This window comes from Mycetocola sp. Y444, from assembly GCF_059445295.1.
Window position 1 is genome coordinate 458,088 of the sequence record NZ_JCAIUB010000002.1, and the last position, 56,800, is coordinate 514,887.

At 63.0% G+C, this 56,800-nt stretch carries 56 protein-coding genes (2 of these 56 only partly in view); 40 read left to right on the top strand and 16 right to left on the bottom strand.

The features are described 5' to 3' along the window. The 3 genes from AC1C2M_RS08865 to AC1C2M_RS08875 form a co-directional block, all read right to left on the bottom strand. Positions 1-129, bottom strand: partial view of an ABC transporter permease gene (locus AC1C2M_RS08865; RefSeq protein ID WP_495436000.1) — the beginning only. It extends 963 nt beyond the left edge of the window; 129 of the gene's 1,092 nt are visible here — the first part of the coding sequence; it begins with the start codon at positions 127-129; its stop codon lies beyond the left edge, outside the window. After that, positions 126-1,751 (bottom strand): ABC transporter ATP-binding protein, encoded by a 1,626-nt coding sequence (locus AC1C2M_RS08870; protein WP_495436001.1) that lies wholly within the window; start codon positions 1,749-1,751, stop codon positions 126-128. Before AC1C2M_RS08870 ends, AC1C2M_RS08865 begins: the two co-directional genes overlap by 4 nt. Positions 1,752-1,870: 119 nt before the next feature. Beyond that, positions 1,871-2,914, bottom strand: a complete 1,044-nt coding sequence (locus AC1C2M_RS08875; RefSeq protein WP_495436002.1) for a BMP family lipoprotein — start codon at positions 2,912-2,914, stop codon at positions 1,871-1,873. Positions 2,915-3,096: 182 nt separating this feature from the next. Here AC1C2M_RS08875 and AC1C2M_RS08880 point away from each other — a divergent pair, with 182 nt between their 5' ends. The 25 genes from AC1C2M_RS08880 (at position 3,097) to AC1C2M_RS09000 (ending at position 32,381) form a co-directional block, all read left to right on the top strand. Then, a complete protein-coding gene (locus AC1C2M_RS08880; RefSeq protein ID WP_495436003.1) occupies positions 3,097-4,545 on the top strand; it encodes an amidohydrolase in 1,449 nt (482 codons plus the stop codon). 2 nt (positions 4,546-4,547) lie between these two features. Further along, positions 4,548-5,306 (top strand): creatininase family protein, encoded by a 759-nt coding sequence (locus AC1C2M_RS08885; RefSeq protein ID WP_495436004.1) that lies wholly within the window; start codon positions 4,548-4,550, stop codon positions 5,304-5,306. Positions 5,307-5,317: 11 nt separating this feature from the next. After that, on the top strand, positions 5,318-6,337 hold the full coding sequence (locus AC1C2M_RS08890; RefSeq protein WP_495436005.1) for a LacI family DNA-binding transcriptional regulator: 1,020 nt from the start codon (positions 5,318-5,320) through the stop codon (positions 6,335-6,337). A 517-nt stretch (positions 6,338-6,854) separates the two neighbouring features. Next, positions 6,855-7,952, top strand: coding sequence for a hypothetical protein (locus AC1C2M_RS08895; RefSeq protein ID WP_495436006.1), 1,098 nt, complete (start codon positions 6,855-6,857; stop codon positions 7,950-7,952). Between the two features lie 186 nt (positions 7,953-8,138). Further along, positions 8,139-9,614, top strand: coding sequence for a tyrosine-protein kinase domain-containing protein (locus tag AC1C2M_RS08900; protein WP_495436007.1), 1,476 nt, complete (start codon positions 8,139-8,141; stop codon positions 9,612-9,614). A gap of 56 nt (positions 9,615-9,670) precedes the next feature. Then, the gene (locus AC1C2M_RS08905; protein WP_495436008.1) at positions 9,671-10,219 is read left to right on the top strand and encodes an arsenate reductase/protein-tyrosine-phosphatase family protein; all 549 of its coding nucleotides are present in this window, start codon (positions 9,671-9,673) and stop codon (positions 10,217-10,219) included. 309 nt (positions 10,220-10,528) lie between these two features. Further along, positions 10,529-11,167: a hypothetical protein gene (locus tag AC1C2M_RS08910; protein ID WP_495436009.1), complete on the top strand. Its 639-nt coding sequence runs from the start codon at positions 10,529-10,531 to the stop codon at positions 11,165-11,167. Further along, positions 11,158-13,011 (top strand): polysaccharide biosynthesis protein, encoded by a 1,854-nt coding sequence (locus AC1C2M_RS08915; protein WP_495436010.1) that lies wholly within the window; start codon positions 11,158-11,160, stop codon positions 13,009-13,011. The genes AC1C2M_RS08910 and AC1C2M_RS08915 overlap by 10 nt, the downstream gene beginning before the upstream one ends. 38 nt (positions 13,012-13,049) lie before the next feature. After that, complete coding sequence (locus AC1C2M_RS08920; RefSeq protein ID WP_495436011.1) at positions 13,050-14,150, top strand: DegT/DnrJ/EryC1/StrS family aminotransferase; 1,101 nt, start codon at positions 13,050-13,052, stop codon at positions 14,148-14,150. Continuing rightward, complete coding sequence (locus AC1C2M_RS08925; RefSeq protein ID WP_495436012.1) at positions 14,147-15,202, top strand: ATP-grasp domain-containing protein; 1,056 nt, start codon at positions 14,147-14,149, stop codon at positions 15,200-15,202. Before AC1C2M_RS08920 ends, AC1C2M_RS08925 begins: the two co-directional genes overlap by 4 nt. Before the next feature lie 17 nt (positions 15,203-15,219). Further along, a complete protein-coding gene (locus AC1C2M_RS08930) occupies positions 15,220-16,317 on the top strand; it encodes a GNAT family N-acetyltransferase (protein WP_495436013.1) in 1,098 nt (365 codons plus the stop codon). Then, on the top strand, positions 16,314-17,207 hold the full coding sequence (locus AC1C2M_RS08935) for a 1-aminocyclopropane-1-carboxylate deaminase/D-cysteine desulfhydrase (RefSeq protein ID WP_495436492.1): 894 nt from the start codon (positions 16,314-16,316) through the stop codon (positions 17,205-17,207). The genes AC1C2M_RS08930 and AC1C2M_RS08935 overlap by 4 nt, the downstream gene beginning before the upstream one ends. Positions 17,208-17,278: 71 nt before the next feature. Further along, positions 17,279-18,526 (top strand): glycosyltransferase family 4 protein, encoded by a 1,248-nt coding sequence (locus AC1C2M_RS08940; protein WP_495436494.1) that lies wholly within the window; start codon positions 17,279-17,281, stop codon positions 18,524-18,526. After that, entirely contained in the window at positions 18,523-19,662 is a 1,140-nt protein-coding gene (locus AC1C2M_RS08945) for a glycosyltransferase (RefSeq protein ID WP_495436014.1), read from the top strand. The genes AC1C2M_RS08940 and AC1C2M_RS08945 overlap by 4 nt, the downstream gene beginning before the upstream one ends. Positions 19,663-19,906: 244 nt before the next feature. After that, positions 19,907-21,217 (top strand): lipopolysaccharide biosynthesis protein, encoded by a 1,311-nt coding sequence (locus tag AC1C2M_RS08950; RefSeq protein WP_495436015.1) that lies wholly within the window; start codon positions 19,907-19,909, stop codon positions 21,215-21,217. Then, positions 21,210-22,631, top strand: a complete 1,422-nt coding sequence (locus tag AC1C2M_RS08955; RefSeq protein WP_495436016.1) for an O-antigen ligase family protein — start codon at positions 21,210-21,212, stop codon at positions 22,629-22,631. The genes AC1C2M_RS08950 and AC1C2M_RS08955 overlap by 8 nt, the downstream gene beginning before the upstream one ends. A gap of 24 nt (positions 22,632-22,655) precedes the next feature. Beyond that, on the top strand, positions 22,656-23,729 hold the full coding sequence (locus AC1C2M_RS08960) for a glycosyltransferase (RefSeq protein WP_495436017.1): 1,074 nt from the start codon (positions 22,656-22,658) through the stop codon (positions 23,727-23,729). A 141-nt stretch (positions 23,730-23,870) separates the two neighbouring features. Then, entirely contained in the window at positions 23,871-25,172 is a 1,302-nt protein-coding gene (locus AC1C2M_RS08965; RefSeq protein WP_495436018.1) for a nucleotide sugar dehydrogenase, read from the top strand. 56 nt (positions 25,173-25,228) lie between these two features. Beyond that, entirely contained in the window at positions 25,229-26,329 is a 1,101-nt protein-coding gene (locus AC1C2M_RS08970; protein ID WP_495436019.1) for a DegT/DnrJ/EryC1/StrS family aminotransferase, read from the top strand. After that, complete coding sequence (locus AC1C2M_RS08975; RefSeq protein WP_495436020.1) at positions 26,326-26,940, top strand: acyltransferase; 615 nt, start codon at positions 26,326-26,328, stop codon at positions 26,938-26,940. Before AC1C2M_RS08970 ends, AC1C2M_RS08975 begins: the two co-directional genes overlap by 4 nt. 75 nt (positions 26,941-27,015) lie before the next feature. Then, a complete protein-coding gene (locus AC1C2M_RS08980) occupies positions 27,016-28,002 on the top strand; it encodes a Gfo/Idh/MocA family oxidoreductase (RefSeq protein ID WP_495436496.1) in 987 nt (328 codons plus the stop codon). Between the two features lie 98 nt (positions 28,003-28,100). Beyond that, on the top strand, positions 28,101-29,444 hold the full coding sequence (locus tag AC1C2M_RS08985; RefSeq protein WP_495436021.1) for a UDP-glucose dehydrogenase family protein: 1,344 nt from the start codon (positions 28,101-28,103) through the stop codon (positions 29,442-29,444). 255 nt (positions 29,445-29,699) lie between these two features. Beyond that, positions 29,700-31,409: a DUF4012 domain-containing protein gene (locus AC1C2M_RS08990; protein WP_495436022.1), complete on the top strand. Its 1,710-nt coding sequence runs from the start codon at positions 29,700-29,702 to the stop codon at positions 31,407-31,409. Positions 31,410-31,535: 126 nt separating this feature from the next. Beyond that, positions 31,536-31,679, top strand: a complete 144-nt coding sequence (locus AC1C2M_RS08995; RefSeq protein ID WP_483405420.1) for a hypothetical protein — start codon at positions 31,536-31,538, stop codon at positions 31,677-31,679. A gap of 111 nt (positions 31,680-31,790) precedes the next feature. Continuing rightward, positions 31,791-32,381: an acyl-CoA thioesterase gene (locus AC1C2M_RS09000; RefSeq protein ID WP_495436023.1), complete on the top strand. Its 591-nt coding sequence runs from the start codon at positions 31,791-31,793 to the stop codon at positions 32,379-32,381. Between the two features lie 195 nt (positions 32,382-32,576). Here AC1C2M_RS09000 and AC1C2M_RS09005 read toward each other — a convergent pair whose 3' ends face one another. The 3 genes from AC1C2M_RS09005 to AC1C2M_RS09015 form a co-directional block, all read right to left on the bottom strand. Then, a complete protein-coding gene (locus AC1C2M_RS09005; protein WP_495436024.1) occupies positions 32,577-32,945 on the bottom strand; it encodes a hypothetical protein in 369 nt (122 codons plus the stop codon). A gap of 148 nt (positions 32,946-33,093) precedes the next feature. After that, the gene (locus AC1C2M_RS09010; protein WP_495436025.1) at positions 33,094-33,807 is read right to left on the bottom strand and encodes a GAF and ANTAR domain-containing protein; all 714 of its coding nucleotides are present in this window, start codon (positions 33,805-33,807) and stop codon (positions 33,094-33,096) included. Continuing rightward, positions 33,804-34,511: a GAF and ANTAR domain-containing protein gene (locus tag AC1C2M_RS09015; RefSeq protein WP_495436026.1), complete on the bottom strand. Its 708-nt coding sequence runs from the start codon at positions 34,509-34,511 to the stop codon at positions 33,804-33,806. Before AC1C2M_RS09015 ends, AC1C2M_RS09010 begins: the two co-directional genes overlap by 4 nt. Positions 34,512-34,738: 227 nt before the next feature. Here AC1C2M_RS09015 and AC1C2M_RS09020 point away from each other — a divergent pair, with 227 nt between their 5' ends. From AC1C2M_RS09020 to AC1C2M_RS09030, 3 genes are read left to right on the top strand one after another with little or no spacing between them, the layout of a single operon-like run. Further along, the gene (locus AC1C2M_RS09020) at positions 34,739-34,951 is read left to right on the top strand and encodes a hypothetical protein (RefSeq protein WP_483405425.1); all 213 of its coding nucleotides are present in this window, start codon (positions 34,739-34,741) and stop codon (positions 34,949-34,951) included. A gap of 3 nt (positions 34,952-34,954) precedes the next feature. After that, positions 34,955-35,167, top strand: coding sequence for a YozE family protein (locus tag AC1C2M_RS09025; protein ID WP_108390270.1), 213 nt, complete (start codon positions 34,955-34,957; stop codon positions 35,165-35,167). Further along, complete coding sequence (locus AC1C2M_RS09030; protein WP_495436028.1) at positions 35,168-36,187, top strand: NAD-dependent epimerase/dehydratase family protein; 1,020 nt, start codon at positions 35,168-35,170, stop codon at positions 36,185-36,187. It abuts the gene before it with no gap. A gap of 50 nt (positions 36,188-36,237) precedes the next feature. Here AC1C2M_RS09030 and AC1C2M_RS09035 read toward each other — a convergent pair whose 3' ends face one another. The 4 genes from AC1C2M_RS09035 to AC1C2M_RS09050 all read right to left on the bottom strand — a co-directional run bounded on the left by AC1C2M_RS09035 (position 36,238) and on the right by AC1C2M_RS09050 (position 40,365). Next, positions 36,238-36,894 carry a GntR family transcriptional regulator gene (locus tag AC1C2M_RS09035; RefSeq protein ID WP_495436029.1) on the bottom strand — a complete coding sequence of 219 codons (657 nt, stop codon included), beginning with the start codon at positions 36,892-36,894 and terminating at the stop codon, positions 36,238-36,240. Between the two features lie 117 nt (positions 36,895-37,011). After that, positions 37,012-38,007 (bottom strand): transketolase family protein, encoded by a 996-nt coding sequence (locus AC1C2M_RS09040; protein WP_495436030.1) that lies wholly within the window; start codon positions 38,005-38,007, stop codon positions 37,012-37,014. Next, entirely contained in the window at positions 38,004-38,915 is a 912-nt protein-coding gene (locus tag AC1C2M_RS09045) for a transketolase (protein ID WP_495436031.1), read from the bottom strand. The genes AC1C2M_RS09040 and AC1C2M_RS09045 overlap by 4 nt, the downstream gene beginning before the upstream one ends. A 1-nt stretch (position 38,916) precedes the next feature. Further along, entirely contained in the window at positions 38,917-40,365 is a 1,449-nt protein-coding gene (locus AC1C2M_RS09050) for an MFS transporter (protein ID WP_495436032.1), read from the bottom strand. A 184-nt stretch (positions 40,366-40,549) separates the two neighbouring features. Here AC1C2M_RS09050 and AC1C2M_RS09055 point away from each other — a divergent pair, with 184 nt between their 5' ends. The 3 genes from AC1C2M_RS09055 (at position 40,550) to phoA (ending at position 44,945) form a co-directional block, all read left to right on the top strand. Beyond that, the gene (locus AC1C2M_RS09055; protein WP_495436033.1) at positions 40,550-41,413 is read left to right on the top strand and encodes a sugar phosphate isomerase/epimerase family protein; all 864 of its coding nucleotides are present in this window, start codon (positions 40,550-40,552) and stop codon (positions 41,411-41,413) included. Positions 41,414-41,440: 27 nt separating this feature from the next. Continuing rightward, positions 41,441-42,217 (top strand): SDR family NAD(P)-dependent oxidoreductase, encoded by a 777-nt coding sequence (locus AC1C2M_RS09060; RefSeq protein WP_495436034.1) that lies wholly within the window; start codon positions 41,441-41,443, stop codon positions 42,215-42,217. Positions 42,218-43,091: 874 nt separating this feature from the next. Continuing rightward, positions 43,092-44,945 (top strand): alkaline phosphatase, encoded by a 1,854-nt coding sequence (phoA, locus tag AC1C2M_RS09065; RefSeq protein ID WP_495436035.1) that lies wholly within the window; start codon positions 43,092-43,094, stop codon positions 44,943-44,945. A 590-nt stretch (positions 44,946-45,535) separates the two neighbouring features. On the opposite strand, the gene AC1C2M_RS09070 is transcribed toward phoA, so the two are convergent. Together AC1C2M_RS09070 and AC1C2M_RS09075 are read right to left on the bottom strand one after the other, a co-directional pair. Continuing rightward, complete coding sequence (locus tag AC1C2M_RS09070) at positions 45,536-45,853, bottom strand: putative quinol monooxygenase (RefSeq protein WP_495436036.1); 318 nt, start codon at positions 45,851-45,853, stop codon at positions 45,536-45,538. Between the two features lie 26 nt (positions 45,854-45,879). Then, positions 45,880-46,005: a hypothetical protein gene (locus tag AC1C2M_RS09075; RefSeq protein ID WP_495436037.1), complete on the bottom strand. Its 126-nt coding sequence runs from the start codon at positions 46,003-46,005 to the stop codon at positions 45,880-45,882. Between the two features lie 80 nt (positions 46,006-46,085). Between AC1C2M_RS09075 and AC1C2M_RS09080 the strand changes: the two genes are divergently transcribed. From AC1C2M_RS09080 to AC1C2M_RS09115, 8 genes are read left to right on the top strand one after another with little or no spacing between them, the layout of a single operon-like run. Continuing rightward, on the top strand, positions 46,086-46,850 hold the full coding sequence (locus AC1C2M_RS09080) for an IclR family transcriptional regulator (protein WP_495436038.1): 765 nt from the start codon (positions 46,086-46,088) through the stop codon (positions 46,848-46,850). A 21-nt stretch (positions 46,851-46,871) separates the two neighbouring features. Continuing rightward, positions 46,872-47,882, top strand: coding sequence for a TAXI family TRAP transporter solute-binding subunit (locus AC1C2M_RS09085; RefSeq protein WP_495436039.1), 1,011 nt, complete (start codon positions 46,872-46,874; stop codon positions 47,880-47,882). Then, on the top strand, positions 47,879-49,882 hold the full coding sequence (locus tag AC1C2M_RS09090; RefSeq protein WP_495436040.1) for a TRAP transporter permease: 2,004 nt from the start codon (positions 47,879-47,881) through the stop codon (positions 49,880-49,882). The genes AC1C2M_RS09085 and AC1C2M_RS09090 overlap by 4 nt, the downstream gene beginning before the upstream one ends. 3 nt (positions 49,883-49,885) lie before the next feature. Beyond that, positions 49,886-51,061, top strand: coding sequence for an amidohydrolase family protein (locus AC1C2M_RS09095; RefSeq protein WP_495436041.1), 1,176 nt, complete (start codon positions 49,886-49,888; stop codon positions 51,059-51,061). Next, positions 51,058-51,840 carry a fumarylacetoacetate hydrolase family protein gene (locus AC1C2M_RS09100; RefSeq protein WP_495436042.1) on the top strand — a complete coding sequence of 261 codons (783 nt, stop codon included), beginning with the start codon at positions 51,058-51,060 and terminating at the stop codon, positions 51,838-51,840. Before AC1C2M_RS09095 ends, AC1C2M_RS09100 begins: the two co-directional genes overlap by 4 nt. Beyond that, on the top strand, positions 51,837-52,289 hold the full coding sequence (locus AC1C2M_RS09105) for a nuclear transport factor 2 family protein (RefSeq protein ID WP_495436043.1): 453 nt from the start codon (positions 51,837-51,839) through the stop codon (positions 52,287-52,289). The genes AC1C2M_RS09100 and AC1C2M_RS09105 overlap by 4 nt, the downstream gene beginning before the upstream one ends. Beyond that, the gene (locus AC1C2M_RS09110; RefSeq protein WP_495436044.1) at positions 52,286-52,663 is read left to right on the top strand and encodes a cupin domain-containing protein; all 378 of its coding nucleotides are present in this window, start codon (positions 52,286-52,288) and stop codon (positions 52,661-52,663) included. Before AC1C2M_RS09105 ends, AC1C2M_RS09110 begins: the two co-directional genes overlap by 4 nt. After that, positions 52,660-53,412 (top strand): HpcH/HpaI aldolase family protein, encoded by a 753-nt coding sequence (locus tag AC1C2M_RS09115; protein ID WP_495436045.1) that lies wholly within the window; start codon positions 52,660-52,662, stop codon positions 53,410-53,412. Before AC1C2M_RS09110 ends, AC1C2M_RS09115 begins: the two co-directional genes overlap by 4 nt. Before the next feature lie 18 nt (positions 53,413-53,430). On the opposite strand, the gene AC1C2M_RS09120 is transcribed toward AC1C2M_RS09115, so the two are convergent. From AC1C2M_RS09120 to AC1C2M_RS09135, 4 genes are all read right to left on the bottom strand, one after another. Then, positions 53,431-53,955 (bottom strand): heavy-metal-associated domain-containing protein, encoded by a 525-nt coding sequence (locus AC1C2M_RS09120; protein WP_495436046.1) that lies wholly within the window; start codon positions 53,953-53,955, stop codon positions 53,431-53,433. Positions 53,956-54,060: 105 nt separating this feature from the next. After that, complete coding sequence (locus AC1C2M_RS09125) at positions 54,061-54,516, bottom strand: heavy-metal-associated domain-containing protein (protein WP_495436047.1); 456 nt, start codon at positions 54,514-54,516, stop codon at positions 54,061-54,063. A 31-nt stretch (positions 54,517-54,547) separates the two neighbouring features. Continuing rightward, the gene (locus AC1C2M_RS09130) at positions 54,548-54,829 is read right to left on the bottom strand and encodes a metal-sensitive transcriptional regulator (protein ID WP_495432750.1); all 282 of its coding nucleotides are present in this window, start codon (positions 54,827-54,829) and stop codon (positions 54,548-54,550) included. 174 nt (positions 54,830-55,003) lie between these two features. Further along, on the bottom strand, positions 55,004-55,645 hold the full coding sequence (locus AC1C2M_RS09135) for a hypothetical protein (protein ID WP_495436048.1): 642 nt from the start codon (positions 55,643-55,645) through the stop codon (positions 55,004-55,006). 6 nt (positions 55,646-55,651) lie between these two features. Between AC1C2M_RS09135 and AC1C2M_RS09140 the strand changes: the two genes are divergently transcribed. Beyond that, positions 55,652-56,800: the 5' portion of a heavy metal translocating P-type ATPase gene (locus AC1C2M_RS09140; RefSeq protein WP_495436050.1), read on the top strand. The gene runs 879 nt beyond the window's last position; the window shows 1,149 of its 2,028 coding nt (coding positions 1-1,149); it begins with the start codon at positions 55,652-55,654; the stop codon falls past the right edge of the window.

A 56,800-nucleotide genomic window follows, 5' to 3' on the forward strand; every position in this document is an offset into this window, starting at 1 on the left:
TTCCCACATCACCTGGTATGCGCTCGTTGCGCTGTACCCGCTGAAGGTGAGGAATAGCGTGGTGACAAGCAGAGCGAGCCCGATCGAAATCACCGGTCCGGCGACGGTTGTCACAATTCTGCGCATCATCGCGTTGCTCCGGTCTCGTCGGTTCGGTCGCCTGGGACGTCGGTGGGCAGAAATCCACCCGGGTCGTGGGTCGTGCGCACGCCGGTCATGTATTCACCCAGCTCAACAGGGGTGAGGGAGCCCGGCGAGAGTTCCGCGACGATTCGTCCTCCATACATGACGAGAAGGCGGTCGCTCAATTCGAGGAGCTCGTCGAGGTCCGCGGAGATCAGCAGCGTACTGAGGCCCTGGTCTCTGGCCTTCGTCAACTCCGCCCAGACTGCGCTCTGTGCTCCGATGTCGACACCGCGAGTGGGGTGTGCGGCGAGAAGCACAGTCGGTTGGGCTCCCATTTCTCGACCGATGATGAACTTCTGCTGGTTGCCACCGGAGAGCGACTGCGCCGGTGTGCTGGGCGAACCCCCGCGCACGTCGAACCGGCGGATAATCGACCGGGCGGCGGAACTCGCCGCTCCTTTGTTGAACCAGATTCCCCGGCGAATGGGTGCGCGGTCGTGGTAGCCGAGCGCCGCATTCTCGAAGAGTGGCATGGCGAGGACCACTCCGTCGCGGTGTCGGTCTTCGGGGATGTAGCCAAGTCCGAGGCTTCTGCGCTTCTTCGTTGGCAGGGATGTGATGTCCTCGTTGGCGAGCGTGACAGTGCCGGTGCTTGGGATGCGACCGAGGAGGGCCATCAGGAGTTCCGTCTGGCCATTGCCCTCGACGCCAGCGATACCGACGATCTCGCCGGAACGGATCTCGAAGCTCACGGCATCCAGAAGCGGCTTGCGGCCCGGTGCACCGACCGTGAGTTCAGTCACCGTCAGCGAGAGGGCGTCACCGACGGGGATCTCGCGCGGCTTGACGGTCGGCATCTCGACCTCCACCATCATGGCGGCCAATTCCTGCGCCGTCGTATCGCGCGGAAGAGTGTGACCCACCACTGCTCCGTGACGGATGACGGTGATCTCGTCGGCGAAGCTGAGCACCTCGTCGAGTTTGTGGGAGATGAAGATAACGGCCGCCCCGCGGTCGGTCAGCCGACGGATCGAGTCGAACAGGGCAGTTGCCTCGCTCGGCACGAGCACCGCCGTCGGTTCGTCGAGGATGATGATGCGGGCGTCTCGGTAGAGCACTTTGAGAATCTCAACGCGCTGGCGGTCGCCGACACCGAGGTCGCGCACGACGCTGTCGACGTCAATGTCGAAGCCGTTGGCGACGGCCAGATCGTGAACGCGCCGTCGCGCGGTACTGATGTCGAGGGCGAAGGCCGAGCCAGGCTCGTCAGCAAGGACGATGTTCTCCCAGACGCGCAGGGCGTCCGCGAGCAGGAAGTGCTGGTGCACGATACCGATGCCCGCTTGCTGGGCGGTGCGTGGTGAGCGGAACTGGCGGACGACGCCGTCGACCTCGATCGTTCCCTCGTCTGCCGGTTCTTCGCCGGCGAGGATTTTCATCAGGGTCGACTTGCCCGCACCGTTCTCGCCGACAACCGCGTGAACAGTTCCCGGCCGGGCCGCGAGGTCAATGCGGTCGTTCGCGACAAAAGTGCCGAATCGTTTGATGATGCCCGTCAGCCGAACGATGGGCTCCACGGAATCGGCGGCTGTCGGGGAGGCGATGGGGGCGGCGCTCTCAGTCATGGCGTCTCATTTCGGCTCGGGGCGAGCGTGCTGCGGCGAGGGTTCGACCTGCGGCCCCCAAGGAGCTCGGGTCTATAGTGTGAGCGGGCGCCCTCGGGGGAAGGGCGCCCGCTCACTGGTTACAGTGCGGTCGGCACTGTCACCTCTCCGGCGATGATCGAGGCTCGGACCTCGTCGATCTGCTCGGTAAGTGTGTCGAGATATCCACCGCTCATCGACAGCTGGACTCCGTCATTGGAGAGGTCGTAAACCAGCTCGCCCTCTTCGAGTTCGCCGGCAAGGTAGGCCTCGATGGCATCCTGAACAGCGACGCCGGTGTTCTTCACAGCCGAGGTGAGAATGTGCGGCTTAATCGCGTCGTCAACGCTCTGGTACGCGTCCCCGTCGACCCCGATCGCCCACAGGTGTTTGTCGGCGGTGCTCGACGACAGCGCCTCTTCGTATACACCTTGGCCTGATCCGCCAGCGGCGGTGTAGATGACGTCCGCTCCGCCGGCGTACATGGATGCCGCGGCTTCCTTGCCCTTGGTCGGGTCGCTGAATCCCTTGAAGTCTCCGAGGGGAGCCAGGTAGCTCGAGTCCACTGTGATATCGGGGTTGATCGATGCTGCGCCGGCCTGGAAGCCAACGTAGAAGTCCTGGATGAGCGGCATGTCCACCCCGCCGATGAAGCCGATGTGGTTCGTCTTCGAACTGAGCGCCGCAGCCACACCCGCGAGGTAAGACGACTGGTTTGCGGCGAACGACACTGTGGTGACGCCGGCGATGACCGTGCCCTTGTCCACGTCGATGTTGACGAGTGCCGTATCCCCGGCATCCGTCTCTCCCATCGGTGAACCCCACTGGAAGCCGATGCCGATGGCAAGGTCGGCGTTCTGGTCGAGAGCCAGGTCGAGGCGCTCCTGGTAGTTGTCGGTGTCTGGGCTCGAGAATTCGAGGGGGTTGAACTCGTTGTCCTCCTGCGCAGCGGTAAATCCGTTGTACGCGCTGTCCATGAGCGCGAAATCTCCACGGGTGCCGTAGAGGAGCGCGACGGACTTCGCGTCGGCGTCAGCGGAATCGTTGGTGACGGCTGCCTGGCCGCCACACGCGGTGAGGGCGAGCGCGGCGGTGAGGGCCATGCCGGTGAGGGTGAGGCCGCGCTTGGTCGGGTGTGAACGCACTGGTGCTCCTGAAGGTTTTGAAATCGCTTGCAAGGGGATGCGGAACAAATTCCGGCCGTTCGCCTGCTCATGACGGCCACAACAGACAACAACCTAGTGGCTGGATGTTGCGAGCGTGTAACAGTTTTCATGGAACGTGCAAATCTTTGCCGGAGCGCCGCTCACCATGGCACCCTCGAAGGGTGACGAACACTAGCGCTTTGCCGGTACCGGCATCCGTTGACATCATCATCACCGGTGCAACGGTGCTGACCGAAACCGCGCGCCCTGTCGCTTGCTACCCCGATCGCCAGCGGGAGGCAGGGAACAGTGGGCCGACAAGTGCCCGGCTCGGAGGAACGGCGACGTTCCTGGCCGACCATGCGATAGGGATCAGCGGAAAAACGATCGCCTGGGTCAAGCCGACGGCTGAGGTGACCGACGTCGAGCGCGCTTCGGCTGAGCTGATCGATGCCTCGGGCCAGATCGCGATGCCCGGAATGATGAATGGACACACGCACTCGCCGATGACGATGTTCCGTGGCGCCGTTGAGGATGTGCCCACAGAGGAGTGGTTCAACGGCCACATCTGGCCGATGGAAGTGAACCTGACGCCTCGCGATGTGCGGCTCGGTGCCCAGATTGCGGTGGGGGAGATGCTGCTCGCCGGAGTCACGAGTTTTGCCGACCATTACTTCAACATGGATGAGATCGCAGGCGTCGTAGAGGCATCCGGCGCGCGAGCGACACTCGCGTCCACGTTCTTCTCAAGCCAGGGGCCCGACGGACTGAAGGCATCCGTTGATTTCGTCGAACGATGGCACGGCGCTGCCGGCGGACGGATCACGGCAGCCCTTGGCCCGCACGCGACATACACGGTCGATGATGGGGACCTCCGGGCGACGGCTGCGGAGGCAGCCCGGCTGGGTGTGCGAATCCACGTTCACGCGGCCGAGAACATGGACCAGACGAGGGCGAGCCTGGAGAAGCGCGGAGTGACGCCTATTCGGGTTCTGCACGACACCGGCGTGCTCGAAGCAGGTGCGATCATTGCCCACGGTGTCGGCATCATCGAAGACGACCTGCAGTGGCTCGAACCGTATGCCGACCGGGTTGCGGTGGCGGCGTGCACCAAGAACTACATGAAGCATGCCATGGGGCAGGGGACTCCGATCCGGCTTCTCCACGACGCCGGGATCACCGTCGGGATCGGTACCGACGGAGCCGCGTCGAACAACACGCTCGACATGATCGAGAGTCTGCGGTTCCTTTCCCTGCTGCAGAAGAACCGCTCCGAAGACGCGACCTGGCTCACCTCTGCGCACGCTCTTGATTTGCTGACGCGGCAGAGCGCGGACCTGTTCGGCATGGGGAGCACGCATGGACGTCTCGTCGAGGGATACACCGCCGATATTGTGCTCGTCGACACGCGACGCCCGCACCTGCAGCCTGTTCACGACCCTGCATCGACGCTCGTGCTGGTCGCGAAGTCGAGCGATGTGACGACGGTTCTCGTTGACGGTGCGGTCGTCGTGCGGAATGGCCGGCTCGCCACACTCGACCTCGACGGTGTCTATGACGAACTGTCGGCGCGTATCCCCGCCCTGACGGATCGCTCACACGGCCTGTCAATTCAGGAGTACGCTCCCTGATCATGCGTGCCTTTGAGACCCCATGGCCAGACGTCGCTGCCCGCTTCGCGAGCGGCGGTACGGTGGCCATCCTCCCGTTTGGCGCGCTCGAACAACACGGCCCCCATCTCCCGCTCGGTACCGACACCATCACCGCTGAGTATGTGGCGTCGGCACTCGCAGAAATCCTCGGCGCCGTGCTGCTTCCGCCGGTCAACTATGGGGACACCTGGAACAACGCCGGCTACCCCGGCACGATTTCGCTCCGGCCCTCGACCGTGACCGCCATTGCCGTCGACATTGGTGTAGCCCTCCAGGCCGCTGGTACCGCCGGTCTTGTGATCGTGAACGGTGACTGGGGAAACCGGCAGCCCCTGTACTCGGCCACCCGCGAGCTTCTCGAGCAGGGAATGCCGACGATTACGCTGGACTACCCGGGTATGGATGCCGCGATCTCGCGAGTGCGCGAGAGCGAACCCGCGGCGCCCGGACTCAACCATGCAGAAGAGGTGGAGACGTCGATCATGCTCGCCATCGATGCCTCACGCGTGCACGCCGATCGCTTTGTGTCCTCCTATCCCGAGTTCCCCTCTGACTTTGGTGTTCGCCCCATGCAGCTCCACCCGTTCTCACCAAGCGGCGTATTCGGCGATCCGTCGACAGCGACCGCTGCAAAGGGCACCGCGATTCTTGACGCGACCGTTGCAGAGTCGATGCGCGTGCTCGATGGATTCCTTGGTGAGCTCGGTGTTATAGCCGCCGCAGTCGAGGGCGGGGCGTAGGCGTGGGCGACATGCAGGTGCCGACCCTCGCGGATGTCGCGGCGCAGGCTGGAGTGTCCGTTGCGACAGCGTCCCGCGTGCTGTCGGGCTCACGGAGGGTGTCCGCCGACAAAGAGGCGAAGGTTCACCGTGCGGTGAAAGATGTCGGTTACCGGTACAACCCGTTTGCCGGTGCATTGCGGGGACAGCCGACCGGGACGATCGGTGTGCTCCTGCCCCGGTTCAGCCCCGGATTCCTGTCGAGCCTTGTGGAGTCCATCAGTGGGGTGCTGGACAGCACGGACCGAGCGCTCTTTTTGCGATACGTGGAACCCACTGCCGCCAGCGCGGTGGAGCAGGTGAACGCGCTCATCGAACGCGGTGTGGACGGTGTCATCCTGTGCGCACCGTCGGTTGAGGTGGGCCGGGCCGCCGCGGAGGCAGCTGGCTCTGTTCCGCTCGTCTTCGTTGGCCGCAACAACGACGCGATTCTCGCCGACTCGGTGGGCCTCGATGAGGACCGTGCCGCACAGCTGCTGATCGATCACCTGGCTCCGGGTGCCACGCGTGTGGCGATCATCGGATTCGACTTGGAGAATCGCAGCGACCAGCGGCGGAGTGCCGCTGTCGCCTTGGCGGCGCAGCAGGCGGGTCTTTCGGTTGAGCCGGTGGTGTCGGATGCTGCAGACCTCTCCGGCGGGATCGCCGCTGCGGAGCGGCTGCTGGGGGCGGCAGAGCTCCCGCAAGCACCGGATGGCGTCGTCATCGACACCATCGTCTGCGCGAATGACGAGGTTGCTCAGGGCGTTGCCGCCGTGCTTCGAATGCGCGGGGTCGGTGTGCCTGATCCGGTCCGGCTCGCGAGCCTTATGGACGTTGCGTTCACCGACCAGGAACCCCGGGCAATTACGACCCTCCGCCATCCGTGGCCAGCCATGGGCCGCGAAGCGGTGCGATTGCTCACTGAGTCGCTGGGGTCACCGAGTGCGGAGTCTGTGACCCGCCGAACCGTCCTCGGTCCGCACCTGTTGGTGGGGGAGTCGACGCGGTAGTCGCATGCCGGGGACCCGCGGCGACGGATGCCAGGACATTTGAATGAAGATGGTCGTTAAGCGCTGCCGTTCGTCGGTGCGGGTGCTGCGCTCGCGTTCGGGGCGCTGCTCGCGTTCGGGGCACGTCGGAAGCGGGCCAAGGGCGTGTGAATCCCACGCCCTTTGTAGAGCAGGAGGGGAGCTGCGGTCGGCATATGATGTCGACCGCAGCTTCCCTGAGAAGCGGTGCCTGCGCTGCCAGCAAGCCGATTACTTTCTCCCCCAAAGCGAGGGAGAAGAGGCCCTCGCGCAGAGAGCGTTGCGATAGGGTTTCGTCGTCGGAGCAGCCCTCTGGCATGCCCGGGGGACATAGACAATGCAACAAGACGACGCCAATCGAGCGCACACCGGAAGTGGCGGGGAACTTCTTCAGCGCCGATTGCTCGAAGATGACCGGATCATCATCGCTGGCCCCGTTGCGGATGACGACAGGTTCGCTTTGTCCTTGCCGTTTGAAAAAACAGCGACGGTGCCAGGTGTGAGCGACACCTCTTCAGACGCGGATGAATCAGCGCGCCTCGCTTCGCTACTTCAAAGCGATGGAGCAGAGGTCAGCGCCGAAATCGCCGAGCACGAGAGAGCCCAGCGCGCCACGCCGCCCATCTACTTACCGGGAAACAAGCAGAGACAGTCCCGAAGCATTCTGACCATCGTTGTATCGATTATTACTGCCATTGCCCTCGCGGGAGTCGGGGTCGCCTTCGCGGTGAAAAGCCAGGCGTCGACGCCAGAACAGACCGCGTTTGACGCTTACGCGACACGGCAGCTGTTGGTATCCGAGGCAAATCGGGACTTGACCGCGACATTTGACGGAATCGTCACGGCCAAGGCCGAGGCGGAGTCACTCAATCTTGCCGCTGCGGCGTCACTCGCAGCGGTCGCTGGCGCCGTTGATGAGGTGGCGCGCGTTGCCGCGGAGACCCAACGCATTGCCACTACAACATCGATCGCTGCGATCGCGGTCACCGACCCGGCCGACACTCCGTACGTCGTTCCGGATGTGAGCTCCGAATCGAGCCTTGCCGAGATCGCAGCGGGGCTCGACGAGCTGTCGGCGGAGGCGACTCGCATCGAATCGGCGCAGACCGAACTGGACGCCGCTCTCCTGACCATCACCGAGGCGCGCGACGACTTCGCCGTGGCCTTCACAACCTTTGTTGACACCGTGCCTGCAGCCGCGCTGAGCATCACTGCTGTGAATCAGGAAGCCAGCCAGCAGTGGAGGGATGCTGTTATGACGGCCGTTGCGGCGTTGGTCGCTGCGGCTGAAAAAGGTTCCGGAGCGTCCGAGTTGCAAGCGTATGCGGCTGCCGTTTTTGCTCTGCAAGACGAGAATGCTCGCGTGGTCCGCGAGCGGGAAACAGGGCAAGATCTGGAGGGCGACCAGGAGGAGCAGGAGGAAGAGATGCCCCGTCGGGCACCGACTCGACCGCGGGACTCGGTACCTGACACCGGGCCTCCTTCTGAAGAGGCAGACGAAACTCCGGTTACCCCAGGTCCGGAGGTTCCCCCAACGATTTCTCCGCCAGCCGAAGACCCCGGTCTCGGTGAACCTGGCGAGGACGCGCCAGCCTAGGCCAGAAGCGCTGCGTAAGCGGCCGCCGGAGAATTCCCTGACTTGGGGGTTTTGGTGACTCAAAGGCCTTTGGACTCTAGTCAAACTGCGACATCCGGGTGCCGCCGCGCAACAAGCACGTGTCAGGTGTGCAAAACTAATCCAAACTGTCTGGACTTTGACAGTTGTACTTTTGGGGGGAACTCTTTGGAGCTCAAAGACTACGTAAGAATTCTGCACAAGAGCTGGATTCTGATCGTTGCGTGCACTTTGTTGGGCGTTGGTGCCGCAGCGGCATACTCGCTGGTTCTGCCGGCGAAGTACCAGACGACCACGCAGCTCTACGTTTCAGTCCGAGCCTCTGAAGGCGCCGCCACGGGCGAGCTGGTGCAGGGAACAAGCTTCGCCCGTCAGGCGGTCACTTCTTACGTGGACGTCGTGAACAGCGCGCTGGTGCTCGACCGGGTTGTCGATGAGCTTGATCTCGATACCACTGCGCAGCAACTCGCCCCGTCGATAACAGCGAATTCACCGCTCAATACCGTCCTGATCAACGTGACAGTGACAAACACCGACCCGGTCGAGGCCGCCGCAATCGCCAACTCAGTCGGTGCCACCTTCGCCGACGTCGTCACGAACCAATTGGAGAAGCCCGAGGGCGAGACAGCGAGTCCGGTGAAGATCGAGACAATCCAGCCGGCCGTAGTCCCGGTCAAGCCGTCGAGTCCGAACGTGCCGCTCAATATCGTCCTGGGACTCTTGGTTGGCCTGGCGATCGGCCTTGGAACCGCGGTGCTCCGGAGTGTCCTCGACACTCGCATCCACAGTTCGCACGATATCGAGCTGGTGACGGACGCGCCTATCCTCGGAGGTATTGCTCTTGACCCGGAGGCCAAGAAGCGTCCACTCGTCGTTCACGCCGACCCGCGCAGTCCTCGTGCAGAATCATTCCGAAGCCTGCGCACCAACCTCCAGTTCGTGAACCTGGACGCTGGGCCTCGGAGCTTCGTCATCACCAGCTCCATCCCGGGCGAGGGGAAGAGCACAACGGCGGCCAACCTCGCGATCGCCCTGGCCGAAACCGGGGCATCCGTCGCTCTCATCGACGGTGACCTCCGGCTCCCGCGAGTCGCCGACTACATGGGCGTGGAAGGCGGAGTGGGGCTAACGGATGTCCTGATCGGGCGGGCTGAGCTGGCCGACGTGCTGCAGAAGTGGGGCCGCGGCAAACTTTATGTGCTGCCGAGCGGCCGTGTTCCCCCGAACCCCAGCGAGCTGTTGGGCTCTGGCGCGATGAAACGCCTTCTCAGCACGCTCACCGAGCAGTTCGACATCGTGCTCATTGACGCTCCCCCTCTGCTTCTGGTGACCGATGCTGCTGTGGTCTCGAAACTCGCTGGGGGTGCGATTGTCGTTGCTGCCTCGGGCCGCACTAAAAAGAACGAGCTGGTGGCTGCTGTGCGCACACTCGAGAGTATCGGCAGCCACCTGGCCGGCGTCGTCGTCACGATGTTGCCGACGAAGGGACCCGACTCTTACGCCTACGGGCAGTACAGCTACGGCAAGTTCGAAGAGCACGATGCACCCGTCGACGCTGCGGCAGGCAAGAAGGCCGGCCGGAAGACCGGTGGGACGACTGCAGTGAAGGGGCGTCGGTCGCTTCGCGAAGCAGGGGCGGAGTAGCCGTGTCGACGTTCAAGATACTGACCGTTTGCTCCGGGAACATCTGCCGGTCGCCCATGGCGGAACAACTTCTGCGTGCGGGTTTGAGTGCATATCGTGGAGTGGTCGTTGCAAGCGCTGGCACAGTCGGTCTGGCCGGTGAGCCGATGGATGCCCGGGCGCTGGAAATGGCCAGCAGCTTCGGCGCGACGGACGCCGCAGCGCACGTTGCTCGCGAGCTCAACGAACAACACATTCGCGACGCTGATGTCGTGTTCGCGATGGCTCGGGAGCACCGCCGGGCCGTTGTGCAGCTGCGCCCCGGGGCTTCCCGATACACGTTCACGCTCCGGGAGTTCGCGCGCATAGCGTCGGAGATGACCGATGGTGATTTGGCCGAGGTTGCCTTGCTGCCGCGGCATGATCTCGCGGCGCGTTTTTCAGCCGCTATTGCTTCTTCCGCGGCGCTTCGGGGAGTTGTGACCCCGCCGGTGCATCCAGACGATGACGACGTCATTGATCCGTACCGTCGCACCGATGATATCTACGCGCGCTCTGCAGATGAGTTGGTTCCAGCGGTGGCGGCTGCCGTCGAATTGTTCCGCCGCGCGGCGACGGTTATCTAGGCTGCCGTGGCATCGAACAAGGCATTCCGTCGACCGCGCGGCGAGGGGCTTTCAAAACGGTGGTCGGTGGTCGGTCTTTCGCTCTTCGTAGTTTTAGACGCGGTTCTCGTGGGGGCTGCGCTCAACGCGCAGCGCGGGCCGGAGCGCGTTGAGCGAAACCAAGCGTTGCCTTCGTCGCCTCCCAGCGCTGAGCCGAGTGCTACAGCGGCCGTTCCTGCGAATGCTGTCCCACCGCAGCGGGTGCTCGCAGCCGCGAGTGGTGACATTGCATGGCGGGGCACGATCGGGTCATGCCCGGATGGCACTGTGGTGTTGGAATACACGGACGATGGCGGCACCAAATGGAAGACTGTTGACCCCTCTGCCGAAACCGGCGCGGCTGCGGTGATACGGGTCGTTCCGGAGTCGGCGTCCGCCGCCAACGTGGTGACCCTCGACGCCGGATGTTCGCCCCAACTGGTTGGTACCTTCGTTGCTGGAGATGCGTGGGCTGACTACTCTGCCCGGCTTGGCTCTTACTGGTATCTCGACCCCACGGATGTCGCCGCTATCCACAGTCCCACTGGGATGGTCGCAGCCCCGTGCTCCTCAGCGGTGATGATCGCAACGCGTTCGACGGACGAAGCCGCAGTGCTCTGTGCGGACCAACTTGTGTATCTGACCACTGACGGCGGCTCGACGTGGTCTGCGGCCATCGCGGTGCCGGGAGCGGTGGCACTGGCCGGTGCGCCTGACGGGTACGTCACCGCTGTGGCAGGGCAGGGCGGGTGCGGCGGAACGTCAGTTGTGACGGTTAAGGATTCGAGGCCGGGGGGCCCGGCCGGATGCGTCGGTGAAACGTCTGCGTCTGGGCAGACTGTGGTTTCCGCTTCTGACGACGGCACTTTCTGGCTGTGGTCCGGCGATGTTTTTGCACGATCGATTGATGGGGGACTGACATGGAAGTAGCTGCCGAGCTCAGAGAAGAGCGCGACGCAGGAAACGGCGAGGTGCCGCTCGTTCGTTTCGGAGCACAGTTTGTCCTGGACGCCTCGGCGTGGGCGGCCGCCCTCGTCCTCGCCGTTATCTATCGGTACGAGTTCGTGCTTTCCAACGTCGCCGGGGGCGCTTTGGCGGGCTTGGTTATCGTCGCCGTCATTTTGCAGTTTGGTGTCGGCTGGGGTTGTGCGCTCTACAAGGGGCGATACACCTACGGGAGCTTCGAGGAGGTGCGAGCTCTGGTGTTCGCGGCGCTCGGCGTATTCGGTATCCTGACCCTCCCCGTCGTCCTGCTCGGAACGGTGCTCGACATCCCGCGCAGTGCGACGGTTATCGCGCTCCCTATCGCGCTGATCATCATGTTCGCGGTTCGGTACGCGAAGCGCTTGTACGTCGAGCGGAAGTACAAACCAGGAAGCCAGGCCAGACGCACGATCGTGTACGGTGCCGGGTATCTGGGGTCGACACTTGTCCGTCGCATGCTTACGGACCCGTCATCTCAGTTTCTTCCCGTTGCGCTTATTGATGACGACCCCTTGAAATCCAATGCGCAGCACAGGGGGGTGCGCGTGTTAGGTACGTTCCACGACCTGCACAAGGTAGTGGAGAAGACGCACTCCACCGACCTCGTCATCTGCATCGGCCGCGCGGACTCCGCGCTTATCCGGCGCATTTCGGATGCTGCAACGGCTGCGGGGCTCGCGGTCAAGGTTCTTCCACCGCTGGAGACGCTGCTCGAGCGCAAGACCACTCTCTCGGACATGCGTGATATTTCGATCGAGGACTTGATCGGTCGTCACCCCGTCGACACTGAGGTCGAGACGATCGCTGGGTATCTCAAAGGAAAGAAGGTTCTCGTCACCGGAGCCGGTGGCTCGATCGGATCTGAGCTGTGTCGCCAAATCGCGAAGTACAGCCCGGGCGAACTCATCATGCTCGACCGCGACGAGACCGCACTGCAGGGTGCGCAACTCGCCATTTCGGGGCACGGTCTTCTGGACACGCGCGACGTGGTACTGGCGGACATCCGCGATGCAGACGCACTATCCGTGATTTTTCACGATCGCCAGCCGGACGTCGTGTTCCATGCAGCGGCGCTGAAGCATCTTCCTATGTTGGAGCAATATCCCGATGAGGCGTGGAAAACCAACGTGCTCGGGACCCTCAACGTTCTGGAAGCTGCTCGTGGGGCAGGCGTGAGCACCTTCGTGAACATCTCGACGGACAAAGCCGCCAATCCGACGAGCGTTCTTGGGCACTCCAAACGAGTTGCCGAAAAACTGACTGCGTGGATGGCGGAGCAAACCGGGCAGACGTATTTGTCCGTTCGTTTCGGAAACGTGATCGGCAGCCGTGGTTCGATGCTCCCGACCTTTACATCTCTGATCAAAGCAGGTGGCCCGTTGACCGTTACCCACCCGGAAGTCACGCGCTTCTTCATGACCATTCCGGAAGCTTGCCAGCTCGTCGTTCAAGCCGGCGGGATCGGCAGCGCCGGCGAGGTCCTCATATTAGATATGGGCGAGCCCGTAAAAATTCTCGATGTCGCGCAACGCATGATATCCATGTCGGGTAAGGACATCGAGATAGTGTTCACGGGCCTACGTGAGGGCGAAAAGCTGCACGAAGAGCTCATTGGCGCGAACGAAACGGACGAGCGTCCTCTGCACCCGAAGATATCTCACGCGCGCGTGGGAGGTATTTCTCCAGAGCGGCTCAACAAAAGAGGATGGGAAGAAAGAATGGTCGCCTCTCCACGAGACAACAACACGACCAGCATTATCGAACGTATTCCGGCGGGTGACCTGCGATGAACGCCAGAATTCATATGTCGTCCCCAGACGTTGGAGCTTTGGAAGAACAATTCATGATCGCCGCGATGAGGTCCGGGTGGATTGCGCCTTTGGGCCCGGACGTGAACGCGTTCGAGGAGGAAGTGGCGGAACGAATCGGGGTTGCGCACGCAGTTGCGCTTAGCTCCGGCACCGCTGCACTGCACCTGGCGTTGCTTGCGGCAGGAGTCGGTGAGGGTGATGTGGTGCTCACCTCCACGATGACTTTCGTCGCAACGGCGAATGCCATCACATACACCGGCGCGGAACCGTTCTTTATCGACTGCGAAGTCGGGACCGGAAATCTCGACCCCCGGCTCCTCCGGCAAGCTGTGGAACAACTTCGCGCAGCGGGAGAGAAGATCGGAGCTATTGTTCCCGTTGATCTTCTCGGCAAGGCGATCAACTACACCGAGATTTGCGCAATTGCAGACGAATACGGAATTCCGTTGATAGTCGACGCAGCCGAATCGTTCGGCGCCACGCATCGAGGGCGTCCTGCGGGTTCGTTCGGGTTGGCATCGATTATCTCTTTCAACGGCAACAAGATTATGACGACATCTGGCGGCGGGATGCTTCTCACTGATGACGGCGACGTAGCAGCCCGAGTTCGATACCTCGCGACGCAAGCGCGCCAACCGGTGACGCACTACGAGCACACCGATATCGGGTACAATTACCGGCTAAGTAATCTCCTTGCTGCGCTGGGGAGGGCCCAGCTTACCCGGCTCGACGAGATGATCGGTCGCCGTCGCGCCATGCGTGACCGGTACCGCGAGTTTTTCGCTGCAGTTGGCGGGGTCTCCATTTTTGGCGGTGACGACGACACCGAAGACAACTGTTGGCTCACCTCGATACTCGTCGATGTGAGCGTGACCGGGTGGACACCGGCAGAGCTAAGCCTGGACTTGCTTGAGGAAAACATCGAGAGCCGACCACTGTGGAAGCCCATGCATTTGCAGCCGATTTTCGCGGGGTATCCGTCCGTGCTCAACGGCGCGTCAGCGGCTTTGTTCGCGACGGGTTTGACCCTTCCCAGCGGCTCTGCATTAGCTAACGATGATATCAATCGGATAGAAGCAAGGTTGTTGCGGTTCGTCGAGAGCCGGGGTGGGCTATGACGACTTTGAACGTCCTGATCAGTTCTGTGGGACGACGAAATTATCTTGTCCGTTGGTTTCGCGAGGCACTCGCTCAAAATGGCATAGACGGGAAGGTGACCGTCGCTGACGCCAATCAGTATGTGGCCGCACGCGCCGAAGCCGATGCATTCGTGAAGTTACCGCCGATCAATTCCGATGAGTATCGATCGGCGCTCGAAGACCTCCTCGAGACGAGAGGGATCGACATCGCGCTAAGCGTCAACGACTTCGAGCTTGCCCTCTGGTCAACCTTGAATAAGCGTGCACTCCTTGACCACTCCGGAACTCGTCTCATTTCTCTTGCCAGCTATGAGCAATCGCTCGTGGCGGATAAGTACTTGATGGCGCGTCAATTATCCATCGAGGGCCTTCGTGTTCCCGCGACTTGGCTAGGCGAAGAAGTTATGAACGACCGAGAAGTGATTGACTGTGGGGTCCCGCTGATTATTAAGAACAGATTCGGTAGCGGATCGTCTGGTCTCGGCTTTACGGACGCCAAGGGTCTTGAATCCGACCTTCTTACGGCTGCCTCGACAGCCGCGGACAAGTACGGACGTGCCTGTGCCACCGTAGAAGATGGGCTCCGAAGCGTTGTCGTTCAACCGGCTGTTGTCGGGGTGGAATACGGTTGCGACGTCGTCAGCGATTTCGCCCAGCAGTTTGCGGCAGTTTTCGTTCGGCGCAAAGTCTCAATGCGTGGTGGTGAGACGGATCAGGCGGTCAGCGAAGACCCCTCGCGGTTCGCATCAGCCGGGCGGGCGTTAGCTGCCGCAGTACCGCACGCCGGCGTTATGGACATAGACGTGATGGAGGATGCGTCGGGCACGCATTGGCTCATAGATGTCAACCCACGGTTTGGCGGGGGTTATCCATTTTCTCACATGGCCGGAGCAAACGCGCCCGCCGCGTATGTCGCATGGGCACTGGGCAGAGAGGCAAGGCAGCCGTGGCTGCAGTATAGGTTTGGCGTTCGCTCGGCTAAATATCAAGAGGTTGGTCCGGGCGGGGCTGACCGAGCGACATGCGACTGAGCAGAAGCGTCACGGCGATGCGGGCCGTGAAACGTATCTTTGATCTCACGTTGGTGACCGTCACAGCACCAATAACCTTGCCGCTCTCCTTAGTCACCGGGGTGATCGTGGCGATCGGGGTGGGGCGACCGGTGCTCTTCCGGCAGCCGCGAGCCGGCCTGTTCGGCATCACGTTCAATATTTACAAGTTCAGGAGCATGACTGATGAACGTCGCCCCGATGGCAGCTTGCTGAGTGACTCAGAGCGGCTCACGTCAGTGGGTCGGTTCCTCCGACGGAGTAGTTTGGACGAGCTACCGCAACTTCTGAATGTGATCCGGGGTGAGATGTCGCTAGTGGGGCCTCGACCACTTTTCACGAGATATGTGCCCTTTTACTCAGCCGAGGAGAGCCGACGGCACACTGTGAGGCCTGGGGTGACCGGGCTAGCACAGACGCAGGGTCGCAACGGTGTGGACTGGGATGCCCGATTGGCTCTCGACGTCAAGTATGTTGATACTTTGTCCCTAGGTGGAGACATGCGCATATTGGCTCGCACGTTCACCCAGTCCCTGCGGGGGAGTTCCGTCGCAGTCGTGGCAGGGGATTCAGGTGAACCGCTTGACGTTTCGCGCTCCTACCCTCGTACTACAAAGTTTGGGCTCCGAGCTTTCCTGCTTCGCGACATCCCAGCACGCGTAGCTTGGATGAACCACCCAGCCACACGCGAGCACATGCGTTTGCCAAGCGTAATCGACGAGACGAGCACTCTTACCTGGTACCGGCAGGCTAGTAGGAATGTGGACCGCCACGACCTCGTGGTGTACGAGCTCGATACCGGAATGCCGTGCGCGATGCTGGGACTGCGGGCAGACCAGAGGAATGTGCTTCCTGAGCTGTATATTTTCGTGGATCCAACGAAGACCGGGAGCGGGGTGGGCCGACATGCGATGGAACTGCTCTTCCGTTGGCTTAGCGCGACGGGCCGGTATGAGGGCTGTCAGCTAAGCGTGAGCGTCGCGAACACGAAGGCCATCGGTCTCTATAAGTCCTTCGGCTTTGGTTCAGACTCCGAGCCGGAGGATGGTCGCATTAATATGTCCTTGCGGACCGAAGATTGGACTTCGTCCCGATGACGAGCGCCTTGGCTAGCCCAATCGAGTCACATGAGCGCCTAGGAAACGTATTAGGCGTGAACCTGCTGGTGAAGCGGGACGACCTGCTGCCGTTTCCGCTCGCCGGGAATAAAGTCAGAAAGCTTTTCGATGAGCTCGAGTCGTTATCGGTGCTGCCTGATGTTGTCATAACGAATGGGTCGATCGAATCGAACCATTGTCGTACGCTCGCGTTTCTCGGGGCCCAGCGGGGAATACGCGTGCACCTTGTTCTCCATGACGAAGGCGGTGCGAATCGCGAAAGCCCGGCGTTGAAGATGCTTCGGGACTTAAACGCCACGTACTCGGTAGTTGCTCCCGACAAAATATCTCAGACAATCGCAATCTTCGCGGACGACATCGAGAGATCAGGAATGAAGGCGCATATTGTCAGCGGAGGTGGGCACACACCCGTAGGCGCTAACGCATATCGACGTGCAGCCGACGAAGTGCTGTCCGAATGCGCTCCGGGGTCGATTGTTGTGGCATCCGGGACTGGCGCAACGCAGGGCGGGATAGCGGCGGCGGTGACGCTGCGCCAGGCTGAGTGTCAGGTCATAGGCGTGTCCGTGGCCCGCCGCGCAGATCGCGGCGTCCCCGCGGTTGCCGAAGCGGCACGGTGGGCAGGGGCGCCCAACGCCGAAATCATATTCACTGATGAGTATATCGATGGTGGCTACGGGAAGGCAGGACCCACGACTATGGCCGCGGTCAACCTGGGCTGGAAACATGGGCTGCCTCTCGACCCCACCTATACCGGAAAAGCGTTTGCATGCTTGATCGACTATGCACGCCGCGGAAAGTTTCAACCCAACGAGACGGTTCTCTTCTGGCATACGGGCGGCCTCGCTAACTACTTGCAGTCACGGTAACCGGACGCGTCCTCGCTTACATAAACGAAAGCTACTTCTTGCGCAACAAATTTGATTCGACTCCGAAGCAGGTGTGGTTCATCAACCATCACGCGGCACTCCGAGTAAAGGACGGGCGGCAGGGCCGCCATATTGCACTCGCACGATCGCTTCCGAGCCACGGGTGGGAGGCGAGCGTGATCGCAGCTAGCACGACTCATCCAAGTGGGGCCCAGACTTTTGATCGGTCGAGGCTTCGACGTCGTGGGACGGAAGACGGCGTGCGATTCGTTATACTGCGATCGATAAGTTACTCGGGAAACGGAATTCGAAGGATCGCGGGAATGCTGGCGTTCTCCTTGTTCCTCCTTATGCCCGGCGCGACCCGCGGGTTGCCTCGTCCGGACGTGATCGTCGGTAGCACAGTCCACCCGTTTGCTGCGTTGAGCGCACGGATTCTCGCAGCCAGGTTCCGTGTCCCGTTCGTGTTTGAGATTCGGGATGTTTGGCCAGACGTCCTTATCCACCTTGGGCAGCTAGACGGTGCAAGTGTCGGTGCCAGGGGATTGCGAAGCCTGATGTTGAGTCTCGCCCGGGCGTCGAAGCTCGTGATCTCGCCTCTGCCGGGGGTGCACCGGTACCTAGAGGAGGTCGGTCTGCCTGAGAAAGCGTTTCTGTGGGTTTCGAATGGCGTTGAAGTCACGGCGGATGTTCCCGAGCAGCGGTCAATGGTGGGAACACCGTTTGTATTCATGTACCTCGGCTCGCACGGCAACTCGAATGCGATCGAAGGCATACTTTCCGCGTATGACACAGTGGCCCGTGAACTGCCGCAAGAGTCGGTCCAGCTCCGTCTAGTGGGCGACGGGCCGAGCAAAGCAGCACTCGTGGCGCATGCCCAAAGCTTGGGGTCGTGCAGGTCGATTTCCTTCGAAGATCGAGTTCCGAAGTCGGAGGTGCTCCGACGGGCTTCTGAAGCCGACTGCCTGGTCGCGAACATGCACGATCTGCCCGTCTATCGTTTCGGCATAAGCCTCAATAAGGTTTTCGACTACCTGCTAGCCGCCCGCCCGATTGTTTTCGCGACGAACCAAAAGCACAATCCTGTGTCGGAGTCGGGGGCTGGTTACACGGTGCCAGCCGACGACATAGAAGGGCTTCGCAACGCGATGAACAGGGTGATGGTCTTGACGGACTACGAACGATTCCAGATGGGCGAGAAGGGGCGCGCCCACGTAACCACCCGCTATTCCTACTCCAGGCTCGCCGAAATCCTGGCGTCCGGACTCGATGATCTGCTGCCTACTTCGTCCTCGGGCGAGAAAGAGACCCGGAAATGAACGAAAGAAGGGAACTCGGGACAGCGCGGCCAAGAGTGGTCCATGTGAGTTCAGCGCATCCTTGGTCCGACAACCGGATCCACTTACGTGAGGCGGCCACGCTTGTTGGAGGAGGGTACGCAGTGTCACTGGTAGCGCAGGAAAGTTCGATAGAGCTACCGGCCACGGGGGTCGAAGTACGAAAACTCAAGTTTGCCCGCTACGGCCGGCTGAGGCGAATGCTCGCGGGCTCCGCTATTGCAGCTTTCGAGGCTTTGCGCACTCGCTCTCAAGTGTTCCATTTGCACGACCCGGAGCTTATTTGGACGATTCCTATACTTCGCATGCTCGGGAAGGTGGTCATCTATGATGCGCATGAAGACTTACCTTCACAAATTTTGGGGAAGCCTTATGTCAACCGAGTCTCCCAGCCAATCTTCGTCATCTTTGCGCACGGACTAGTCGCTGCATCGAAGATGAGCAATCATGTGATCGCTGCGACAGAGCGGATCGCGGAGCGCTATTCGTCGCATCGAGTGACGGTGATTCATAACTATCCTCCGCTTCGGACCGAGGATGCCGTCGCACCAACTCCATCGAAGCGCGCAAATAGGGTAGTTTACGTCGGTGCAATTGGGAGGGAACGAGGAGCGACGCAGATGGTCGACACCTTGGCGCGGGAAGAGTTCCCGCCAGCATGGAGCCTGCAACTTGTGGGAGGAATGGCTCACGCGTCGCTTTTGGAAAATCTGAAGGCGCGTGAAGGTTGGTCGCGCGTTCAGTTCCACGGCCGAGTTTCTCCAGATGAGGCGAGAAACGTGATTTTAGAATCCAAGGTGGGACTCGTTGTGCTTCAGAAGACGCCAGCGTACCTCGATTCGCTCCCGACAAAAATGTTCGAGTATATGGCTGCTGGTTTACCATTTATCGCTTCAGACTTCCCTCTTTGGCGAAGCATCGTTGAAAAGTTTGATTGTGGTCTCCTTGTGGATGAAACATCACCTGACGCTATTGCGATGGCGGTTAGGCAGTATGCACTCGATCCAGAGTTGCTGGATCGCCACGGCGCGAATGCCAAGAAAGCGGCGGCGAGTCTGAATTGGCATGTGGAAGAACCCAAGCTCTTGGGCCTTTACGCTTCTTTGGTGCGTGCGTGATTTCGACGCCGGCTGCCCCCCAGTGCCTCCGTATGCCGACAGGTCCAAGGACAGTTCGTTGAGTCGTCGCTGGTTCGCGTTCACAACGCCCATTCGCTTTGATCTGCCTGCGTCAAGGGGGACCGGCCGTACAGGGCTTCTCGGTCTCACGTCCACGATCTTTCTTGGCGGTTCGAGACTTACGACCAATGTCCTCTTGGGTCGCCTCGGCGGGCCTGAGCTCCTTGGACTGACACAGAGCGTGATGTCCACCGCGAACCTGGCGACACTCTTCTTGCCCTCTTCCGCGGGTAGTGCTGCGAGCAAGTATGTGGCGCTATACAAAGCCAAAGGGGATCTAGAGGGTGCGCGGGCGGTGGCGCGTTTCATCGGGGTTAGGGTCGCTCAAGCCACCTTGTTGATAGCAGCGGGGATCGTAGGAATTGGATTCTTTCTCGAACTGAATCAGCTCGCTACTACAATGGTCACGCTCCTCTTGGTGATAAGCATGTGCGGGCAGGCCTACATTCGTGGCGTTCACTACGGTGCTGGACAGGTGTCACGTCTAGTGAGATGGGATGTACTAGCAAGCATTGTTAGTATCGTCGCCGTATTGCTGCTGCTTGTGGTCGGGGTGCGAAGCGTCTTGGTCCTAACACCGCTTGCCCTCCTCACGCTGTTCTTTGTCCTTGTGTCTTGGCCATATGGCCGAAGTCGAGGCGTCGCGCGAGACATTCGACGGCAGATTGACCACTTCATGCTTCTCGGGGTCGTAGGCACAGTGTCTAGCTCAGGATTTCTCCAGAGCTCAATCTTGGTCGCTACGGCAATCAACGGGCTCGCTTACGCCGGACAATACTCGGCAGCACTGACTCTTACAACGCCGCTGTCGCTGGTGGCGAGCGCAGTGAGTTTGGCGCTCTTCCCCGCCATGGCGGGTGACCACGGGCGAGGCAATCCCGACGCCCTCCGTCTACGAACGAGCAGCTCAACGAAGATGCTGGTGACCGTGATGCTTGGTATGTTTGGGATCATCAGCATTCTGGCTCAGCCGCTGGTCGCGTGGGTTTGGGGGGCCGGGTTCGAGGGAGCCGACGAAATTCTCGTGCTCCTGCTCCTCGCTGTCGTGATGGTCACTTTAGCCGTGCCGTCCGTGAGCTCACTCACTACCCAGTCCAATCGCGGAATGGCAATTTCAGCGGGATCCAGCCTGCTTGGCTTCAGTATCGGGGCTACGACCTGGCTCTCGCTGCGCGAGAGCCTCCCGCAGTACGTAGTGCCGCTCGGATATCTTGTTGGGGCCACCGTGATTGCAGCTATTCCGTACGCTCTCGTTTGGCGACGCCAGCGGCAGCAATGGTTGGGGCAGACTTTGCTCATCATAGTCACCCTTGTAACCGTTGCTGTGACTGTCGCGCTTTTCCGCTCGAACGAGCTGTCTGGTGACCTGCGAATTATCTTCGCAGGAGTTTTTGCCCTTGTCTGGGGTGTCCTACGAAGGCGAGACATGGTCCAACTTTGGCGCTTGATCCGAGGTTTGCGGGGCTCGAAAAGGTCGGGTAGCTCTGATGGGTAAGTCTCAAGCACCGCACTTCGTTGAATTGAGAAAGCCCGTCAGCGGGCCCGCCGACTATTGCGGCGAGAACTCACCCGCGATACGCAGCCTTCTTTTCTTGATCCCGGTTTTGGCCGGTTTCGGTCCCGCGATCCCGGTTGCGGGTCCACTTTTTGGATTCCGCGTCGCTGCGCTGCTGCTTCTGTTGATAGCTCTCGTGCAACCCGTACGCGTCAGGCGTCCAGGCCAGACCAAGTCGAGGTCGTATCTAAGACCGGCGCTGGCCAGTCTTATATTCATCTGGTGTGTTGTGTCCTTGCTCTTGCTGCTGTTTCGGGGGGCATCGGACTATTCCTCCGCGGAGGGGATCTCTCTGTTCTCTGGAATCGTGCTTTTGGTTGCCGTTGCTACGGTTCGCAATTCAGCGTCTGCGGTGAAGTCGCTAACGGCCGGTTGGCTCCTTGCGTACTTCGCAACTTCAGCTATCTCGGTGCGTGAGATCGTGTTCGGCACTCCTTTCGGGAATTACTATCAGCAACAGGCAGGCAATCCAATCTTGGAGGGCTTCGGCAGTGCAAGCACGTTCGCTAATCCCAACAACTACGCGTTCTTTCTGCTGGTCTCCTTCCCTGTTCTCATCTATGGGTTTGTGTCCGTGGAATTCAAATGGGCGAAGTCGTTGTACGTTGCGGCGCTTGCCTCCCTCCCAGTTTTCATGCTTGCAACTGAAAGCAGGTTCGGGGCGTTTCTCCTTGTGGTTGTTGCGGTCGTTTTCGGATTGGCCTTCCTGCCGCCGCGTTATGCTTTTGTGGCAACGGGGGCGATCGTGATAGGGGCAGTTGCTGTACCGAACGTGGCGAGCGCAATCGTCGATTCTGCGCGCCGTCCGTTCGCCTTTTTGGCCGGCGAGCCAGGTTCGGGACTCGGATCAATCGTGAGCAGCGTATTTGACGAGGGGTCGATGTTAGTTAGGGTCAACCTCTTGAGGAACGGAATCGACTTCACTCTCGATACTTATCTGACTGGGCTCGGACTTGGCGGTTTCGAGACGGCCATGGAAAAGGGGTCCGGTCAGTACCCGACATCCGGAGTTGCGAGCCCGCACAGCGGGCTGATCGAGATCCTCTCTCAGTTTGGTTTCGCGACATTCGCAGCATTCCTTATTCTGCTGATGGCGTTACTTCTCACTGGGGGGAGAGCATTCGCGAATCGGGCAGAATCGCGCGGTAACCGAATCCTCGGATTGTTACTACTTACGCTTCTGGGCTGCTTTCCGTTACTTACCGCCATGAACAGCTCGTTTCTTGAGCCGTCCACGTCGTGGCTTTTCCTCGCCGTGCTGCTCCTTGCCGGTCTGGTACTAGAGAGAAACCGCGCTGAGGTTGGACTATCCGTCGCGTCTTCGGGAGCATCCAGTGCGATTCGCCAAGTATGACGAAGAATTGAAAAGGAGTTTTAGGTGAGTGCGAGATTGGGTATCGGCCCTTTGAACCAAGCGGGACAGGCGAACCAATGGGCTGACAGTGTCAATAGTCACTCTTCCCACGAAGCGTTTTCGTTCGCGCAAGACGGTGCCGTCGCGACACGTCTAAAGGGAGTTCGAATTAAAGACAAGGCGCATGTAACCCTCCCTCATGTGCGGCTAACGCCGCGTACGATCCGGGACCGCCGGGTAGAGGCAGTGATGAAGGGACTCACGCACCTTCTTGACGAGTCGAATACGGCCATGTTCGGGAACTCGTCGTCATTTGGAGCGGAGGTGCAATCGCTGCGTGAGCGCGGTTGTCAAGTCGCGGTTGTCTTTCACGGCAGTGACATCCGAGACCCCCGTGCCGCTCTTGCGGCCAACCCTCACTCATATTTTCGCGACGCGCCGGAAGGGTGGGTCAACACCCTCTCCAGAACGGTCGCGAAGAATAAAGGAGAGATCGCCGCCTTGGGAGTACCTGTTTTTGTGAGCACGCCCGACCTGCTGTCTGACGTCCCCACTGCTCAGTTGTTGCCGTTGACGATCGACGTGGAACTCTGGAAACTCGAGAATAATGAGCTGTCTAGCGATCGCCCATGCGTTTTGCATCGTCCTAGCAGGAGTGATCCCCCCATCAAGGGGACCCAGTACATCGATCCGGTGTTGACTTCAATGGAAGAGGAAGGGATTATCCGCTACCTCCGGCCAGCCGCTGTGCCTCATTCTCGAATGAAGCAATTGGTTCAGCAAGCAGATATTGTTGTTGACCAGATCCAAACCGGTTCGTACGGTGTAGCGGCTATTGAGGCCATGGCGGCCGGGCGATTGGTGATTGGTAACGTGTCTAGTTTTGCGAGGTCGCAGATCCCCGATCGGATTCCAATAGTTGACGCGAATCCAGTAGATTTCGAGTCGGTTATGAGACGAGTCGTTTCGAATATGGAAGACTCGCAGCAGCTAGCGACTCAGGGAATCGCATTCGCGCGGAGATGGCACGATGGTCGCGCGGCATATCAAGCGCTGGACGCGTTCATTGGACCGCATGCTAAGAGCAATCTGTCGTGAGGATGGGTCCCGTTCGGAGCCGCACACGTGAAACCCTCTGGCGCGGGCCCCGCAGCCGTGGCGTGGGCACACAATGGGGTCCCCCGGGCACCAAACCTGCCTTGTCTTCGTGTGGTTTAAACTTAGTTATGCTCTAGTCCTATGCGTATTGCAATTGTTGCTCTCGGAAAAATCGGTCTCCCTCTTGCTGTGCAGTTCGCGGATGCAGGCCACGAGGTGGTTGGTGTAGATGTGAACCCGACTACGGTGGGCTTGATCAATCATGGGATCGAACCCTTTCCAGGCGAGGCGCAACTACAGGAGAAACTCTCTGCTCTGGTTCCTGCCGGCAAGCTTCGCGCAACAACCGAGTACGCCGACGCAATCCCGAACGCTGACGCTGTCGTCCTTGTCGTTCCTTTGTTTGTGAATGATGAGACCTGGGAGCCGGACTTCGCTTGGATGGATGACGCCACGAAGTCGCTCGCGGAGCACCTCACCCCAGGTACCCTCGTGTCGTACGAGACGACGTTGCCGGTCGGCACAACGCGGACCCGGTGGAAGCCGATGCTCGAGGAGGGGTCCGGTCTGGTTGAGGGCACTGACTTCCATCTCGTGTTCTCGCCGGAACGGGTTCTCACGGGCAGGGTATTCGCTGATTTAAAGAAGTATCCGAAACTCGTTGGCGGTCTCAGCGTCGAGGGGGCAAAGCGGGCGACGGAGTTCTACGAGGCGGTCTTGACGTTTGACGAGCGTCCGGATCTGGCCCGGCCGAACGGGGTCTGGGACCTTGGTTCCGCTGAGGCAGCAGAAATGGCGAAACTCGCCGAGACGACGTACCGGGATGTGAATATCGGATTGGCGAACCAGTTCGCGTTGTATGCGGACACCGCCGGGATCGACGTTTACTCGGTGATCGAGGCATGTAACTCGCAGCCGTACTCCCACATCCACAAACCCGGTATTGCGGTCGGCGGGCATTGCATTCCTGTTTATCCGCGGCTGTACCTGTCCACTGACCACGATGCCGAGATCGTCCGTACGGCACGCACGTTGAACGCGTCGATGCCGGCGCGTACCGTCGACCAGGCCGCGAATGTTCTCGGTGACCTCACCGGGATTCGCGCAGTCGTGCTTGGTGCCGCGTACCGGGGCGGCGTGAAGGAGACGGCGTTCTCGGGTGTATTCCCGACTGTCGAGGCGCTGGTCGCGCGCGGAGCCACGGTGCAGGTGCACGACCCGCTGTACGCCGATGACGAGCTCGCCCGCTTCGGGTTTACTCCCTACCACCTTGGGGATCCGGTCGACCTCGCAATCGTTCAGGCCGACCATGACGAATACATGGCACTCACTGCTGCCGATCTCCCGGGGATTCGACTCCTCGTCGACGGACGCAACTCGACTTCCCCCGAGTCGTGGGTGGGAACGCCCCGCCTCGTCATTGGTGGCGGCGGCGCACGCTAGATTCTTAAGCCGCACGCGCGGCACCATTTCCAGCACCTAGACGGGAACACTCACGCATGACTATGTCCTTCATACCGCCGGCCAAGCCCATCATCGGTGACGAGGAGCGTGAGGCTGTCGACCGAGTCCTGCGTTCGGGCATGGTCGCCCAGGGCCCCGAAGTCGCAGCGTTCGAGACCGAGTTCGCGGATGTGATGGTGCAGGGGCGGGCGAGTGTCGCCACCAACTCGGGGACCTCGGGTCTGCATCTGGGCCTGTTGGCTGCTGGCGTGGGGCCCGGTGACGAGGTTATCGTGCCATCGTTCACCTTCGCGGCAACGGCGAACTCAGTGGCGTTGACAGGAGCGACGCCGGTTTTCGTGGATATCGAACCGAACCAATTCACTATTGACCCGGTCGCGGTTGAGGCGGCGATAACGACACGAACGAAGGCAATTATGCCGGTGCACTTATACGGACACCCGGCGCATCTGACCGAGTTGATGTCTATCGCGCAGAATCACGATCTGGACCTCTACGAGGACGCCGCACAGGCGCACGGCGCTGAGCTGCATGGTAAGCGGGTAGGGACCTTCGGCCGGTTCGGAATGTTCAGCCTGTACCCAACCAAGAATATGACCAGCGGCGAGGGCGGAATGGTGACCTGTGATACGGACGACATGGTCCGCAGGGTGAAACTCTTCCGGAACCAGGGCATGGACGTGCAGTATCAAAATGAAGTCATTGGGCTAAATAACCGAATGACAGACATACACGCGGCTATCGGGCGGGTCCAGCTCACCAAGGTCAGCGCATGGACAGCTGACCGTCAGAGGAATGCCGCTTTTCTGGACGCCAACCTCCGGAACGTCATCGTGCCGCCTGTTGCCGCCGGCGCAGTGCACGTGTACCACCAGTACACGGTCCGGGTCCCCGAAGATCGTGATGGATTCGTTGCGGCGCTCAAAGAGGAGTACGCCGTCGGCGCGGGAGTCTACTATCCAGTGCCGAACCACCGTCTCCCGTCGCTTGCCCACTTCGCTAAAGACGTCCACCTTCCGGAGACGGAAAGAGCGGCCTCCGAGGTTGTTTCACTTCCAGTGCATCCGTCGTTGTCAGAGAGTGACCTCGGCCGCATCGTTGAGGCGGTCAATTCCCTCGCGAAAGCAGGTGCATGATTATGCCGAACAGAGATGTCGTCATCGAAGGGACGGCGGAAGTTGCCGATGATGCAATCATCGGTGCCGGAAGTACTGTCTGGCACCTCGCACAGGTTCGCGAAGGTGCGCGGCTGGGGCGGAACTGCATCGTCGGGCGCGGTGCCTATATCGGTAGCGCTGTCGAGGTCGGCGACAACTGTAAGATCCAGAACCATGCGCTTGTGTATGAGCCAGCGCAACTCGGAAATGGTGTCTTCATCGGGCCGGCCGTCGTGCTTACCAACGACACATATCCCCGTGCGATCAACGAAGACGGCTCCCAGAAGAGTTCTCACGATTGGGAGCCTGTTGGTGTGATTGTTCACGAGGGCGCTGCAATCGGCGCTCGAGCGGTTTGCGTAGCGCCGGTAACGATCGGCGCTTGGTCAACCATTGCGGCCGGTGCCGTGGTGACAAAGGATGTCCCCGAATTTGGGCTCATGGCGGGGGTCCCCGCCCGGCGTATCGGATGGGTGGGAAAGGCGGGCGTGCCTCTCCTGAAGTCAGGCGATGGATGGGTGTGCCCAAGGACCGACCAGCGCTACGAAGAAGTGGCTGGGACCCTGAGTGTTGTTGCCACCCACGCTTGAGTCGCTAACCATTTGCTCCGGAAGATTCTATACTCCCGTTGCTCCGATCGATGAAGTGAGAGATTGATGAAAAGAGTGCCTGTCTTGCGGGCTGGCTTGCTTGGTGTTGGGCAGATGGGTCGCCATCACGCACGAGTATTGCGGGAGGTGGAGGGGGTCGAGCTTGTTGCGATAGCGGATCCTGGCGGTGATCCGCACAGCGTCGCCGGTGACCTTGAAATCTTGCCAGACATTGAGTCCCTCATTTCCGCAGGGATTGATATCGCGGTTGTGGCGGTCCCCACAGCTTTCCACGAGGAAGCCGCGTTGAAGCTCGCCGACGCAGGGGTGCATACGTTAGTGGAAAAACCCATCGCTCATACCGTGGGAGCGGGAATGCGAATGGTAGAAGCTTTTCGCGAGAGAGGTCTCGTCGGTGCGGTCGGGCATATCGAACGGTTCAACCCAGCACTCCAGGAATTACGGCGTCGGCTGGAAGCGGGTGACATCGGTGAGGTCTACCAGATCGCGACTCGGCGCCAGGGGCCATTTCCCGCTCGAATCGCTGATGTGGGCGTGGGAAAGGATCTCGGTTCACACGATATCGATCTAGCGGCCTGGGTTGCACAGTCGCCTCATAGCTCAATATTTGCGCAGACAATGCACAAGAGCGGGCGCCCTCACGAGGACATGATCCTTGCGACGGGTCGGTTGGAGAACGGTGTGATCGTTAACCACATTGTCAACTGGCTGAGCCCGATGAAGGAGCGATTGACGATCGTCACGGGCGAGCGCGGAGCCTATGTGGCGGATACGTCCAGCGGGGATCTGACCTTCTACGAGAACGGGACGATTCCGACGGAATGGGACTCCGTCTCTGCCTTCAGAGGCGTGTCAGAAGGGAATGCCACCCGATTCGCGTTCCAGAAGCGGGAACCGTTGCGAGTCGAGCTAGAGGCTTTCCGAGACGCGGCACTCGGAGAGCGTAGCGACGTCGTGACGATGGAAGACGGGCTTCGGACTTTGGTGGTCGTCGAAGGGGCGATCCAATCCGCAAACAACAATGTGATGGTCACTTTCTGAAAGGAATGAGGCAGGCGCTTCGGCAACGGAAGACAATTAGGTAAACGGCAGATTACGCAACCCGCCTCCGCGTCTCACCCGTATATGGTGAGTGCATTATGAAAATCGCAGTAATCGGGTGCGGGTACCTTGGTGCAGTCCATGCGGCATCAATGGCATCTCTTGGCCACGACGTTGTCGGCATTGATGTGGATTCTACGAAGATTGCAGCATTGGCGGAGGGGCGGGCGCCGTTTTTCGAACCGGACCTCCCGGAATTGCTTCGCGAAGGAGTCGCGATCGGACGACTGCAGTTCAGCACTGAAATCGCGGACGCAGCCGGTGCCAGAGTGCACTTCATCGCCGTCGGTACGCCGCAGCAGAAGAACGGTACGAGTGCAGACCTCAGCTATGTGGATGGTGCCGTTGACGCTCTTCTCCCGCACCTAAGAGTGGGCGACCTGGTTGTCGGAAAATCGACAGTCCCAGTCGGCACCGCCGAACGGCTGGCGAAGGTGATCGAAGCGGTTGGTGCGGAGCTGGCTTGGAATCCGGAGTTCCTCCGCGAGGGGTACGCGGTCAAAGACACCATCGCACCGGACCGACTCGTCTACGGGATTAAGCGCGACGCTCTCGCGACGCCTCTCTCGGGTGCTGGTGGCTCGGTCGAGAATCGCCCGTCTGCGGTTGACGTCCTCAATGAGGTGTACGCCCAGGCGATATCAAACGACACACCACTCGTCGTTACCGACTATGCGACCGCCGAACTGGTGAAGGTTGCGGCGAACGCTTTCTTGGCCACGAAGATCTCCTTCATCAATGCCATGGCCGAAATCGCCGAGGTTACGGGCGCTGACGTCACTGAACTGGCGGATGCAATCGGTTACGACGCGCGCATCGGTCGGAAGTTCCTGAATGCCGGCGTTGGCTTCGGCGGTGGCTGTCTCCCGAAGGATATCCGTGCGTTCACGGCCAGAGCCGAGGAGCTTGGCCGGGGTGAGTCTGTGGCGTTCCTCAAGGAGGTAGACGCCATCAACCTACGCCGACGCGATCGCGTTGTTGAGCTGGTGGTGGACGCTCTCGGCGGGAGTGCCTACAAGAAGAAGGTGGCTGTTCTTGGACTCGCGTTCAAGCCGGACAGCGACGACACGAGAGATTCGCCTGCCCTGGATGTGGCCGTCCGCCTTCATGGGTTAGGAGCACGAGTCGTAGCTACAGATCCTGAAGCGATCTCGAATTCACGCCAGCGGCATCCACAGCTCACCTTTGGCTCGACTGAGGAAGCTCTCGCGGGTGCGGACGCCGTCGTCCTCGTGACCGAGTGGGATGAGTACAAGGCAATTGATCCAGTCGCGGCGGCGTCGGTCGTTAACTCCGCCGTGATCGTTGACGGCAGGAACTGTCTGGACGCCGAGAAGTGGCGTTCTTCCGGGTGGACCTACATCGGACTCGGGCGCCGATAGAGCAAGCTTTGCCCCTGTCGGCGGCTGCGAGATCGTGGTCGTCTTGCTCGCGCGTCAGTGTGCGATGTGCGCGGTGAGGGGCGGTGCGTCTGATTCAATAGGTCCGTGCCTGATGCCTCTGCTGCCCCCGGAATTGATCGTGCGTCGACGAAGCGTCGACGCAACCCATTGCGACGGTGGTGGGTCTGGGGGCTGTTAATCGCGGTGTTAGTGGTCGTATCCGGTGTAGCCGCCCTCGCTGCTAACGCGCTAACAGTGCGTAACGAGTTACAGGCGGCGATTCCGCTCGCTGCGGAGCTGAAAACAAAAGCGACCACAGCGGACATCGAGGGCGCTAAGAAGGTCCAGGCCCAGATCGAGGAGAAGCTCCACACCTCATCTCGTGTTGTGGGTGAACCGCTCTGGGGGATCGGCGAAGCAGTTCCTTGGGTGGGTAGCAACTTCACGGCAGTCAGAGAGCTGGTCCAAGCCACGAACGCCCTGATGAGTGACGCTGTTGGTCCGCTCGTCGACATTGCCGCGACGACGGACCCCGCCTCGTTCGCGCCGGTCGATGGCGCTATCAACACTGAGCCTCTCACCGACGCGGTGCCGACGATCGCGTCCGCTAACGCAGCACTGAAGAAGGCGCTCGCGTCGGTGCGGGACGTGGATACGTCAGGCACTCTTGAACAAGTTGCGGTCGCCAAGTCTCAGTTGGCTGCCGTTCTTGCGGAGCTCGAGGGTCCGCTCGAAACTCTCGATGCGATCGTGCCTCTTCTAGGGCCGGCCCTCGGAACCGAAGCGCCCCGCACATACGCCGTCATGTTCCAGAACAACGCTGAGTCTCGGGCACTGGGTGGCACGGCGTTGTCCTTCGCTGTTGTCAAAGTTGATCGTGGACGAATCGAATTGACCGAAGCGCTCCCGGCAGGTTTCGGCAATTTCGAGCGCTACCCGGATTCTGTCATCCCGGTCCCGGACGGTGTCGAAACGCTCTATCCGGGGGGCGAGTTCGGCGCGTTCATCCCCAACGCCACGCTTCGTCCCAGCTTCACTTCGGCCGCGCAGATTGTGCAAGAGAACTGGATTCGTAACCTCGGCTATCCAGTAGACGGAGTTCTCTCCCTTGATCCCGTTGCGCTCAGCTACATCCTCCGGGCGACCGGGCCGGTAGCTCTGGCTGGTGGCGATGTCTTGACGAGCGACACGCTCGTTGCTTTCCTGCTGAATGAGGTCTACCTTCGGTATTCCTCCGGCATAAATGACAATCTCGCTCAGGATCTGATCTATGCGGAAGCGGTGGATGCTACGTTCAGCGCGCTGACGAACGGCCCCCTCGACGCAGGTGCGCTCTTGGGCGCGCTGGCGCAAGGCTGGGACGAACGCAGGATTCTCTTTTGGAGCGCCAACGCCGAGGAACAAGCGCAGCTCGCAGCCATCGGACTCAATGGCGAAATTCCAGTCAGCGATGAGAAGACCGACCGCGTGGGACTCTACTTTGAGGAGAATGTTGCGTCGAAGCTCGGATTCTACACACAGCAGTCGGTGACCCTGTCGACCGCGCTGTGTCGAACGGATGGCCGTCAAAGCGGGCGGGTCAGCGCAGCACTGACGAATTCAGTTGACCCGACCGTCGCTGACTCGCTTCCCATTTCTGTCGCCGGACGTTGGGAGCGTCAGAAGCTCGACCCCGGCGTGCAACGGTTGTTTGTGCGCTTGTACGCGCCTCCGGGAGCTGAGATCTCCCGCATCCTCGTGAACGGAGAGCCCGTAACGGTCGAACCATTTCACGACACCGACTACCCCGTGGGTCGGGTGAGAGTCGTGATCCCACCGGGTGAAACCGCGACCGTCACCTACGATTTTGTGACGGCTGCTCCGACCAACGGCACGAAGACGCTCGAGGCCCAGATCACACCCATGGTGAACCCGACGACGGTGAAGGAAGAAGAGCTGGATTGCTCGACAGTCCCGGTGGGGTAGGGGGCTGGGTGCGGCGGGGAATAGTGGCGCACCGGCTGGCCGCGGCGCAACCCCTGCTTCGACGACGAGGCCGACGCGTATGGTGGGCAGACAGCGACGCCGCTGCCCGACTCGAAAGGACACACCATGTCGAACACCGAACCAATGAGCTTCGAGCCGAACCCCGAGCCGACCGTGATGAACCCGACCGACGTCGACTATGTCGGCGAAGAAGAGCCCGAGGTCGACGAGCGCGAGGTCGACTCGCGCGACGCCGACGTTATCGAGTAGGGCTCGTCGTAGCCGTTGCGGTCCCCAGCGCTCAGGCGCCAGGGCCGCTCCTTTTGTGGAGGATCGACAGCCCTTGCCGCGAACCGTGCCCGAACTGTCTAGTCTGGCTGGGTGAATCTTCTCTGGCGCACCATCCTGCACTTCTGGCTGTCGAAGCGCGCGCACCGGCGCGACACCGACGGCCTCCACCCCTACGACGTGTTTTCCACCTCGTATCGAGTGCTCCCGACGGACATCGACATCCTCGGCCACCTCAACAATGGGCGCTACCTCTCGATCGCCGACCTCGGCCGGTTCGACATGCTCGTCCGCAGCGGACTGTGGGCTGAAATGCAACGGCTGGGCTGGTACCCGGTGGTGCAGAGCCTCACCATCAGCTACCGGAAGTCACTCCTGCCGTGGAAGAAGTTCGACGTCGAGACACGGTTCATCGGCTTCGACGACCGCGCGGTCTACGTGGAACAGCGATTCGTCTATGAGGGCGAGATCTACGCCCGCCTCCACATGAAGGGTCGCTTCCTCAAGCGTGCCGGCGGCCATGTCTCGGTGGAGGAGATCCGCCAGCTCGCCGGTGACCCCCAGAACGACTCCGAAATCGAGGGCTGGATCCACTCCTGGGCCTCCGACGTGGCATTGCCATCCGTGAAGAGGCCCGCACCCAGCATCTGGGACAACAGCGACCGTCCCGTGCACCGGCGCTGATCCCCAACGCACCCGGCGCGACCAGCGCTGTGACGTGCGTCGCGGCATCCGGTGGATGAGGGTGAGGGCCGCCGTACTTGCCCGGGCAGCGGGCAAGCGCGGCGACCCTGTGTGCTGGCACCCCCGCACCAGCACTGGCGGCTCGGACGCCGACTCCCTGTGAGTAGGGCCCCCGTCGGTATCCGAGCGCGCCGCTTAGGCGAACGTATGAACGTCCGAGTACAGTGGCGATTCGCCGACGGCGCGAACCTCCCAGGTTGTCACCGGGGGCCGTGAAACGACCGCCGAGTGTGAAGCGAGCAGGGCGACGCGGCGGCGAAGATCGCCGACCACAGAGTCGCTCACGACATCGCGAACGAGGGTCGGTTCGCTCTCAAAGAGCATCCCGGTGCTGGGCACCAGCAGGAGTTCGACCCGCCCGGCTGAGCCGTCGCGGCGGGAGATGGGTACCTCGACCACGTCGGACATGTTCGTCTCGACGAGGGCATGAGCGTAAGCGATGAGCGCGCGGGCGATGGCATCACCGGTGACGAACGTTGCGCCCGCGTAGTGAATTCTTTTCATGGTCGATGTCCTCCCAGATCAGCCCATCGGTGTGGGCATCATCCCGGGGTCCGGGGGACAATCAACGCATCGGGTGCGCTCTCGCTCACCGTACGCTGCAAACCGGCATTACGGAAGGGCCAGCCGGAAATAGGAACTCTGCGGGAGGTCAGATGACGAGAGTGCGGTCCACAACCTGCTGAGCGACCGACGAGAGAAGCATGCCCTTGCTTCTCGCGTAGGACCTCAGCTTCAGGAAGGCCTCGTCGGTTGACGAGTCGTTAAGGAACGCCAGCACGCCCTTCGCCTGCTCGATCAGCACACGAGAATTCAGCGCGGCCTGCAACTGTGACCTCACCGCGTCGCTCTCGCTCAGCATCCGTTCGTGAAGGATGCCGATGGTCGCGACATCCGCCAGCGCCTGCGCGGCGCGAACTTCCCGTTCGTCGAGGGCGCCCTCGTCGCTACGCAGCAGGTTGAGCGCGCCGATACGGTTCTCCCGGAGGCGCATCGGCAGTGCGACGACGCCCTTGAAGCCTTGTTCGGCGGCGCTGTCGATGAACCGCCGCCACTTCTCCGGTCCCTCGCTGATCTTGGTGAGCGACATCACTTCGCCCGTGGTGAACGCATCGATGCAGGGGCCAGCGTTGGCCGAGAGCTGCATCAGTTCAACGATGCTCGTCGCTTCACTCGTTGATGCGACGAGTTCAAGGTTCTCGGCAGTATCCCCGAGCAGGATGCCTGCGGCCGTGACGTCGAAGGAGGTCTGGCAGCTCTCCACGAGCGTTTGCATCAGCCCGATGGCGTCGTAGTCGCTGACGAGTGTATCTGCGAGGCTCGCGAAAGCTTCAACGAACTCGTCCCCGCGTAGTGTCTTAGTCATGAGGTCTCCCCGGGCTGTGTTGATGTGGAAAGGTCCAGCGTGCGGGCGAGGATGTCTTCGGCAACCTCCTGGACCGGGCGTCCCGCGGCGAAGGCGTGAGCCTGGATAACCAGTCGGGCGTCATCGGGTGAGAGGTTGAGTTGGGCGAGCACCATTCCAGTTGCCTGGTGGAGAGTGCGCCGAAAGAACGGGTTGTGCGGCTCCTGCGTGTCTGGCTGGTCGAACTTGTCCAGGGCCTGGCGGAGGACGAGGCGGCTCACCACGGCGGCAAGGGCCACCGATCGCCGCGCATCGGCGGCGCTGAGTGCTCCCGGTGAGGCGCGGTAAAGGTCGATCGCTCCGAGGCGCAGCGATCCGACGAGCATCGGAAAGGCGAAAATCGCCCCGACATCTTCCCGGCGGAGTGCCTCTGAAAACGCCGGCCAGGACCTCACAGGGTTATTGCGCACGTCGGGCTCCAGCACCGGGCGTGCCGATGAGAGTGCATCCCAGCACGGACCTTCGCCAAGATCGAACTGCAGTTCGTCGAGCCTCGCGGCGTGATGGCTGGTCGCCGAGACGGTCTCGGTGCCGAGCAACGAGCCGAGCGTGGAGACCGCAGCGCTCTCGACCGGCAGGCTGTCGACAAACGGCTGCGCCAGGTCGGCGTTGTGGCCGTTGTCGCGGGTGAGCGATTCCATCGCAAGGGCGAAGACGTCACGCATGACAAACACCGCCGCTAGGGTACTCACGCCATGTGGCGGGGGCGTCCGATCGAATTCTCATAGTCGAACCACGTTACCCGTCTTCCGGTCGGTTGAGTAGTGCGCACTCCGAGCGCAGCGGCATCCGTCAGCGTCTTTCAGCGGCGACGATCCTGCCGCGCCGTCAAGCCCTTTCGAGAGCCCGCGCCGCAACGTAGGGTTGGGAAACCAACCGAGAGGAGACAACCATGTCTGACAACACTGGTGACCTGGGGCCTGACTCGACAATCCCCGACCACAAGACCGGCCTCGCAGCCGGATACACCGGCGAACCATCGAGCTTCGAGCCCGAAGAAGACCCGGAACACCACTCCGACGACGCCGACACGGATGCCGACCCTGACGCCGGCGCAGATCCTGCGGCCGGTATTCAGACCGGTGACAAGCGGATCGAGAGCTGAGCCATGACGTACACCTTCTCCGGCTGGCTTGCCAAGCAGAGCGACCGCGATGACGTGGTCGGCGAACTCGCCCGCAGCGTGCAAAACGACGGGCTCTTTCCCAAGCACGGTGACAAGGCCATCTTCGACGGCTATTTCAGCGCCGACAACACGGTGGCCGAAACACGTCAGGCGTTCGAACGCGCCTGGGACGAGTTCGAAGGGCTCCCCGGGTAGATGCGCGTCGTCGTTGTAGGGGCTACGGGCAATATCGGCAGCGCCGTTCTCACCCGTTTGCGTGAAGAACCGTCCGTCACCGAGATCGTCGGGGTCGCACGGCGCTCGCCGACGGCATCCGTCGCCCCCTACAGCGGGGTCTACTGGCACCAGCTCGACATCGGTGAGTCAACGGCGCCTGCACAGCTCGCCGGGATCTTTGCCGGTGCGGATGCCGTGATCCACCTGGCGTGGGCGCTCCAGCCGAATCACGACGAAGAGCTGCTCTGGCGCACGAACGTGACCGGCACGAAGAACGTGCTCGCGGCCGCCGCCGCAGCACGGGTCGGGCAGGTTGCGTACCCGTCGTCTGTCGCCGCGTACAGCCCCGGCCCCAAGACGCGTCGCGTAGATGAGAGCTGGCCGACCGGGGGAGTGCCGTCGTCGCACTACTCGCGCCACAAGGCGATCAACGAGCGCGCGCTCGACCGGTTCGAGGAAGAGAACCCGGCCATCGTCGTCACCCGACTGCGGCCGGGATTCGTGTTCAGCCGTGACGCGGCCACCGAGATCGCCGGCCTGTTCGTCGGCAAGGTGATCCCGCTGGGCTGGCTCAAGTTCGTGCCTGTGCCGTTCGTGCCGCTGCCGCCGCAATTCGTGGCGCAAATCGTGCACTCGAGCGACGTCGCCGACGCGTTCTGGCGTGCCATCGACCGCCGGGCGGCCGGCGCCTTCAACCTGGCCGCCGAGCCGGTGATCAACGGTGAGGTCGTCGCATCCGTTCTCGACGCCAAGTGGGTGCGGATCCGGCTGCGTGTCGCCCGGGCTGTTGCCTCGCTGACCTGGAAGTTGCGGCTGCAAAACTCTGACCCGGGCTGGATCGACCTGGGCGCTCTCGTGCCCGTGATGTCGACCGAGCGGGCACGGCGCGAGCTGGACTGGCAGCCCACCGTGTCGTCGACGGAGGCGCTCGCCGAGATCCTCGAGGGTGTTGCCGAACACTCACGGGTGGAGGCATCACCGCAGCTGCGCGGCGTGTAAACCCGGCCTGCGCTGGATGTGGGCCCGCGCCGGATGTGACCTGGCCGCTGCTAACCGACGAGGTTGGCGGCGGCCTCATCCATGTGCTCGATGATTGTGGTGCGCGCCGTCGCGGCGTCGCCGGTCTCGATGGCGTCGACGATGTCGCTGTGCCGGTCGACCTGCATGTTCGAGATCGCGCGGTCGGCCCCGGCGAACATGATCGACATCCGGACGGTGCCCTCGAGCGCCTGCCACGACCGCATCAGCGTCTCGTTGTCGGTGAGTCTGCACAGTGTGCGGTGGAAGTTGAGGTCGGACTCGATCCGGTCTTCGAGGCCGTCTTTGGCCGCTCGCGCCATGCCCTCGATGGCGTCGCGGAGCTCGGCGATGACGGCGGAGCGGTCGGGCAGTCCGCTCAGGGTTCTGGCCGCGAGGGACTCAAGCACCGCCCGCACGGCGAAGACGTCGCGGATCTCCTTGTCGCTCAGGCTGCGCACGCTGAGCCGCCCCCTGGCGCCGGCGGAGACGAGGCCTTCCTGCTGCAGTTCGCGCAGCGCTTCGCGCAGTGTGCCTCGGCTGATCTTCAGCGTCTCAGACAGTTCGGTTTCGACCAGGTGTGTTCCCGGTTGCAGTTCGCCGGTAGAGATGGCGCGCCGCAGGGCATGGAGCGCCTGCTGCCTGAGGCTCGTGCGCTCGAGCCCGAGGAGGGATGCCGGTGCCACCATGAGGTGTTCCTTTGGTCAGTTGTCGACATTAAGAAGTTGACATTGATGCTAGCAAAGCGTGTGGCGCTCAAGCGGTGTAAAACCGTTCGAGCGCCACACGTCCCCCTTTGGCCGCATTCAATCGAGTTCGGAGAGGACTGTTGCGACGATTTTGTCGACCGACAGTCCGTAACGGTCGTGCAGTGTGGGCAGCGCTCCAGCGGCGAGGAACTCGTCCGGCAGCCCGATCGGCACCACCCGCTTGCCGAGTCCCGCCCGCACCGTTGCGCTCGCGACGGTCTCGAACAGCCCGCCGACCACCGAGTGGTTCTCGAGCGTCACGGCCAGGCGGTTGGTGTTGATCGCCCCGAGTACCGTCTCGCTGTCGAACGGCTTGATCGTCGGGGTGTGTACGACCGCAACGTCCACTTTGTGTTTGCCGAGAGCATCCGCCGCCTGAAGCGCGCGCATCGTCATCAGCCCGCTGGAGATGAAGACGACGTCGGTGCCGCCACGCAGTTCCTTGGCCTTGCCGAGTTCGAACGTGTAGTCGTACTCGTCGAGCACCGTCGGCACCTTGCCGCGCAACAGGCGCAGGTAGGTGGGGCCGTCGCTCGCCGCGAGTTGCGGCACCGCCTGCTCGATGTCGACCGAGTCGCACGGGTCGACGATGGTGAGGTTCGGCATGCCGCGGAAGATCGCCATGTCCTCGGTCGCCTGGTGGCTCGGGCCGTAGCCGGTGGTGAGGCCGGGCAGCCCACCGACGACGTTGACGTTGAGGTTGGGCTCGGCGATGTCGAGGCAGAGGAAGTCGTATGCCCGCCTCGCGGCGAACACCGAGTAGGTGGACGCGAACGGGACGAGTCCGGTCTCGGCGAACCCGGCGGCGGCGCCGAACAGCAGCTGCTCGGCCATGCCCATCTGGAAGAACCGCTCCGGGAATGCCTGGGCGAAGATGTGCATGTCGGTGTACTTGCCGAGGTCGGCGGTGAGTCCGACGATCCTGTCGTTCTCCTCGGCCGCCTTGACCAGCGCGTGCCCGAACGGGGTCGGCGCCGTCTTCTGGCCGGGGTCGGCGAACGAGGCGATCATCGCCGAGGTCTTGAGTTTCGGCGTTGAGGTTGTCGTGCTCATGAGCGAGCCGTCCCTTCGTGTGCTGCGGCCTCGAAGCCCGCTGTCAGCTGGTCGCGGCAGATCTGCCACTCGCTCTCGTCGATGCGCATGAAGTGCGCCTTCTCCCGGTTCTCGAGCAGCGGCACGCCACGGCCGACGAGCGTGTCGCAGAGGATCATCGACGGGCGACCGGTGGCGGATGCCTGCTCGCTCGCGTTCGAGAACGCCCGGACGAGCTGCTCAGGGTTGTTGCCGTCCACCCGCTGCGTGAACCAGCCGAACGCTTCCCACTTCTCGGTGAGCGGTTCAGTGCGGAGAACGGTGTCGGTCTTGCCGTCGGCCTGGAGCGCGTTGACGTCGACCATCGCGGTCAGGTTGCCGAGCTGGTGGTGGGACGCGGCCATCGCGGCTTCCCAGGTGGAGCCCTCATCGACCTCGCCGTCGGAGAGGAAGTTGAACACTCGGGCGTCTGAGCCCTGGAAGCGGAGGCCGAGCGCGATACCGACGGCGACGCCGAGTCCGTGCCCGAGTGACCCGCCCGAGATCTCCATCCCTGGCGTGTAAGTGGCCATGCCCGACATCGGCAGCCGCGAGTCGTCGGACCCGTAGGTCTCGAGCTCCTTGACCGGGATGATGCCCGCTTCGGCCAGCGCCGCGTAGTGGCCGATGGCGTAGTGCCCGGTCGAGAGCAGGAACCGGTCCCTGCCCTCCCACTCGGGCTCGTCCGGCCGGAACCGCAACTGGTCGGCGTAGACCGCGGCCATGATGTCGGCGGAGCCGAGGGCCTGGCCGACGTAGCCCTGGCCCTGCACCTCTCCCATGTTCAGTGCGTAGTGGCGCATCCGGTATGCGGCTGCGGCGACCCGGTCGACGCGATCCTCGAGCGAGGTGGTGGCGGCCGATGGCTGCTCGTGTGTGAGCTGGCTCATGTCAGGACACTCCTTCGTGGCTGGTGGGGGTGACGCGTGTGGCATCCGTTTTCTCCGAGGAATCCGCCCGGCGAGCGGCGTGCGAGTGCCGTGCGGCGCTCGACCCCTCGGTGGACACCGCCCGGTGCGCGACGTCGGCGGTCGTGGCCTCGTCGGCCAGTCGTCGTTCGCGCTTGCCCCAGGTCTCCCGGGTGGCGAGTGCGGCCCAGAGGCCGATCGCCGCGTAGAAGCTGAACAGCAGCGCAGGTCCGACCCAGCCCATCCCGATGAAGAGAAGGGTGGTGACGAACGGAGTGAAGCCCGCGACCATGGCCGAGATCTGGTAGGCGAGCGATGCGCCCGACGACCGCGTGTTCGCGTTGAACAGCTCGGGGAACCAGGCGCCTTGTGCGCCGGCGAGCGAGTTCTGGCAGATCGCGTACGAGATCACCATCGTGGCGATGATGAGCGGGAAGAGGCCGGTGTTGACCATCAGGAACATTGGGATGCCGTAGAGCAGGGCGAACAGGCACGACCAGATGTAGACCGGCCGGCGGCCGACGCGGTCGGTGAGCCTGCCCCAGGCCATGGTGGCAAAGATGCCGATTCCGGATGCCACGACGAGGCCGACGAGGGTCTCCGACTTGTCTGCGAGCTCTGTGGTGTGGAGGTAGGAGATCATGTACGTGATCGACACCGCGTAGCCCGCCGTCTCGGCGATCCGCAGGCCGATGCCGCGGACGATGTTGCGCCAGTCGGTCTTGATGACCTCGATGATCGGGTTCTTGACGATCTGGCCGTGTTCCTTGACGTCTTCGAAGACGGGGGACTCGGGGACCTTCGCCCGGATGATGAGTCCGACGGCGACGAGCACGATGCTCGCGAGGAAAGGGACCCGCCAGGCCCAGTCGCCGCCGAGCGATCCGCTGGCGAGGAAGACGAGGTTGGCGAGCAGGAGCCCGACCGGGAAGCCTGCCTGGACGATGCTCGTGTACTTGCCCTTCTGCTTCCACGGCGCGTGCTCGTAGCTCATCAGGATCGCGCCGCCCCACTCGGCACCGAACGCGAGGCCCTGGATGATGCGTACGAGCACCAGCAGGATCGGGGCGATGATGCCCGCCGTCTGGTAGGTCGGCAGGAGTCCAATCGCGAAGGTCGCGAGGCCCATCAGGATGAGGGATGCCACGAGCACGGGTTTGCGGCCGAGCTTGTCGCCGAGGTGACCGCCGATGATGCCGCCGATCGGGCGGGCGGCGAAGCCGACACCCAGCGTGGCGAAGGCGGCGAGGGTGCCCGTGACCGGGTCTCCGCCGGGGAAGAAGGCGGTACCGAAGTACAGGGCAGCTGCCGTGCCGAAGCCGATGAAGTCGTAGGTCTCGATGACTGCGCCCACCCCGGAGCCGATGGCCACTTTTCGGGCATCTTTCGTTCCCGAGACTGGTCCGCGCATTGTCAGAGCGTCGTTGCTCATTGAAATACCTTTCAATCGCTGTGACTGTCGACCACCGACAGCATCACGTTCAGGACAGTCTGAGCTTGTTGATCGAGCTTGTCAACGGGCAACATAAAACTGCTAGCCGTTGACTGTTGACAGTGGAATCCGTAGTCTCGATGCACCGCGGTTGTCACGCACCGCTGACACTCAGAGGATCACAATGACGTTTCACCCTCGCCTCGGCTGCTCAACGATCAGCTTCCGGCACCAGCACCTGACCGACGCCCTCAGCACCATTCGTGCGGCAGGTTTCGAGGAGATCGACCTCGGCGCGCTGCCCGGCGTCTGCGACCATGTCCCCTTTGTTCTCGATGCGGATGCCGTCGGCTCGGTCGCCGAGACGGTCCTTACGTCGGGGCTGCGGGTGCGTTCGGTGAACGGCGATATCGGTGACCTGAACCGGGTGCTCTCAGCCGATGAGCGGTCGGCTCGGCAGGAGCACCTCGACATGTTGCTCTCGCTGACCCGGGCCATCGGTGCACGGGCGCTCGTGCTGCCGTGCGGTGCGCTCGACCACGAACCTCTCCGCAGCCTCGACCAGGACCTCGACGCGGTCGCCGCCGAGCTGATCGCCGCGTCGGATCGGGCCCGCGCGGCCGGGGTTGAGCTCTGGACCGAGTCGCTCCACTACTTCCGCCTGTGCTGGAACATCGACCGCGCGGCCCAGCTCACCGACCGGCTCGCGGGTACCGACGTGGGCATCGTCATGGATTTCAGCCACATCACGGCATCCGGTGGGTCGCCGATCGACTTCGTGGACCGGTTCGGCCCGGCCATCAGGCACGTCCACCTGCGCGACGCCGTGCCGGGCAACATCCGGTTGAGCATCGGCAACGGCGTTGCCGACTTCGCCGGTGGGCTGCGGGCGCTCGCCGAGTCGGGTTATCGCGGGCACTTCTCACTCGAGCTGGAAACCGGCGACGTGACGGATGCCGAGCGGCCGGCGGCGGCCGTCGCGGCGGCATCCGTTCTCTCGCCCCTTCTCGCTCGCGCCGATCCAGCCCCTCACTCTCTACTTTCCTGACTGCCCAACCGATCTCAAGGAGACATCATGACCGACACCATCCAGCGCAGCGCGGTTCTCACGGGCGCTACCTCCGAACGCGGAATCGGGGTGACCACCGCCAGGCGTTATGCCCGCGAGGGGTGGGCGATCGTCATTCTCGACCTCGACGGGGAGAAGTCTGCGGCGGTCGCGGCGGAGATCGGCGCGGAGTTCGGGGTGCCGGCGTTTGGGCACCGGGTGGATGTGGCTGACGAGGCGTCGGTGCTCGCCGCCCAGGAGGCCGTGGCCGGCGAGGTGGCGGCCGGGCGGCTGCCCGCGGTCGGGGCGCTCGCGAACATTGCGGGTATTACGTCGCCGGTGCCGTTCCTGGAGACGACGCTTGAGCTGTGGAACAAGGTGATGGCGGTCAACGCGACGGGCACCTATCTCGTGACGAAGGCGTTCCTGCCGGCGATGATCGAGAACCAGTGGGGGCGCATCGTCAACATGTCGTCGGTGTCGGCGCAGCGTGGTGGTGGCGTGTTTGGCAAGGTGCCGTACTCGGCGGCGAAGGCGGCGATCCTCGGGTTCACGAAGGCGCTCGCGCGGGAGCTCGGCGACAACGGGGTAACCGTGAACGCGGTGACTCCTGGTGCCGTCGACACGAACATCCGCGTGGGCAGCACTCCGGAGCAGGAGGAGGCGATTGCGGCGGGGATTCCGCTCGGGCGGACGGCGACTGCCGAGGAGGTGGCGGCTGTGATCACGTTCCTGTCGTCGCAGGACGCGGGGTACGTCACCGGGACGACGGTCGACATCAACGGGGGGAGCCACATCCACTAGGGGCCGCGGGTCCTCCCCGTCGCGCCATCTAGTTGAGCGCTGCACTTCCATGCTCGGGCTGCAGATACTTCTGCAGCGTGGACATGGATGTGCCGCGCTCGGAGCGCACGCGTGGTGGGTGCGGGCCGCGCGCACCCACGCTAACTGTCACTTTGTCTGCGGATGCCGCCCGCCGGCATCCGTTCGGGTGAGTGTGTGGTGCGGGGTGACGCGGTTCGAGTGACACCTGTGGTGGGTGACGCGGTTCGAGTGACACTTGTGGTCGGTCTTGCCCACGCGCACCCACGTTAACTGTCACTTTGTGTGCGGATGCCGCCCGCCGGCATCCGTTCGGGTGACAGTTGTGGTGGGTGTGCGGCGCACCCGGCGGCCCGCCGATGCGACACCGGCTATGACCAGCCCCACGATTCGAGTGACACCTGTGGTGGGTGTGGCCCGCGCGCACCCACGCTACCTGTCACTTTGTGTGCGGATGCCGCCCGCCGGCATCCGTTCAGGTGACAGTTGTGGTGGGTGCCACGGTTCGAGTGACACTTGTGGTGGGTGCAGGCCGTGCGCACCCACGTTAACTGTCACTTTGTCTGCGGATTCCGGCGGGCGGCATCCGCTCAGGTGACACCTGTGGTGGGTGTGGGGCGCTCGCACCCACGTTAACTGTCACTTTGAACGCGGATGCCGTCGGCTGGCTTCCCCTGGGGAGCCCCGGCCAGTCGCGACGAACGGTCACCCCCGGTTCGCGACCCGTTCACGCGGAGTTTGCCCGCGCCCGCTTGGGTGGGAGCGTCCGCCACTCGACGGACGCGAGACTCTCACAGGGGAACAACCAACAATGCATGCACCTGACACCGTGCGCCGGCGCCGAATCGTGACGTCCGTGGCATCCGCAATGCTGATCGCGGGGATCAGCATCGCCTCTCCGCTCGCCGCCTTCGCGGCGCCCGACGACAATGGTGGCGCAGCGCGCAACGACTCGGACCAGACCGAGGCGCTCCGCCAATCGATCCTCGACAGCGATGCGAAGAACGTCATCCTGCTCATCGGCGATGGGATGGGCGACAGCGAGATCACCGTCGCGCGCAACTATGCCGAAGGGGCCGGGGGTGAGTTCGCCGGAATCGACGCGCTTCCGCTGACCGGCCAGTACACGACCTACGCGCTGAACAAGGACGGCAGCCCGAACTACGCGTCCGAGTCGGCGTCGACGGCGTCCGGCTGGTCGACGGGAACCAAGACCTACAACGGGGCGCTCTCGGTTGATATCGCGGGCGAAGCCCAGTCGACGCTGCTCGAACTCGCCAAGGCGAACGGCCTCAAGACGGGCAACGTGTCGACGGCGGAGATTCAGGATGCCACACCAGGCGCGGAGATCGCGCATGTGTCCGCGCGGTCCTGCTACGGGCCGACGGCCACCACGAAGACCTGCCCCGAGGCGGCGCTGGAGAACGGCGGGCTCGGCTCGATCTCGGAGCAGCTGCTCAATGTGCGCCCCGACGTGACGCTCGGTGGTGGTTCGAAGACCTTCACCGAAACGGCGGTCGCCGGGCCGTGGCAGGGCAAGACGCTGTTCGAGCAGGCCGAGGATCGCGGCTACCAGCTCGTGAATGACGCCGCTTCGCTCGCCGCGGTGTCGGCGGCCGACGCGACGGCGCCGGTGCTCGGCCTCTTCACCGAGGGCAACTTCCCGACCCGCTGGATCGGTCCGGAGGCCACGGTGGGCGGTGGAGACCTGCCCGCCGTCAGCTGCACCGAGAACCCGGCGCGGCTCGACACCGGACTCTCCCTCGGATCGTTGACCAGCAAGGCCATCGACCTGCTGGCATCCGACGACCAGGGCTTCTTCCTCCAGGTCGAGGGCGCGAGCATCGACAAGCGAGACCACGCAGCGGATGCCTGCGGCCAGATCGGTGAGACCGTCGATCTTGACGAGGCGGTGCAGGAGGCTCTCGAGTTCGCGAAGGCCGACGGCGACACCCTCGTCGTCGTGACCGCTGACCACGCTCACACGAGCCAGATCCTCGGTTCGACGCCTCCCGGCCTGAGCGCACACCTCCTCACCGAAGAGGGCCAGCCGATGATCGTCGGCTACGGCACGGCTGAGGCCGGCGAGTCGCAGCAGCACACGGGTTCGCAGGTGCGCATCGCCGGGTACGGACCGGGCGCGGCCAATGTGGTCGGGCTCACCGACCAGACCGACCTGTTCTTCACCTCGGCGAACTCACTGTCGTTGAACCGCGACCTGGCCTCATTGAGTGCGGATGCCACGCTGTCGCTGTCCGCGTCGGCCGTGAAGCCCGGTGAGGAGTTCACCGCTTCGGTCGACGGTCTGGACGCCGACTGGCAGGTGGGCGGTGTGCTCGAATCCGACCCGGTCGACCTCGGCCAGGTTGACGTTCTGCGGGGCGACGCATCGTTCACGGTGACGGCGCCCGCCGAGTTGGGGGAGCACACCGTGACCCTCACTGGGGCGCAGACGGGGACGGTGCTGACGGCATCCGTCGTTGTCGCTGAAGATTCGGCGGCTGTGCCTGTGCCTGTGCCGTCGGCGTCGGCTGATCCTGCGGCGGGGGCTGGTTCGGCTGCCGGGGGTGGTTCGGGCCTGGGTGGTTCGGGCGTGCTCGGCTCGACGGGGGCGGTCGTCGGTCCGCTGGCGGCGCTCGCCGCGCTGCTGATCGCGGCCGGCACGGTGCTGGCGCTGCGCTACCGGCGGAGGCACGGGCTGCTCGCGTAGGTTCTGCGCTTGCACGGGCAGCTCGCGTAGCTCTGCGCTTGCAGGGGCCGACGGTCACTTCGGTGGCTGTCGGCCCCTTCTTGTACTACCTATTCGAGCGCTGCACTTCCATGTTCGCGCTGCAGATACTTCTGCAGCGCGAACAAGGATCTGCCGCGCTCGGCGGGCAAACCTGCGCTGGGCACTCACCCGCGTTGGGCTCACCCGCGCTGGGCGCTCGCCCGCGCTCAGCGCTCACCCGCGCGACCGCCGGCATCCGTTGCGCGGGGATGCAGTCACGCCGTCGACTCGAGCGCTGCACTTCCATGTTGGGGCTGCAGATGCTTCTGCCGCGCGAACAAGGATCTGCCGCGCTCGGCGGGCAAACCTGCGCTCAGCGCTCACCCGCGCTGAGCTCACCCGCGCTGGGCGCACCCGCGCTCGGCGCTCGCCCGCGCTCGGCACCCACGCTCAGTGCGCACCCGCGCGACCGCCGGCATCCGTTGTGCGGGGATGCGGTCACGCGATCGACTCGAGCGCTGCACTTCCATGTTGGGGTTGCAGATACTTCTGCAGCGGGAACAAGGATCTGCCGCGCTCGGCGGGTCGTTTTAGAGCGAGCCCTGGATCTCGTTGCCGGCGGGGAGCGGCTCGAGGCGGGTGACCTCGACGGGGCGTGCTAGCTTGCCCTCGAGCGACTTGTTGAGTGCGGCGACGGCTTCGCCCGCGCCATGGGCGTCGAGGAGCTCGGCGGATTCCCACTTCTCGATCATCATGATCGTGTTCTCGGGCGTCCGGTGGATCGCGTACAGAATGCACCCGGGTTCCTCGTGCACGGCAGCGATGGCCGGCAGGAGTGCTTCGTGGACGGCGTCGAACTGGCCGTCGACGGGAACGAAATGGGCGGTGACAACAATCGGCTGGGTCATGTTGCCCGATGTTACCGGTCGTTCCGTTAGCCCGCGGAGGACGGGCCGCTCACGAGCGTGAAGCGGGCCGCGTCGATAGTCGCGTCGGTGGCCGCACCGGGGGCATCCGAGAATTCGAGAATCCGAGCATAATCGTCCTGATCGTCTCGCATTTTGAGACCGCTTCAGATTCGTGCGCGGAATCTCTCGAATGTCGTTGACGTCCGTCAATTGCCATCGATACATTCTCGTCATGCGCAACGATGCCTCGGATAGCAAGACTTCGATCCAATCGATCGATCGGGCTGCGAGCATCCTCACGATGTTCACGGTGGCGAACCCGCGACTGTCCCTGAGCGATATGAGCACCCGACTCAACCTGTCACGCGCGACGGGGTACCGATACGTTTCAGCACTGCGTAAAGCCGGCCTGGTGCGATACGACGAACTCTCCGGAATGTACACCCTCGGAACTCGAGTGCTCGAGATGGCCACGATCGCTCTCGCAGGTCTGCCGGTCATTGCCGTCGCGGAGCCGATTCTCGCTCGTCTTGTCGCTGAGACAGGCGAGACTGCCGTGTTGAGTATTTGGGATGGTGAGTCGCCCGTAGTTGTGCGTTCCAACGATAATTCGACCCGGAGCATTACCGTGCGCGTGCGCGAGGGGTATCGGCTTGGCCCGACATCTGCACAGACCAAGATCTTCATGGCCGCAGGGACATCGCTGCGCACCACGAATGGCGTCGTGCATTCGCTTGGTGCCGCTGAGGCGAAGAGAATACTCGCCCACCCCGCGCTGATCCACACTAATCGTGAGCTCGGGATCCGAACCATCGCCGCGCCCGTCTACTTCGGCGACAAGATAACCGCGGTTATGGCGATCGTTGGGACCACGGCAACCGTCCCTGACGACATCGCGTCTCGCCACGTGGCGCGGCTTGTCGCTGCCACGCGTGAGGTCAGCGAGGGCCTCCCGCACCCCGAACATACAACCGGCATCACCGACATCGCCCGATAACACCCGATTCAAAGGAGAATCATGTCCCGAACTTCTCACCGCGCCGTTGCCGCAGGATTGGCCGTTGCGACGACCCTGTTGCTCGCATCGTGTGCTTCCCCGGAACCAACAGTCGAACCCAAGGCGGCCGCCGTCGAGAAAACGGGCGAGATTCCTGAGGAGTATCGCCGTCTCGTGCTTGTGGGTGCGTCCCAAGGAGGTGCCCTCTATAACTGGGTGGTCGCCGCCTCCCAGATCTTCAACGACGAACTGGGAATGGAGACGTCGGTGCAGGCCGGGGCGACGCAGGCGAATGCCCTCGACCTGGAAACCAAGGTCATTCAATTTGGGACCACGTCCCCACTCGATCTTGTGCAGGTGTCGGGAGATGCCGACGCAGTCGAATCCGGCAGCCTCCGGACGCTCATCAACGCGATGTCGACCCCGTTCCACATCGTCGTCGCGGCTGACGCCGGCATCGACAGTATTGAGGATCTTCAAGGCAAGAGCATCGCTACGGGTGTGACCGGCTCGATCGAGTCGGAGATCGCGTTGACGATGCTCGAGTGCGCGGGCGCCGAAGCGTCATCGATCCAGAACATTGGGAAGACCGAGGGGGCTGCGGCATTCAACGACGGATCGATTGACGCCTGGACGGGTCTCGGGAGCATCCCTACCGCTGCTTTCCTCGAGGTATTCGAATCCAATCGGGGAGCGAAGATTCTTCCCCTCGACGGTGACACCGCCGATTGCGTGGCCGATAAATTCAGCTACCTAACCGAGGCTGAAATTCCAGCAGGAACTTACCCCGGCCAGGACGAGGACATCGTCAGCCTGACTCAGTGGTTCTACGGAACGGTCACGGAGGACATGCCGGACGAGGTGGTTGCGATCCTGTTCGGTGCTCTCATCGAGCACCACGACGCGTTCGTAACGTCGCTTCCGTCGGCCGAGGGCGCAACGGCCGAGAATACGGCGGAATTCGTAGGCTTCCCGATTCATGACGGGACACTCAGCGTCCTCGACGAGCTCGGCGTTGAGGTGAAGGAGTGACCGTCAAAGAGCTCGAATCTGACGTCGCGGTCGACACTGCCGGGGAGCCGGATGCCGACCACAGCTCCGCGGTGGCGCGGTTTGCGTCAACGCACGGTGTCGACAAGGTGCGGCTGGGGCTAACGATAGTTCTTGCTGTCGCCTGGACAGGCTGGCAGGTCTGGATCGGGGTCACGGTCACCCCCTCACCCGTGCACGCGCGGTCACTTCACCTCGCGTTCGGCCTTGCGACCGCGTTCCTGCTCGTCCCCGGAATACTGTCGGCGAGGTCCAAAAAGCTTGGTCTCATTGGCGACATTGTTTTGGGCTCGGCCGCGGTGGTCGCGCTCATGCACCTCTTCATCAGTTTCAACAACCCAGACTTCCGTCGCGTGGTGCAGCCCGAGGTCATCGACCTCGTGCTCGCCGTTGTTCTCATCGTCGTATTGCTTCTCGCGCTCTGGCGGGTCACAGGCCTGGCGTTGGCGATTACCGTCAGCATCGGACTTGCCTACGGATTTCTTGGACAGTTCGTCCCTGGCCCGGCTGGACACGCAGGATTCGCACCGCAGCGCGTGTTGTCGATCCTCTATTCGACCCTCGATGGCATTCTGGGCTCCACGACCGGGGCATCAGCGACAACCATTTTCCCGGTGCTGATGTTCGGTGCGATGCTGCTCACGCTCGGCGGCGGTCTTTTCTTTACCGCGCTCGCAATCTCGCTCTTCGGGCGAATGCGTGGTGCGGGAGGCAAGATCGCGACCGTCGCGGCGGCGCTCTTTTCCACCGTCACGGGTACCGGAGGCAGTGGTGTCGCGGCCACGGGGGTGCTGACCATCCCGTTGATGAAAAAGACCGGCTACTCCGGCACCCGTGCCGCCGGAATCGAGTCGGCCGCATCGGTCGGCGGTCAGATTCTGCCGCCTGTCATGGGCGCGTCTGCGTTCGCGATGGCAGAATTCCTCTCGCTTCCGTACAGCCAGATCGTCACGCACGCGCTCATCCCGGGTGTGCTCTATTTCGTGACCGTCTTCGTGATGGTGCACCTTGAAGCGCGCCGGATGGATCTCAAACCGCTCAACCGTGACGAGATTCCTCTCGCCCGTACGGTGCTCGCGAGCGGATGGCATTTCCTTGTTCCGCTTGTCGCGTTTGTCGTGCTGATCGCGGTCATCCAGGTCTCACCCGCGCGTGCGGCCATCTGGTCGACCGGACTGCTCATCGCCCTTGAGTTCGGCCGGCGCATTGTGATGCGCCAGAAGCTGCAGCTCTCGGACCTGATCGACGGCTGCGTTCAGACAGCGCGCAGTGCGATCATCGTGGCGGTGGCAGTCGCTGGCATCCAGATTCTGATCGCGGTGGTCGGTTTGACCGGCCTCGGAATCAAACTGTCTTCGCTCCTCCTCGGCATCGCCGGTGGCAATCTGCTTGTGCTGCTCGTGCTCACGATGATCGCGTCGATCCTGTTGGGAACGGGGCTGCCAACGCTGCCGACATACATGGTCCTGGCGGTACTCATCGCTCCGGCTCTGGTCGAGTTCGGTGTGCCGCCGGTTGCCGCACACTTCTTCATCCTGTATTTCGGAGTGTTCAGCGACCTCACGCCGCCGACTGCACTCGGCCCAACAATCGCGGCAGGGATAGCGAAAGCGCCGGTACTGAGATCGATGATGTCTGCGATGAAGTACGGTCTGCTTGGATTCGTCCTCCCATACATGTTCATCGCCTCCCCAGGCCTCCTCATGCTCGCGGGTCCGGCCGAAGCGATTCTCGCGACAGTGACCACCCTCGTTGTCATCGCGGTGGCAGGGGCAGGGCTTACCGGATTCGGGCTCGTTCGTATGGATGCCGTGGAGCGAGCGCTTGCGCTCGTCGTCGCCGTGGGCATCGCGATCCCGGTTCTGGCCGTCCAGAGTGTCGCGCTGGCAGTTGCTGCCGTGATGCTCCTCTGGCAATTCATCCGGCTTCGGCGCTCAAAGAGCACCGAACCCGCACCCCTCGCCGCCAACGGAAAGGCCTAAGTCATGACCGAGCAACACGAAATCGACACGATCATCAGAGGGGGGTCAGTCGTTGACCCAACAAGCGGGACTGACGGTGATGTCCTCGACATCGCCATCGATCCAAATGGCATCGTCGCAGCGATCGCTCCCCACATCGATGCCGCAGCAGTCAGGGAGATCGATGCCAGGGGCAGAATCGTCACGCCCGGCATCATTGACATTCACACACACATTTACGAGGGCGCCTGCAAGGTCGGACTCAACGTCACAGAGGCGCACTATCGCCGGGGAGTTGTCGCGGCAGCTGATGGCGGCACCGCAGGATCGTCGACGTTCAGCGGTTTCAACAAGTTCATCGTTGAGCCCGCTCCGCTCCGTGTCCTCTCGTTCCTGAACGTGTCGGTGCTCGGGCTCGTGGATCAGCGGTATGGAGAACTCATGAGGCCAGAAGCGCTTCATCCCGAGGACATCCGCGAGGTCTACCTCGAGCATCGTGACGTGATCAAGGGACTCAAGATCCGGCTTTCGCACGACATCGTTCCGGCGCAGGAAATGATCGAAACACTTCGCCGTTCGGTTGCCATCGCACAGGAACTCGGCATCCCGCTGATGGCACATGTCGGCCACACGGAACAGAAGCTGAGCGAGATCGTCGCCGAGCTGAGCGCGGGCGACATCGTGACGCACTGTTTCACCGGAAAGGGCAACGGCATCCTCACCGACGGCCACGTCGATGAGACGGTGCTCGCCGCACGCGAACGCGGGGTGCTCTTCGACGTCGGTCACGGCACGACGCAGATGTCGTACGGCATCGCACGAACAGCCATCGCCCAAGGGTTCCCACCTGACCTCATCGGGTCGGACCTGTCGAAGAACAACTGGAAGACGCCGGCATTCGACCTCGCGACTGTGATGTCAAAGCTGATCGCCCTCGGCATGCCGCGAATTGAGGCGGTGCGCGCGACGTCGACGACCCCGGCCGACGTGCTGCGGATCAGAGACGAAGGCTACGGGGCGCTCACCCCGGGCCTGCCTGCATTCCTCACGATCTTCGATGAACAAGCCGAACCCGTGACACTTCCGGATGCCGCGGGTGACCAGCTCGCGGTCAATCGTTGGGAACCGACGATGTCGGTGCTGGGTGCGGTTCACAACGAGTCCGCGCCGTGGCGCGGACGTCAGGTGATCCTGGCGTGAACCTCGTTGCGACCAGGGGCGGTATCGGGAGCCTCACCGACGATGGCATCGACATGCTCGATCTCCCCCAGACGAGCCTGGAGGATCTCGTGGCGGACTCCGGCTGGCGGGAACGACTCAACGCAGCACGGGTGGTGGGGCGGGAGGCGACGAGCGCGATCGTGGCCCCTTTGCGGCCGCGTGCTTTCTGGCTGGTCGGTTCGAACTATCCCGGCAGATCGAGTGACATCCCTGAACGGCCGGCGTTCTATCTGAGATCCACCTCATCGCTGAGTGGCCCGGGTGACACTGTCGCGATGCCTGCCGGTCTCGAGGTGCATCCGGACGCCGAGGTAGCCGTGGTCATCGGGACGCGAACCCATCGGATCGACGAGGACGATGCGTGGGAGGCCCTCGCGGGCATCACTGCGTGCAATGACGTCACGGCTCGGAACCTGCTCGACGGCGGCCGTGGCGTGGCAATTGCGAAGAGTTCGCCAGGCTTTGGCGCCCTCGGTGGGAGCCTCCGGCTGACTAACGGGCCCATCGACGTCGACATCGAACTCGACGTTGACGGCGAATCTCGCCAACGCGGCGGTTCGCGCGAGATGTTCTTCAGCATCGCTGAACTGGTCGCCCGGTTGTCGTACCTCACGGTGCTCGAGCCCGGAGACGTGATCGCGACAGGAAGCCCGTCGTCGTCGTCGATGTCGAGGCTTGAGCACGGTCAGACGGCCACCGTGCGCGTGAGTGGCGTTCATCCGCTCACAACGAAATTCATCCACGAGGAGAAATCATGATCGTGCAGCACGACGCGGAACAACTCATCCTGAGAACCTGGCGGATGATCGATGCCGACGGCGGAAGAAATGTCGAACAACATTTTACGGAGGCCGGTGTCATCCGTTTCGGTGGAGCGGTCAACCAGGGTCACGATGAGATCCGACTTGTTTATGAACAGCGTCGGAGCCGCGGCGAGCGGGCGTCGAGGCACCTCGTCGCCAACATCCTGTGGTCGCTTGACCAGGAAACTCTGGTGGCTGAGTACTCGATGATTCTCTTCGCCGCAGACAGCGTGGTGCCAGCTCCGACCGCTGCTCCGATCGCGGTCTTCGACGTGAGGGACACCATCATCGATTCCGAACACGGTTTTCTCATCGCGGAACGTGTACTCTCCCCGATCTTCACGGAGCCCGGGAAAGGGATGGCCGTTTCGTTCGATCAGCCCGCGAAGGAGGCAGCGCGATGAGGGACGGCATCCTGCACGGGAAGGTGGTGCGCTGGGACGATATTCCTGAGGACCGGCCGCGCCCGGGCATTCGGCGACGCGGCTACGCGACCGACAACATCCAGATGGTCCTCAATACGTGCGATCGCGATATCGAACTGCGGCCCCATTCCCACAGCGACCATGACCAGCTGGTGTACATAGCGAAGGGGAGGGCACTCTACTTCGTCGACGGTGAGCCGCACGAGATGGGACCCGGCTCGATGATGCTCGTGCGCGCGGGTTCGGAGCACTATATCCAGCCGCTTGAAGACGGGGTCGAGAACATCGACATCTTCGTGCCGCCACGCGATGACCTGATGCCGATTTGTCCGATGCCGGAGGGTGACGGATGAGCACTGGTCAGACTGACGGCGCTGCCATCGGCATTTTCGTCAAATCGCCCGACGTGGAGGGTGCCAGGATCGCGGCATCCGCCGGCATCGACTTCGCAATCATCGACCTAGAGCACAGCATGCTGGACTTGTCGGCCGCAGCGTCACTCATCGGCGTCTTTGTCGACAATGGCGTCGAGGCGATCGTTCGACTCCCGGCGCCCGACAGTGTTGTGACGGGGAAGGTGCTCGAGTGTGGTGCCGCCGCCGTGCAATTATCTTCGGTCGTTAGCGTTGCCCAGGTGCATGAGACGGTCGAGGCCGTGGCCTACCCGCCGGTTGGGCGAAGAGGGGTGTCGTTCGCTCACCGTCAGGCGCGCTGGGGGCTCAGCGATCCCGCCGAGTACCTCGCGACTGCGCTGAGGGCACGGGTCATCGTGCAAATCGAAACAGCGACCACTATCGATTCACTCGAAGACATCCTTGCGGCTGGTGCTGACGGTGTGTTCATCGGAGTGGAAGATCTCCGGGTGGATTGTCGTGTGGCGGGGGTCGATTTCGACGCCCGATTCGACGAGGTCGTAAGGGCCGCGGACCGCGCGGGAATCTCCTGGGGATGCCCGACGACGCCCGCGGCGGTTGCGGATCTCAGGCGCCGCGGGGCGCAGATGCTCACAATCGGCGCCGATCGCGCCGTGTATGCCCAAGCCCTTTCAGCCCGGTTGGAGACGGCGAGGCGGTCGCCCAGGGACGAGGCGCGGCAGGTGTGAGCGCCGGCGTTTAGGACGCTAGCCAACGGGGTGCGGACCACCGACCAGGACATAGCCGGCCGCATCGAGGGCCGCACCGACGGCATCCGGGTCGAGGTCCGTTGCACTGGTCACCGTGACCCGCGAGATCCCGCCGCTGTTGAGATCGACGTCGACCGAGTCGACACCGTTGATCCGCTCCAGCCCGTTCATGACCGTGGCGATGCAGCGGCCGCGGGTCATGCCAGCGACGTCGAGCACTGACCTGACGCGGGGGCGGGATCCTGACACCCTCGGCGCGCCGATTACGGAGTCGGAGCGAACGGTCGGCGCGGGCGCCGCGGACTGGCAGGCGCACCCACCGGCGCTTCCGCAACCGCCGGAGCTGGCAGGGGTGTCGGTGCTGTTGCCTGCGCCACACATACCGCCGCAACCGCCGTCCCCGCACGCGCCCGAAGCGCACCCGCTCGCGCCGTTGCCACCGCCACCGCAGCATCCGCCGTCGGATGGAGCGCCGCTGCGTTTCTCGGTCAACCCGAGGTCGTGAAGGGGGCCTGTGGCCATGGGATGCTCCTGTGTTGGGATGGGAAGTGGGGCGGCGGGTGGCCCGCGCGTGAACCCGCCGGTCGCCGCGCGATTCGGGCGGGTTGGCGCGCCTGAGCGGCGTACTTAGTCCGCGGCGAGCGGCGCGCTGACCAGCGCGTAGCCGGCCTCTTCGATGGCCGCTGCGACGTGGGCCTTATCGAGCGGGGCCTCGCTCATCACGACGACGGACGAAACGCCCTCCGGGTTGAGCGTGATGTCGACACCGTTCACGCCATAAATCTCAGCAAGCTCCTCCGTGACGCTCTTCACGCAGTGCTCGCAGGTCATCCCCGACACGGAGAGCTCGGTGACGACACTGCCCGCCGGTACGGATGCCGTGCCCCGGCTGACATTGACGCCGTGACCACCACCGTGGCCGGCTCCTGCGCCGTGGCCTCCGCACATGCATCCGCCGCCGCCGTGGCCGCATCCGCAACCGCCGCCCGTGCCGCCGCTCGCGTGAATGTCGGTCAGGCCGAGGTCACGAATGGGGCGCGAGTCGCCGCGCGCGGTCAGGCCGAGGTCGGTGTGGTCGGTCATGAAGTCTCCTTGGGGATGGAAAAGGTGGTGGTCAGGATCGAACGAGGCGGGCGATCGCGGCCGACGCCTCGCGGATCTTCTCTTCGGCGACAGGGCCACCCTCGCGGGTCGCCTCCGCGACGCAGTGGTTGAGGTGATCGTCGAGCAACTGGAGCGCAACGGTCTCGAGCGCCTTCGTCGCGGCGGACACCTGCGTGAGGATATCGATGCAATAGACATCGTCTTCGACCATACGCTGGATGCCTCGAACCTGGCCCTCCGCCCGGCGAAGCCGCTTCACGAGGTCGGCCTTGTTGTCGACGTACCCATGCATGATGACCTCCGTTTGCTCCCTCCAATATACCCGGCAGGGGTATTGAGGACAATCGCGTTCCTGCCGCTCGCGGAGCATTAAGCCTCTTGTGTTGATACCCCTAGGGGGTATATCTTGCCCGGTATGAAAGACCATGAAACTCCGGATGCCGGTGCGTCGCGGTCGGATCGCCAATTATCGGTTTCCCGCAGCGAGGAGTCGCCACACGAGGCGGGTACCGCGAGCGAGGTGGCGGGGCACGCCGGGACAGAGAACGCTGCCACCGGGCACGCCGAGACTCGGCACGCCGAGACTCGGCGCGCTGGGACCCGACACGCCGGGGTGGGGCACGGCGATGCGGGGCAGGGTGAAGAGCGGCGCGCAGGTGAGGCTGGGACGAGTCGCGCGGGCCACCCGGGGATGAACGATGCTGACCACGCCACTCACCTCGGGATGGATCACGACGCCATGAGTCACGGTGCCGGGCATGGTGTTGCCGGCGAGCCGGGCAGGCACACGGGTGGTGCGCACGGCGGCGGACACGAGAACCACATGGGGACGGACCACGCCGCCATGGGGCGCGGTGGGACGGACCATGCCGCCATGGGTCACGGTGAGCTCGACCACGCAGGCATGGACCACGCCGGGACGGACCATGCCGGGACGGACCATGCCGCCAAGGGCCACACGGCCATGGGTCACGCCCGGATGGACCACACGGCCATGGGTCACGCGGGCACGGGCCACGCCGGGACGGGCCATTCCGCCATGGGTCACGGTGAGATCGACCACGCTGGCACGGGCCATTCCGCCATGGGCCACGCCGGAATGGATCACTCGGCCATGGGTCACAACGGAATGGACCACAGCGGCCACGGCGACCACGTCGCCCAGTTCCGCCGCCTGTTTTGGGTGATGCTCGTGATCGCGATCCCCGTCGTGGCCTTCAGCAGCATGTTCGCGTCTATCCTCGGGTACTCGCTCCCCGACATCCGCTGGCTCAGCTGGATCTCACCGGTCCTCGGCACCGTGATGTTCGTCTGGGGCGGCAGGCCGTTCCTCACCGGAGCGGTCGCCGAGATCAAGGCCCGCCAGCCGGGCATGATGCTGCTCATCGGCCTCGCCATTTCGGTGGCCTTTGTCGCATCCTGGGGCGCGAGCCTCGGCATCCTCGACCATCAACTGGACTTCTGGTGGGAACTCGCCCTCCTCATCGTGATCATGCTGCTCGGGCACTGGATCGAGATGCGGTCGCTCGCGCAGACGTCGTCGGCTCTCGACTCGCTCGCGGCGCTCATCCCGGACGAAGCCGAGCGCGTCGACGGCACCAGCATCACCGTTGTGCCGCCTGCCGAACTTCGGGTGGGCGACCTCGTCATTGTGCGCCCGGGAGGCCGGGTTCCCGCTGATGGACGTGTCGACGACGGTACCGCCGACGTCGACGAGTCGATGATCACCGGTGAGTCGATGCCGGTCCGGCGGGGGCCGGGCGACCCCGTCGTCGCCGGAACCGTTGCCACCGATTCGGCGCTGAGGGTGCGCGTGACGGCGGTCGGTGAGGATACGGCGCTTGCCGGCATCCGTCGACTGGTGACCGACGCGCAGAACTCGACCTCGCGAGCGCAACGCCTGGCCGACAAGGCCGCGGGCTGGCTGTTCTGGTACGCGCTCGGTGCCGCCGCGATCACCGCTGTGGCGTGGACGCTCCTCGGCACGCCCGATGAGGCGATTATCCGCACGATCACCGTGCTGGTGATTGCCTGCCCGCACGCGCTCGGCCTGGCGATTCCGCTCGTTGTCTCGATCTCGACCGAGCGGGCCGCCCGCGCCGGCGTGCTGGTCAAGGATCGGCTCGCGCTCGAGAGCATGCGCACCGTCGATACCGTGCTGTTCGACAAGACCGGCACCCTCACCCGCGGCGAACCCGCCCTGGCCGGCGTCACTCCGGCCGACGGCTGGACCGCAGATGAGGTGCTCGCCCTCGCGGCAGCC

What these genes read in the sequence shown, in the direction of transcription:
- AC1C2M_RS08870 (WP_495436001.1), bottom strand. Translation starts at nt 1,751, where the DNA reads ATGACTGAGAGCGCCGCCCCCATCGCCTCCCCGACAGCCGCCGATTCC.
- AC1C2M_RS08885 (WP_495436004.1), top strand. Translation starts at nt 4,548, where the DNA reads ATGCGTGCCTTTGAGACCCCATGGCCAGACGTCGCTGCCCGCTTCGCG.
- AC1C2M_RS08890 (WP_495436005.1), top strand. Translation starts at nt 5,318, where the DNA reads ATGCAGGTGCCGACCCTCGCGGATGTCGCGGCGCAGGCTGGAGTGTCC.
- AC1C2M_RS08905 (WP_495436008.1), top strand. Translation starts at nt 9,671, where the DNA reads ATGGCGGAACAACTTCTGCGTGCGGGTTTGAGTGCATATCGTGGAGTG.
- AC1C2M_RS08915 (WP_495436010.1), top strand. Translation starts at nt 11,158, where the DNA reads ATGGAAGTAGCTGCCGAGCTCAGAGAAGAGCGCGACGCAGGAAACGGC.
- AC1C2M_RS08925 (WP_495436012.1), top strand. Translation starts at nt 14,147, where the DNA reads ATGACGACTTTGAACGTCCTGATCAGTTCTGTGGGACGACGAAATTAT.
- AC1C2M_RS08930 (WP_495436013.1), top strand. Translation starts at nt 15,220, where the DNA reads ATGCGGGCCGTGAAACGTATCTTTGATCTCACGTTGGTGACCGTCACA.
- AC1C2M_RS08935 (WP_495436492.1), top strand. Translation starts at nt 16,314, where the DNA reads ATGACGAGCGCCTTGGCTAGCCCAATCGAGTCACATGAGCGCCTAGGA.
- AC1C2M_RS08945 (WP_495436014.1), top strand. Translation starts at nt 18,523, where the DNA reads ATGAACGAAAGAAGGGAACTCGGGACAGCGCGGCCAAGAGTGGTCCAT.
- AC1C2M_RS08950 (WP_495436015.1), top strand. Translation starts at nt 19,907, where the DNA reads ATGTCCACCGCGAACCTGGCGACACTCTTCTTGCCCTCTTCCGCGGGT.
- AC1C2M_RS08955 (WP_495436016.1), top strand. Translation starts at nt 21,210, where the DNA reads ATGGGTAAGTCTCAAGCACCGCACTTCGTTGAATTGAGAAAGCCCGTC.
- AC1C2M_RS08965 (WP_495436018.1), top strand. Translation starts at nt 23,871, where the DNA reads ATGCGTATTGCAATTGTTGCTCTCGGAAAAATCGGTCTCCCTCTTGCT.
- AC1C2M_RS08970 (WP_495436019.1), top strand. Translation starts at nt 25,229, where the DNA reads ATGACTATGTCCTTCATACCGCCGGCCAAGCCCATCATCGGTGACGAG.
- AC1C2M_RS08975 (WP_495436020.1), top strand. Translation starts at nt 26,326, where the DNA reads ATGATTATGCCGAACAGAGATGTCGTCATCGAAGGGACGGCGGAAGTT.
- AC1C2M_RS08985 (WP_495436021.1), top strand. Translation starts at nt 28,101, where the DNA reads ATGAAAATCGCAGTAATCGGGTGCGGGTACCTTGGTGCAGTCCATGCG.
- AC1C2M_RS08995 (WP_483405420.1), top strand. Translation starts at nt 31,536, where the DNA reads ATGTCGAACACCGAACCAATGAGCTTCGAGCCGAACCCCGAGCCGACC.
- AC1C2M_RS09005 (WP_495436024.1), bottom strand. Translation starts at nt 32,945, where the DNA reads ATGAAAAGAATTCACTACGCGGGCGCAACGTTCGTCACCGGTGATGCC.
- AC1C2M_RS09010 (WP_495436025.1), bottom strand. Translation starts at nt 33,807, where the DNA reads ATGACTAAGACACTACGCGGGGACGAGTTCGTTGAAGCTTTCGCGAGC.
- AC1C2M_RS09015 (WP_495436026.1), bottom strand. Translation starts at nt 34,511, where the DNA reads ATGCGTGACGTCTTCGCCCTTGCGATGGAATCGCTCACCCGCGACAAC.
- AC1C2M_RS09020 (WP_483405425.1), top strand. Translation starts at nt 34,739, where the DNA reads ATGTCTGACAACACTGGTGACCTGGGGCCTGACTCGACAATCCCCGAC.
- AC1C2M_RS09025 (WP_108390270.1), top strand. Translation starts at nt 34,955, where the DNA reads ATGACGTACACCTTCTCCGGCTGGCTTGCCAAGCAGAGCGACCGCGAT.
- AC1C2M_RS09030 (WP_495436028.1), top strand. Translation starts at nt 35,168, where the DNA reads ATGCGCGTCGTCGTTGTAGGGGCTACGGGCAATATCGGCAGCGCCGTT.
- AC1C2M_RS09035 (WP_495436029.1), bottom strand. Translation starts at nt 36,894, where the DNA reads ATGGTGGCACCGGCATCCCTCCTCGGGCTCGAGCGCACGAGCCTCAGG.
- AC1C2M_RS09040 (WP_495436030.1), bottom strand. Translation starts at nt 38,007, where the DNA reads ATGAGCACGACAACCTCAACGCCGAAACTCAAGACCTCGGCGATGATC.
- AC1C2M_RS09045 (WP_495436031.1), bottom strand. Translation starts at nt 38,915, where the DNA reads ATGAGCCAGCTCACACACGAGCAGCCATCGGCCGCCACCACCTCGCTC.
- AC1C2M_RS09050 (WP_495436032.1), bottom strand. Translation starts at nt 40,365, where the DNA reads ATGAGCAACGACGCTCTGACAATGCGCGGACCAGTCTCGGGAACGAAA.
- AC1C2M_RS09055 (WP_495436033.1), top strand. Translation starts at nt 40,550, where the DNA reads ATGACGTTTCACCCTCGCCTCGGCTGCTCAACGATCAGCTTCCGGCAC.
- AC1C2M_RS09060 (WP_495436034.1), top strand. Translation starts at nt 41,441, where the DNA reads ATGACCGACACCATCCAGCGCAGCGCGGTTCTCACGGGCGCTACCTCC.
- AC1C2M_RS09070 (WP_495436036.1), bottom strand. Translation starts at nt 45,853, where the DNA reads ATGACCCAGCCGATTGTTGTCACCGCCCATTTCGTTCCCGTCGACGGC.
- AC1C2M_RS09075 (WP_495436037.1), bottom strand. Translation starts at nt 46,005, where the DNA reads ATGCGAGACGATCAGGACGATTATGCTCGGATTCTCGAATTCTCGGAT.
- AC1C2M_RS09080 (WP_495436038.1), top strand. Translation starts at nt 46,086, where the DNA reads ATGCGCAACGATGCCTCGGATAGCAAGACTTCGATCCAATCGATCGAT.
- AC1C2M_RS09085 (WP_495436039.1), top strand. Translation starts at nt 46,872, where the DNA reads ATGTCCCGAACTTCTCACCGCGCCGTTGCCGCAGGATTGGCCGTTGCG.
- AC1C2M_RS09095 (WP_495436041.1), top strand. Translation starts at nt 49,886, where the DNA reads ATGACCGAGCAACACGAAATCGACACGATCATCAGAGGGGGGTCAGTC.
- AC1C2M_RS09105 (WP_495436043.1), top strand. Translation starts at nt 51,837, where the DNA reads ATGATCGTGCAGCACGACGCGGAACAACTCATCCTGAGAACCTGGCGG.
- AC1C2M_RS09110 (WP_495436044.1), top strand. Translation starts at nt 52,286, where the DNA reads ATGAGGGACGGCATCCTGCACGGGAAGGTGGTGCGCTGGGACGATATT.
- AC1C2M_RS09115 (WP_495436045.1), top strand. Translation starts at nt 52,660, where the DNA reads ATGAGCACTGGTCAGACTGACGGCGCTGCCATCGGCATTTTCGTCAAA.
- AC1C2M_RS09120 (WP_495436046.1), bottom strand. Translation starts at nt 53,955, where the DNA reads ATGGCCACAGGCCCCCTTCACGACCTCGGGTTGACCGAGAAACGCAGC.
- AC1C2M_RS09125 (WP_495436047.1), bottom strand. Translation starts at nt 54,516, where the DNA reads ATGACCGACCACACCGACCTCGGCCTGACCGCGCGCGGCGACTCGCGC.
- AC1C2M_RS09130 (WP_495432750.1), bottom strand. Translation starts at nt 54,829, where the DNA reads ATGCATGGGTACGTCGACAACAAGGCCGACCTCGTGAAGCGGCTTCGC.